General features: G+C 71.9%; 52 protein-coding genes (2 of these 52 cut by a window edge). 34 read left to right on the forward strand and 18 right to left on the reverse strand.

The window, feature by feature from the left end; all coding sequences use genetic code 11:
- The 4 genes in view from ACIQOU_RS28570 to ACIQOU_RS28585 are tightly spaced (each overlapping or abutting the next) and all read right to left on the reverse strand, a layout consistent with a single transcriptional unit that may run on beyond the window.
- Positions 1-130, reverse strand: partial view of a conjugal transfer protein TrbL family protein gene (locus tag ACIQOU_RS28570; protein ID WP_401540858.1) — the start only. The gene continues 1,685 nt to the left of window position 1, outside the view; only the first 130 of its 1,815 coding nucleotides appear in the window; it begins with the start codon at positions 128-130; the stop codon falls past the left edge of the window.
- Positions 123-893, reverse strand: a complete 771-nt coding sequence (locus tag ACIQOU_RS28575) for a hypothetical protein (protein ID WP_401540861.1) — start codon at positions 891-893, stop codon at positions 123-125. The genes ACIQOU_RS28570 and ACIQOU_RS28575 overlap by 8 nt, the downstream gene beginning before the upstream one ends.
- The gene (locus tag ACIQOU_RS28580) at positions 893-1,219 is read right to left on the reverse strand and encodes a hypothetical protein (RefSeq protein ID WP_401540864.1); all 327 of its coding nucleotides are present in this window, start codon (positions 1,217-1,219) and stop codon (positions 893-895) included. Before ACIQOU_RS28580 ends, ACIQOU_RS28575 begins: the two co-directional genes overlap by 1 nt.
- Positions 1,216-2,001, reverse strand: a complete 786-nt coding sequence (locus tag ACIQOU_RS28585) for a hypothetical protein (protein ID WP_401540867.1) — start codon at positions 1,999-2,001, stop codon at positions 1,216-1,218. Before ACIQOU_RS28585 ends, ACIQOU_RS28580 begins: the two co-directional genes overlap by 4 nt.
- Positions 2,002-2,535: 534 nt before the next feature.
- Between ACIQOU_RS28585 and ACIQOU_RS28590 the strand changes: the two genes are divergently transcribed.
- Positions 2,536-3,570 carry a peptidoglycan DD-metalloendopeptidase family protein gene (locus ACIQOU_RS28590; protein ID WP_401541290.1) on the forward strand — a complete coding sequence of 345 codons (1,035 nt, stop codon included), beginning with the start codon at positions 2,536-2,538 and terminating at the stop codon, positions 3,568-3,570.
- A 340-nt stretch (positions 3,571-3,910) separates the two neighbouring features.
- The gene (locus ACIQOU_RS28595) at positions 3,911-4,468 is read left to right on the forward strand and encodes a hypothetical protein (RefSeq protein ID WP_401540870.1); all 558 of its coding nucleotides are present in this window, start codon (positions 3,911-3,913) and stop codon (positions 4,466-4,468) included.
- Positions 4,469-4,597: 129 nt separating this feature from the next.
- On the opposite strand, the gene ACIQOU_RS28600 is transcribed toward ACIQOU_RS28595, so the two are convergent.
- Positions 4,598-4,960, reverse strand: a complete 363-nt coding sequence (locus ACIQOU_RS28600) for a DsrE family protein (protein ID WP_401540873.1) — start codon at positions 4,958-4,960, stop codon at positions 4,598-4,600.
- A 100-nt stretch (positions 4,961-5,060) separates the two neighbouring features.
- Between ACIQOU_RS28600 and ACIQOU_RS28605 the strand changes: the two genes are divergently transcribed.
- The 6 genes from ACIQOU_RS28605 to ACIQOU_RS28630 all read left to right on the forward strand — a co-directional run bounded on the left by ACIQOU_RS28605 (position 5,061) and on the right by ACIQOU_RS28630 (position 9,810).
- On the forward strand, positions 5,061-5,759 hold the full coding sequence (locus ACIQOU_RS28605; RefSeq protein WP_401540876.1) for a hypothetical protein: 699 nt from the start codon (positions 5,061-5,063) through the stop codon (positions 5,757-5,759).
- Complete coding sequence (locus tag ACIQOU_RS28610) at positions 5,756-6,571, forward strand: hypothetical protein (protein ID WP_401540879.1); 816 nt, start codon at positions 5,756-5,758, stop codon at positions 6,569-6,571. Before ACIQOU_RS28605 ends, ACIQOU_RS28610 begins: the two co-directional genes overlap by 4 nt.
- The gene (locus ACIQOU_RS28615; protein ID WP_401540882.1) at positions 6,568-7,437 is read left to right on the forward strand and encodes a hypothetical protein; all 870 of its coding nucleotides are present in this window, start codon (positions 6,568-6,570) and stop codon (positions 7,435-7,437) included. The genes ACIQOU_RS28610 and ACIQOU_RS28615 overlap by 4 nt, the downstream gene beginning before the upstream one ends.
- Positions 7,438-7,681: 244 nt before the next feature.
- Positions 7,682-8,257 (forward strand): FABP family protein, encoded by a 576-nt coding sequence (locus ACIQOU_RS28620; protein WP_401540885.1) that lies wholly within the window; start codon positions 7,682-7,684, stop codon positions 8,255-8,257.
- Positions 8,258-8,352: 95 nt separating this feature from the next.
- Entirely contained in the window at positions 8,353-8,811 is a 459-nt protein-coding gene (locus ACIQOU_RS28625) for a Fur family transcriptional regulator (RefSeq protein WP_401540888.1), read from the forward strand.
- 33 nt (positions 8,812-8,844) lie between these two features.
- A complete protein-coding gene (locus tag ACIQOU_RS28630; protein ID WP_401540890.1) occupies positions 8,845-9,810 on the forward strand; it encodes a YgfZ/GcvT domain-containing protein in 966 nt (321 codons plus the stop codon).
- Between the two features lie 60 nt (positions 9,811-9,870).
- Here ACIQOU_RS28630 and dtd read toward each other — a convergent pair whose 3' ends face one another.
- Complete coding sequence (gene dtd / locus ACIQOU_RS28635; RefSeq protein ID WP_401540893.1) at positions 9,871-10,296, reverse strand: D-aminoacyl-tRNA deacylase; 426 nt, start codon at positions 10,294-10,296, stop codon at positions 9,871-9,873.
- 161 nt (positions 10,297-10,457) lie between these two features.
- On the opposite strand from dtd, the gene ACIQOU_RS28640 reads away from it, so the two are divergent.
- From ACIQOU_RS28640 to ACIQOU_RS28675, 8 genes are all read left to right on the forward strand, one after another.
- Entirely contained in the window at positions 10,458-11,096 is a 639-nt protein-coding gene (locus tag ACIQOU_RS28640) for an aerial mycelium formation protein (RefSeq protein WP_401540896.1), read from the forward strand.
- Between the two features lie 137 nt (positions 11,097-11,233).
- Positions 11,234-12,514, forward strand: coding sequence for a GNAT family N-acetyltransferase (locus tag ACIQOU_RS28645; RefSeq protein ID WP_401540899.1), 1,281 nt, complete (start codon positions 11,234-11,236; stop codon positions 12,512-12,514).
- Between the two features lie 420 nt (positions 12,515-12,934).
- Positions 12,935-13,849, forward strand: coding sequence for a winged helix-turn-helix domain-containing protein (locus ACIQOU_RS28650; protein WP_401540902.1), 915 nt, complete (start codon positions 12,935-12,937; stop codon positions 13,847-13,849).
- 158 nt (positions 13,850-14,007) lie between these two features.
- A complete protein-coding gene (locus tag ACIQOU_RS28655; protein ID WP_401540905.1) occupies positions 14,008-14,889 on the forward strand; it encodes a winged helix-turn-helix domain-containing protein in 882 nt (293 codons plus the stop codon).
- Entirely contained in the window at positions 14,889-15,632 is a 744-nt protein-coding gene (locus tag ACIQOU_RS28660) for an HAD family hydrolase (protein WP_401540908.1), read from the forward strand. Before ACIQOU_RS28655 ends, ACIQOU_RS28660 begins: the two co-directional genes overlap by 1 nt.
- Positions 15,633-16,228: 596 nt before the next feature.
- Positions 16,229-18,262 (forward strand): phosphotransferase family protein, encoded by a 2,034-nt coding sequence (locus tag ACIQOU_RS28665; RefSeq protein ID WP_401541293.1) that lies wholly within the window; start codon positions 16,229-16,231, stop codon positions 18,260-18,262.
- A 258-nt stretch (positions 18,263-18,520) separates the two neighbouring features.
- On the forward strand, positions 18,521-19,114 hold the full coding sequence (locus ACIQOU_RS28670) for a helix-turn-helix domain-containing protein (protein WP_401541296.1): 594 nt from the start codon (positions 18,521-18,523) through the stop codon (positions 19,112-19,114).
- 137 nt (positions 19,115-19,251) lie between these two features.
- On the forward strand, positions 19,252-21,339 hold the full coding sequence (locus ACIQOU_RS28675) for a HelD family protein (RefSeq protein WP_401540911.1): 2,088 nt from the start codon (positions 19,252-19,254) through the stop codon (positions 21,337-21,339).
- A gap of 243 nt (positions 21,340-21,582) precedes the next feature.
- Here the strand turns inward: ACIQOU_RS28675 and ACIQOU_RS28680 are convergent, their stop codons facing one another.
- A complete protein-coding gene (locus ACIQOU_RS28680; RefSeq protein ID WP_401540913.1) occupies positions 21,583-22,491 on the reverse strand; it encodes an aminoglycoside phosphotransferase family protein in 909 nt (302 codons plus the stop codon).
- A gap of 260 nt (positions 22,492-22,751) precedes the next feature.
- Here ACIQOU_RS28680 and ACIQOU_RS28685 point away from each other — a divergent pair, with 260 nt between their 5' ends.
- Entirely contained in the window at positions 22,752-23,063 is a 312-nt protein-coding gene (locus tag ACIQOU_RS28685) for a trypco2 family protein (RefSeq protein ID WP_401540916.1), read from the forward strand.
- 40 nt (positions 23,064-23,103) lie between these two features.
- The gene (locus tag ACIQOU_RS28690) at positions 23,104-26,091 is read left to right on the forward strand and encodes an NACHT domain-containing protein (protein WP_401540919.1); all 2,988 of its coding nucleotides are present in this window, start codon (positions 23,104-23,106) and stop codon (positions 26,089-26,091) included.
- 153 nt (positions 26,092-26,244) lie between these two features.
- Here ACIQOU_RS28690 and ACIQOU_RS28695 read toward each other — a convergent pair whose 3' ends face one another.
- Complete coding sequence (locus tag ACIQOU_RS28695; protein WP_401540922.1) at positions 26,245-26,937, reverse strand: TetR/AcrR family transcriptional regulator; 693 nt, start codon at positions 26,935-26,937, stop codon at positions 26,245-26,247.
- Between the two features lie 89 nt (positions 26,938-27,026).
- On the opposite strand from ACIQOU_RS28695, the gene ACIQOU_RS28700 reads away from it, so the two are divergent.
- From ACIQOU_RS28700 to ACIQOU_RS28715, 4 genes are all read left to right on the forward strand, one after another.
- Positions 27,027-28,148 carry an FAD-dependent oxidoreductase gene (locus tag ACIQOU_RS28700; RefSeq protein ID WP_401540924.1) on the forward strand — a complete coding sequence of 374 codons (1,122 nt, stop codon included), beginning with the start codon at positions 27,027-27,029 and terminating at the stop codon, positions 28,146-28,148.
- A 92-nt stretch (positions 28,149-28,240) separates the two neighbouring features.
- Positions 28,241-28,729, forward strand: a complete 489-nt coding sequence (locus ACIQOU_RS28705) for a helix-turn-helix domain-containing protein (RefSeq protein WP_401540927.1) — start codon at positions 28,241-28,243, stop codon at positions 28,727-28,729.
- 95 nt (positions 28,730-28,824) lie between these two features.
- Positions 28,825-29,490: a hypothetical protein gene (locus tag ACIQOU_RS28710; protein WP_401540930.1), complete on the forward strand. Its 666-nt coding sequence runs from the start codon at positions 28,825-28,827 to the stop codon at positions 29,488-29,490.
- Between the two features lie 191 nt (positions 29,491-29,681).
- Complete coding sequence (locus ACIQOU_RS28715) at positions 29,682-30,014, forward strand: DUF2516 family protein (protein WP_401540931.1); 333 nt, start codon at positions 29,682-29,684, stop codon at positions 30,012-30,014.
- A 20-nt stretch (positions 30,015-30,034) separates the two neighbouring features.
- Here ACIQOU_RS28715 and ACIQOU_RS28720 read toward each other — a convergent pair whose 3' ends face one another.
- From ACIQOU_RS28720 to ACIQOU_RS28730, 3 genes are all read right to left on the reverse strand, one after another.
- On the reverse strand, positions 30,035-31,528 hold the full coding sequence (locus ACIQOU_RS28720; protein ID WP_401540932.1) for a PP2C family protein-serine/threonine phosphatase: 1,494 nt from the start codon (positions 31,526-31,528) through the stop codon (positions 30,035-30,037).
- A gap of 652 nt (positions 31,529-32,180) precedes the next feature.
- Positions 32,181-33,314, reverse strand: a complete 1,134-nt coding sequence (locus ACIQOU_RS28725) for an NlpC/P60 family protein (RefSeq protein WP_401541299.1) — start codon at positions 33,312-33,314, stop codon at positions 32,181-32,183.
- A 460-nt stretch (positions 33,315-33,774) separates the two neighbouring features.
- Positions 33,775-34,593 carry a class I SAM-dependent methyltransferase gene (locus ACIQOU_RS28730; RefSeq protein WP_401540934.1) on the reverse strand — a complete coding sequence of 273 codons (819 nt, stop codon included), beginning with the start codon at positions 34,591-34,593 and terminating at the stop codon, positions 33,775-33,777.
- 265 nt (positions 34,594-34,858) lie between these two features.
- Here ACIQOU_RS28730 and mshA point away from each other — a divergent pair, with 265 nt between their 5' ends.
- The 3 genes from mshA (at position 34,859) to ACIQOU_RS28745 (ending at position 37,753) form a co-directional block, all read left to right on the forward strand.
- Positions 34,859-36,196, forward strand: a complete 1,338-nt coding sequence (mshA, locus tag ACIQOU_RS28735; RefSeq protein ID WP_401540937.1) for a D-inositol-3-phosphate glycosyltransferase — start codon at positions 34,859-34,861, stop codon at positions 36,194-36,196.
- Between the two features lie 7 nt (positions 36,197-36,203).
- Positions 36,204-36,719 carry a YbjN domain-containing protein gene (locus ACIQOU_RS28740; protein ID WP_401541301.1) on the forward strand — a complete coding sequence of 172 codons (516 nt, stop codon included), beginning with the start codon at positions 36,204-36,206 and terminating at the stop codon, positions 36,717-36,719.
- A 233-nt stretch (positions 36,720-36,952) separates the two neighbouring features.
- Positions 36,953-37,753 (forward strand): hypothetical protein, encoded by an 801-nt coding sequence (locus ACIQOU_RS28745; protein WP_401540939.1) that lies wholly within the window; start codon positions 36,953-36,955, stop codon positions 37,751-37,753.
- Here ACIQOU_RS28745 and ACIQOU_RS28750 read toward each other — a convergent pair.
- Entirely contained in the window at positions 37,746-38,576 is an 831-nt protein-coding gene (locus tag ACIQOU_RS28750; RefSeq protein ID WP_401540942.1) for an AraC family transcriptional regulator, read from the reverse strand. The two genes, ACIQOU_RS28745 and ACIQOU_RS28750, sit on opposite strands and share 8 nt — an antisense overlap.
- A gap of 49 nt (positions 38,577-38,625) precedes the next feature.
- On the opposite strand from ACIQOU_RS28750, the gene ACIQOU_RS28755 reads away from it, so the two are divergent.
- Entirely contained in the window at positions 38,626-39,072 is a 447-nt protein-coding gene (locus tag ACIQOU_RS28755; RefSeq protein WP_401540944.1) for a DUF2000 family protein, read from the forward strand.
- Between the two features lie 76 nt (positions 39,073-39,148).
- Here the strand turns inward: ACIQOU_RS28755 and ACIQOU_RS28760 are convergent, their stop codons facing one another.
- The gene (locus tag ACIQOU_RS28760; RefSeq protein WP_401540947.1) at positions 39,149-40,465 is read right to left on the reverse strand and encodes an MDR family MFS transporter; all 1,317 of its coding nucleotides are present in this window, start codon (positions 40,463-40,465) and stop codon (positions 39,149-39,151) included.
- A gap of 161 nt (positions 40,466-40,626) precedes the next feature.
- On the opposite strand from ACIQOU_RS28760, the gene ACIQOU_RS28765 reads away from it, so the two are divergent.
- Positions 40,627-41,388 (forward strand): phosphoglyceromutase, encoded by a 762-nt coding sequence (locus tag ACIQOU_RS28765; RefSeq protein ID WP_401540950.1) that lies wholly within the window; start codon positions 40,627-40,629, stop codon positions 41,386-41,388.
- 75 nt (positions 41,389-41,463) lie between these two features.
- On the opposite strand, the gene ACIQOU_RS28770 is transcribed toward ACIQOU_RS28765, so the two are convergent.
- The gene (locus ACIQOU_RS28770) at positions 41,464-42,327 is read right to left on the reverse strand and encodes an FHA domain-containing protein (RefSeq protein ID WP_401540953.1); all 864 of its coding nucleotides are present in this window, start codon (positions 42,325-42,327) and stop codon (positions 41,464-41,466) included.
- Between the two features lie 6 nt (positions 42,328-42,333).
- Positions 42,334-44,313 (reverse strand): serine/threonine-protein kinase, encoded by a 1,980-nt coding sequence (locus tag ACIQOU_RS28775; RefSeq protein WP_401540956.1) that lies wholly within the window; start codon positions 44,311-44,313, stop codon positions 42,334-42,336.
- 554 nt (positions 44,314-44,867) lie between these two features.
- Between ACIQOU_RS28775 and ACIQOU_RS28780 the strand changes: the two genes are divergently transcribed.
- Positions 44,868-48,821, forward strand: a complete 3,954-nt coding sequence (locus tag ACIQOU_RS28780) for a hypothetical protein (protein WP_401540958.1) — start codon at positions 44,868-44,870, stop codon at positions 48,819-48,821.
- Positions 48,822-48,940: 119 nt separating this feature from the next.
- On the opposite strand, the gene ACIQOU_RS28785 is transcribed toward ACIQOU_RS28780, so the two are convergent.
- Positions 48,941-49,093 (reverse strand): hypothetical protein, encoded by a 153-nt coding sequence (locus tag ACIQOU_RS28785; protein ID WP_401540961.1) that lies wholly within the window; start codon positions 49,091-49,093, stop codon positions 48,941-48,943.
- A 166-nt stretch (positions 49,094-49,259) separates the two neighbouring features.
- Positions 49,260-49,952 carry a phosphate signaling complex protein PhoU gene (phoU, locus tag ACIQOU_RS28790; protein ID WP_401540964.1) on the reverse strand — a complete coding sequence of 231 codons (693 nt, stop codon included), beginning with the start codon at positions 49,950-49,952 and terminating at the stop codon, positions 49,260-49,262.
- 210 nt (positions 49,953-50,162) lie between these two features.
- Between phoU and ACIQOU_RS28795 the strand changes: the two genes are divergently transcribed.
- Together ACIQOU_RS28795 and ACIQOU_RS28800 are read left to right on the forward strand one after the other, a co-directional pair.
- Positions 50,163-51,425, forward strand: coding sequence for a sensor histidine kinase (locus ACIQOU_RS28795; protein ID WP_401540967.1), 1,263 nt, complete (start codon positions 50,163-50,165; stop codon positions 51,423-51,425).
- A complete protein-coding gene (locus ACIQOU_RS28800) occupies positions 51,422-52,102 on the forward strand; it encodes a response regulator transcription factor (RefSeq protein WP_009340348.1) in 681 nt (226 codons plus the stop codon). The genes ACIQOU_RS28795 and ACIQOU_RS28800 overlap by 4 nt, the downstream gene beginning before the upstream one ends.
- Before the next feature lie 94 nt (positions 52,103-52,196).
- Here the strand turns inward: ACIQOU_RS28800 and ACIQOU_RS28805 are convergent, their stop codons facing one another.
- Positions 52,197-52,844: a DUF461 domain-containing protein gene (locus tag ACIQOU_RS28805; RefSeq protein WP_401540969.1), complete on the reverse strand. Its 648-nt coding sequence runs from the start codon at positions 52,842-52,844 to the stop codon at positions 52,197-52,199.
- Between the two features lie 588 nt (positions 52,845-53,432).
- On the opposite strand from ACIQOU_RS28805, the gene ACIQOU_RS28810 reads away from it, so the two are divergent.
- From ACIQOU_RS28810 to cysS, 4 genes are all read left to right on the forward strand, one after another.
- Entirely contained in the window at positions 53,433-53,915 is a 483-nt protein-coding gene (locus tag ACIQOU_RS28810) for a CarD family transcriptional regulator (protein WP_003953493.1), read from the forward strand.
- Between the two features lie 257 nt (positions 53,916-54,172).
- Entirely contained in the window at positions 54,173-54,925 is a 753-nt protein-coding gene (ispD, locus tag ACIQOU_RS28815; RefSeq protein ID WP_401540972.1) for a 2-C-methyl-D-erythritol 4-phosphate cytidylyltransferase, read from the forward strand.
- Positions 54,915-55,412 carry a 2-C-methyl-D-erythritol 2,4-cyclodiphosphate synthase gene (ispF, locus tag ACIQOU_RS28820; protein WP_401540975.1) on the forward strand — a complete coding sequence of 166 codons (498 nt, stop codon included), beginning with the start codon at positions 54,915-54,917 and terminating at the stop codon, positions 55,410-55,412. The genes ispD and ispF overlap by 11 nt, the downstream gene beginning before the upstream one ends.
- Before the next feature lie 443 nt (positions 55,413-55,855).
- Positions 55,856-56,474 carry the start of a cysteine--tRNA ligase gene (gene cysS / locus ACIQOU_RS28825; RefSeq protein ID WP_401540977.1) on the forward strand. 782 nt of this gene lie beyond the right edge of the window, so 619 of the gene's 1,401 nt are visible here — the first part of the coding sequence; it begins with the start codon at positions 55,856-55,858; its stop codon lies beyond the right edge, outside the window.

Here is a 56,474-nt window from a genome sequence, read left to right on the forward strand (position 1 = left end):
CGCCGTGGCTCAGCTCCGGCGGGTAGGGGTCTGGTGGCTTGGCCCCGGCCAGGGCTGTCGACACCCCGGACCCCATGAGAATGAGCAGTGCGGCGAGAAGGACCCCGAGCCGGGCGAGGGATCTACTCATCGGCGACCTGCCTCCACCCGTCCGCCCATGCGTACTTGCTGTTCGGGTCGTAGGCGTGGGGGCCCTTCACCTTGGCGGTGTACTTCGGGTCGGTGGTCACCTTCCAGTCGCCGTCCTCCCAGGTGAGGATCAGGTCGGTGGTCTGGTCCCGCAGCGGGTTGTTGTCGGCGCCCTTGTCGCGGATGGTCGCGTACCGGTCGAAGTACAGCCACACGTTGACGACGTCACCGGTCGAGTCCAGCGAGCGGGCGAGGGCCGCCCGCACGCTCGTGGTGAACGTGATGCCGTCCGGGGTGCTCCCGGAGGGCGTGAGCCCCACCCCCTCCCGGACCTTGCGGACCTCGCTGACACCCTGGTCGATCGTCGCGGGGGAATCCTTGGAGGCGATGGCCGTCCACTGTTTCTCCGCGAGCACGTCGTCCAGGAGATCCAGTTCCTCCCAGTAGGAGACGGCTGCCGATGTGACGCCGAGCCCCGAGTGCTCGAAGCCCGTTCCGATGACGCCGCCCGTGTTCGACGTCGGCTTGAGCAGGCGGATACGGGCCGCGGTGGCCGGGGTGAACTCTTTGACCGAGGGTGGTGCGGAGGAGGCGGACGACGTCGGGCCGGGCGACGTCTTCCCGGCCGCCCGGCCAGAGGTGTCGTCGTCGAGCATCGTCACCGCGAGGGTCGCGCCGACAGCCAGCACGGCTACGGTCGCGATGCCGATGCCCGCGAGCCGCAGCCGTGCCCGGCGGACCTTGACCTGGTAAGGGTCTGCCATCAGGCACCACCCTGCGTCATGGAGTAGAAGCCCCAGACAAGACCCGAGGTCACGCCGATGCCGACAGCGGAGATGACGGACCAGACGATGGCCGACTTGCCGCGCGAAGCGAGCTGAGCCCGCTCGGTGTTGTGACCGACGGCGACGCAGGCCCAGCCGGCCAGGCCGCCCAGCACCGCCATGGAGAGGCCGCCGCCCGCAGTCCAGCCCAGGATCTTGCCCGTGGGGGTCTGGAGGGTTCCGGGCAGAGAAGGCGTGAAGCCCGGAATCACCGGGTCCGCGGCGAGCGTCATGAGGTCGTTGAGAGCGTGGTGCATCTGGCTCATGTCGTGAGAACCCCTTCAGGAGCAGGTCGGGTGGGTCGGGCTGGAGGAACGGGCGGGGCGGCCGACAGCGCGGCGGGCACGTGGGCGGGAGGCAGGGGATCACCCCAGGCACGGTGCGCCGCGCTCATCACCGCCGTCACCAAGGCGGCACCCGCCTCGTGCGTCCGGCGGCCGAGGCGGTCCGGATCGGCCAGACCGTGGTTGCGGATGTGCGGATCGAACGGCAGGTTCACCACGGCGGACACCAGGGGCTGGAGCATGGTCGCCGCGGCCTTCACCGACGGCGGGAGCCGGCCTTCACCCGGTGCGGTGAGGACCACGACCGTGCGTCGGAGTGGGAGTCCTTCCGCGGACGCGGCTTTGAGCGCCGTCTGGAGAGCGGTCACACCGGGGCCGGTGGCCGGCGCGGAGAGGACGGGTACCGAGAAGGGCAGCGAACACCAGGTCACGGTCTGACCGGGATGGCCGCTCGCCCGCGCGGTGACGATGTCATGGGCCACGGGATGGGTGGTATCGGCTACCACCGCCTGCCATCCGCCACCGGCCGCGAGTTGATACCAGGCCGCCGGATCGGAGGGCGATGTGAACGGTCCCTGGTGCCATTCTTGATGGTCTGTCAGTACGTTCCAGACACCGTGGGGCCCGGGAAAGCCAGAGGCGGCGGCGCGTGCCTGCCCACGAGTGAACGGCCGGTCCGGCGGCAGCGCGGCCAGACCTGTTCCCTTCTCGGCGGGCCAGGACGGCCATGGCGAGGCGAGGCGAGGTGCCGTGTCAAGGACCACGCTGCTTCCGGCGGACGCGAACGAACAGCCCAGCAGCCCTGCCGTGATCGACCGTCCGCTACCGCCTGTGGCGCCCAACACCGGTATGAACAAACGCGATTGGTCAGGTAAAACCGCAGCCAAAGATGATCTCTTGGTCAAAACTTCCCCCGTACGGCAACGCGCTCATTTCGACGATCGTCGGGAAGTGAACGCGTGTCCGGAAGTCTATGTCAGGCCAGTGACACTCAAGGGTTGTCCCTGATGCGGACGGTCCGTCTGTTTGCCTATGTACGGCGCCAGTTGTGGCTGTTGTGGCTCATCGCCCCTTTCGCTCGTCCGTCGTGCGGGTGGCGATGCCGCGCCCCTCTTTAACTCTCTTTGGGGCAGGGCATGCAGTGTGCCAATCTTATGTTCGGTTGTGAGGGGGTGTCCGGTCACCCGATTTCCCGAGGGGGTCTGACGGCTTCGGGGCCGGAGCGGAAACGGGGCCGAAGGTGTGCCGTGCGGCAGAGGGGGAGCGGCTTGCAGGCCAAACGGGGGATCGCTTTGGCGTTGGCGGCCTTCGTCGTCAGTCCGCTTGCGCTGGGGATGGGCATCGTCCTGCTCATCGTGGCCAGCGACGACGACGACGGCGGCGGTGGCGACTTCGAACCGAGCGCTGCCGGATCGCTGAGGGTCGGCAAGGGCTTCGTTCCCGCGAAGTACGCCGGGCTGATCGAACAGGCCGCGGCCGATTGCGACGCCGGTCTGCCGGCGGCTGTTCTGGCCGCACAGATCATGCAGGAGAGCGGATTCAATCCGAACGCCCAGTCCAAGGACGCGAACGGGAAGCCCATCGCCGACGGCATCGCCCAGTTCATACCGAGCACGTGGGCGACCGCAGGCGTCGACGGCAACGGTGACGGCAAGAAGGACGTCTGGGACCCCGAGGACGCTATTCCGGCGCAGGGGCAGATGATGTGCAAGCTGCTCAAGACCGCTAAGAAGCACCCGGAGTACAACGGTTCACCCATCGAGCTTGCGCTGGCCGGGTACAACGCGGGTTGGGGCCGAGTGCAGCAGTACAACGGCGTCCCGCCCGCGGCGTTCGCCGACGGGCAGACCTACAACTACGTCAAGGTCATCATGGCCAACGTGGAGAAGCTGACGGCTCCGGACACCTCGGGTGCGTCAGGGGCATCAGGAGAGTGGGGCCCTCCGGTCGAGGGCAAGTTGGGCACGCCTTATCACCAACAGGGCGGCGCCTGGTCCAGCGGCTACCACACCGGCATCGACTTCGCGGTGTCCACGGGCACGTCCGTACGGGCTGTCGGGCCCGGCAAGGTCGTTGCGGCCGGTCCCGGCGGAGCGTACGGCAATCAGGTCGTCATCCGGCACCCCGACGGCATGTACAGCCAGTACGCCCACCTGAGCAGGGTGCGGGTGTCCGTCGGTGACAGTGTCAGTGGTGGACAGCTCGTGGGCCTGTCCGGCGAGACCGGCAACGCCTTCGGCCCGCACCTGCACTTCGAGATCCGCACGGGCCCCGACTACGGCAGCGACATCAGCCCGCTGCCTTATCTCCGCAAGAAGGGCATCGGCATCTGACTCCATCCCTGCCGAACGTCGCCGGCCCGTAGGGCGCCTTGTGGCCGTTGTGTCCGGCAAGGGAGATCTCTGCCTCTCCCTCCCTCTGCGCCGCCATGGCCCGCTGTCGCACCTCAGCACGCGTGCGCCCGGTCACCGACTCCCTTACCAGGGTTCGGAGTTCATGGTCTGAACGCGCATCTGATGGCAGGTCGGGGGGATTCGCGTGAGAGGCAGGTGGGCGAGCGACGAGTGTCGGCCGTCGCACCTGCCCAGCTGGGAGTTGCCCAGCGGCCGTCACGGCCGATCGGCGCATGATGGAACGGTACGCCGCGTACCGCAGCAGCAGGGGAGAACGTCCATGTCCGAGCCGCTCTATCGCCCTTGGGGCACTGTGACGCCCGAGTTCTGGGCCGTACCCGCCGGCGGTGCGACGGCGGTCCCTCACGGGCTTCCCCCTGAGACCCTGCGGGTCCGCTTGGTCGAGGTCGCCGAGATCGCGCAGGAAGGCGGCCTGGGCGACGCGGCTGCGCTCGCCGCACAACTCGATCAGGACGTAGCCGCCGAGTACGGAGAGGGGCACCTGCACACTGTCCAGGTCCGTGAGGTCCGTGGCTATCTCGCCGCTCTGGTGGGCGACTACGGCACCGGGCTGGCCTGGTATCTGCACGCCGTGCAGCTCAGGGCCGACGCTCAGGGGTCGGGCCATCCGGATGTCGACGCGGCGACCCGTCGCGCCTACAGTCTGTGGCACTCGATGCCCCCCGAGGCGGACCGGCTCCGGCTCGGCACCGAGTTGCTGACGGTCGTCACCGGCATCCACGGCGCAGACTCGGCCATCGCCCGCCGCATCCGGGAGCAACTGCACTCCGTCACGGGCAGTCCGGCCGGGCGGATACCCGGTGAGGCGGGGCCTTAGCCGACTGCCTCGACGGGCGCTTCCGGGTGTCCAGCGTCGCGTTGTGTCCGGTCAGGTGGTCAGGTGGTCAGGTCCGGTGGATGGCGACGGCGGTGAAACACGGCTGTAGACGGCCGATGCCCCGCTTGTTCAATACACCAGCGCCTGTGTCTCCTCCCCCATTGCCTCCTGTACGAACACCTGCGCCCCCGCGATGCGGACGCCCTTGATGACGTCGTTCTCTGTGATGTTCCGGCGGGCCGCGCACTGGGTGCAGAGGGTGAGTCGGCCCGTCGAAAGGATCGTGTCGATCAGGTCGGGGAGCGGTGCCGCGTGCGGGAGTTCGAACTCGGCGGCTCGGCCCGGCAGGGCGAACCAGGCCGACTCGCCGGTCAGCCACAGGGACACGTCGACGCCGCTGGCCACGGCCACCGCGGCCACCGTGAACGCCTGCGAGCACCGTTCCGGGGCGTCCGCGCCCGCCGTCACCTTGATCACGAGCTTCTTCGCCATGACCGAATCGTAATCAACTCCCCCACAACTCACGGCGATATCCACGAGTCTCCCGTGCGTGTGCATATGGCATGCGCGCTTCATGTTCGTGGGGGACGTCTTGGAAGTACCTGAAGTGGCTCGGCGGGGGCGCGGCTGGTCGTTGGTCGCCGGTGCCGTCGTGCTCGGGGTCGTCGCCGGGGGCTGCGTCGGCTATCTCGTGCAGGCCGGGCGGGCGCCGAGCGCGTTGCCCTCGCTGTCCCAGCCGACGTTCGCCGCCGCGACCGGCACGGCACCCACCCCGGTGGCCGCCGCGACCGACCGTGACCTGCGTGCCCTGCTGCTGAAGAAGCCGGCCGGGGCCGAGGGCGCCGACTGGATCAGCGGTGACGGCTGGATGGACCTCGCCGACGCCGCCGCCGCCCACAACGGGCCGAAAGAGGCCTTCGGCGAGCTGGTCGGCGAGGAGTTCCGCAGGACCGCCGCCGTCGGCTGGCTGAGCGGGGAGCGGGTGGTGGAGATCCGGCTCTCCCAGTTCCGGCACGAGGAGAGCTTCGCCGCCGCCGACGTCGTCGAGAGCAACCAGTACGGGGCCGACCGCGAGTCGGGCACCGACAGCTGGCCGATCCCCGGCACCGGCACCGGGATGGTGTACGCGGCGACGAAGCCGACGATCGAGGCCGGTTATCTGCCCCAGTACAGCGCCCAGGCCCACGCCTACCGGGGCGATGTCGTCCTGGGGATCTGGGTCTACGACTCCGCTCCGATCACCAAGGCGGCGATCATGGACCTGGCGAAACAGCAGATGGAGCGGCTGTGACCGACCCCAAGGAAAGCGACCTTCCCGAGGAGGGCTCCGGGTCGTCTCCCGCCCCCTCCCCGCACCGCCGTCGCGCCGCTCGCCTCGCCGGGGGGCTGCTGCTCGGCCTGGTCGTGCTCGTCGGCGTCGGCGCCACCCTCGTCGCCGTGCGGGAGGCCGACCGGGATGCCGGGGTGGCCGTCTGGACGTTCCCCAGCGACCCGCCCGTCGAGGCGAACGCCGTGTCCGCGCACGGGCTCGGGGCGCTGCTCGTGCCGTTCGGCACCGATGGCTGGACGCGCGGGCCCGACGTCCAGGAGTTCGGGAACGACACCGAGCTGACCGGCGCCGAGGCGCAGGCCCTGCGCAAGAAGGAACTGAGCGTCCTGCCCCGCTCCCAGCGCCGCCTGCTGGAGAAGGAGTACGACAAGCGCCCCGTCAAGGGCATGGCCCTGCGCAGCTACCTCAGCGGCGAGCCGCACGCCCTCGACACCAACGCCGGGATCTACACCGTCAACCTCACCGTGACCCGGATGGCCAGCCGGGCGCACGCCGAGGAGCTGTCGAGCACCAGCATCCGCCTCCTGGACGCCCTTGACCTCCGTAACGGCCCGCAGGTCAAGGGGTACAAGGACGCCCGGTGCTTCTTCGCGTCCGTCGACTTCGACGCCGACCGGAACGGCGACATCGAGCGCCTCGTCTGCTCGGCCCACCAGGGAGACGTCCTGGTCACCGCCAACGCCGCCGGTGTCGCCCCCCTCGACGGCAAGGGCATCGCGATGCTCCTCGCCGGGCAACTGGACCGCATCGCCGCACCCGGGGAGGCCGTATGACCGACCAGACCACGCCGGACAACGACGGACAGGCCCCGGCCGCCGACGCCGTTCCGCCGCTGCCCGACCAGCCACCGGCACCGCCCCTGCCCGCTCCCGTGAAGGATCGGAGGGTGCTGCGGGCCGTTCTGCGGTGGGGGGCCGCCGTCGTCGTGTTCGCGGTCGTCGGCGGCGGGGTCGCCTTCGGGGTCACCGGGGTGGAACGGACCGAGCTGCCCGGGCTCGCGACCGAGTCGGACGGGCGGTGGACGTATCCGACGCTCACGAGGGCGCCGTTGCCGAAGGGCCTGCCCGGACCGTTCGCCGAGTCGAACAAGGCCGGGGTGCACTACGCCGACCTGCGCGCCCTCCTGCTGCCCGCGCCCACCGGCGCCACCCCGGACCGGGCGCTGCGCGCCACCGCCGACGGCTTCTACGCCGAGTACGGCGACAAGGGCGAGCGCGAGGCGCTGCGGCTGAAGCTCGTCGACCACGGGCTGCGGGACGTCGCCGCCCGTGGCTGGAGCACCCCGGACGGCATCCGCACCCGCGTCTACCTGCTCCGGTTCGCCGCCGCGGCCGCCGTCGACGACCTGTTCGCCGACGACAACGTCAGCGACAGCATCGCCCCGTCCCCCGCCGTCCGCTACCGCCCGCGCGACACGGCCATGAACCTCTTCGACGACAGCTTCCCGGACAACGCCGCCGTCGACCACGTCCAGCGCTACGCCTACGCCGAGGCCGAGCCGTACGGCGCCGAGCAGACCCGGCACGCGTACCTCACCGCCGGGGACGTTCTCGCGCTGGTCGTGCAGGCCAGGAAGGGTGGGGTGGCGGACGTGCCGTTCCAGCAGACGGTGGTGGTCCAGAGCCAGCTGCTGGGCTGACGCCGGGCCCCGCACCCGCAGGGCCCACCTCGCTCGGAGGTCCGGGCCCCGGCCGACTAAGCTGGGGCCCGGCCTTAGTACCGCCCCACCTCGTTCAAGGAGCACCCCGTGCTTGAGGCATTCTTCGAAGCCCTGCTGGTCCTGGTCTGCGTCGGCGTTCTCGCCTTCACCGGTCTGACCGTGAAGAAGCTGTACCAGGGCCAGCGCTGACCCCCGCCCCAGGAACCGACCAGAAACTGCGCTCATGATCGAGATTCCGTCCGACCTCCACCGGGACCTGGTCCCCCTCGCCTTCCTCCTCGGCGACTGGGCCGGCGCGGGCGTGCACGACTTCCCCGGCTCCGAGAAGTGCAACTTCGGGCAGGAGGTCTCCTTCACCCACGACGGCCGGGACTTCCTGGAGTACCGCTCCCACTCCTGGGTGCTGGACAACGACGGGAACAAGGTCCGCCCGCTGGAGACCGAGTCCGGCTTCTGGCGGATCGACGCCGACCGCAAGGTCGAGGTCACCATGGTCCGCGACGACGGTGTCATCGAGATCTGGTACGGCGAGCTGGCCGACAAGAAGCCGCAGATCGACCTGGTCACCGACGCGGTGGCCCGGACGGCGGCCTCCCGGCCCTACACCGGCGGCAAGCGGCTGTACGGGTACGTCAAGAGCGACCTGATGTGGGTCGGCGAGAAGCAGACCCCCGAGGTCGAGCTGCGCCCCTACCTCTCCGCGCACCTGAAGAAGGTCGTCACCCCGGACGACGTCGAACGCTGGGCCAAGGCCCTCCCCGACGACATGCCGGACGACGGCATCGCGTTCTTCAAGTAGGGACCGTTCTTCAAGTAGGCCTGGACCGCGTTCCTCACACAGTCCTTCCCGTGGTCCTGGACCCGGGTTCCTCAAGTAGTCCTAGACTCGGGGGTGTGGTGAGCACCGACTGGAAGAGCGATCTCAGGCAGCGCGGCTACCGGCTGACGCCGCAGCGACAGCTTGTGCTCGAAGCCGTCGACACCCTGGAGCACGCGACCCCCGACGACATCCTGGTCGAAGTACGCAGGACGGCGTCGGGGGTCAACATCTCCACGGTCTACCGCACCCTGGAGCTGCTGGAGGAACTGGGCCTGGTCAGCCACGCCCACCTCGGCCACGGCGCCCCCACCTACCATCTCGCCGACCGCCACCACCACCTCCACCTCGTCTGCCGCGACTGCGAGAACGTGATCGAGGCCGATGTCTCCGTCGCCGCCGAGTTCACGGCGAAGCTGCGGGACACGTTCGGCTTCGAGACGGACATGAAGCACTTCGCGATCTTCGGGCGGTGCGAGACATGTGCGCGGGGCGCGGCGGGCGCCGCTGGGGCGGCGGGGTCTCCCGGGGCGTGAGGACTGTCGGTGCCGGGCCGTAGGCTTGGGTTCATGAAGAGTCCCTTGCTGTCCCTGCCCGGCGCCGTTCCCGCCGAGGGCGTGGACGAAGGCGTCGCCGCCCATTACGGCGACCTGTTCCGTGAGCAGCGTGCCCTCGCCGACGGCACCGGATTCGTCGACCTCTCGCACCGCGGGGTGGTCGCCGTCACCGGCGACGACCGGCTGAGCTGGCTGCACCTGCTGATCACCCAGCACGTCACCGACCTCGCCCCCGGCCGCGCCACCGAGGCGCTGATCCTCACCTCGCACGGCCACATCGAGCACGCGCTCTACCTGGTCGACGACGGCGTCACGACCTGGGCGCACGTCGAGCCCGGCACCCGCGAGGCGCTGATCGGCTACCTGGACTCGATGAAGTTCTTCTACCGGGTCGAGGTCGCCGACCGCACCGAGGACATCGCCGTCGTCCACCTCCCGGCCGGTTCCATCGCCGAGGTGCCCGAGGGCGTCGCGGTGCGGGAGACGGCGTACGGGCGGGACCTCTTCCTGCCCCGGGCCGACCTGGAGGCGTACGCGGAACGGACCGGTCACGCGGCCGGGATTCTCGCCTACGAGGCGCTCCGGGTCGAGCAGCACCGGCCGCGCCTCGGCTTCGAGACCGACCACCGCACGATCCCGCACGAACTGGGCCTGATCGGCAGCGCCGTCCACCTCAACAAGGGCTGCTACCGGGGCCAGGAGACGGTCGCCCGGGTGGAGAACCTGGGCAAGCCGCCGCGCCGCCTGGTCTTCCTCCACCTCGACGGCAGCGAGGTGCGGCTGCCCGGCCCCGGCACCGAGATCCGGATCGCGGACGACGGCCCCGACGGCCGCAAGATCGGCTTCATCACGACGTCCGCCCGCCACCACGAGCTGGGCCCGGTCGCCCTCGCCCTGATCAAGCGGAACGTCGCCACGGACGCCCACCTGATGGCCGGGGACACGGCGGCCGCCCAGGAGACGGTGGTCGAGCCGTAGGGGAGGGGTGCCCGGGGCGCCCGTACCCGTAGCTCGGCAGACCTACGGGTACCGCGGGGTTCACATCTCCAGCAGGACCGTGAAGGGGCCGTCGTTCGTCAGGGACACCCGCATCTGTGCGCCGAAGCGGCCCGTCTCCACCGTCGCGCCCAGCGCCCGGAGTTGGGCGACGACCTCGTCCACCAGGGGCTCGGCGACGTCGCCGGGGGCGGCCGCGTTCCAGGTGGGGCGGCGGCCCTTGCGGGCGTCGCCGTAGAGCGTGAACTGGCTGATCACCAACAGCGGTGCGCCGATGTCGCCGCACGACCGTTCGTCCTGGAGCATCCGGATCGACCAGAGTTTGCGGGCCAGTTGGGCCGCCTTCTCCTTGGTGTCCTCGTGCGTGACGCCGACCAGGACGCACAGGCCCTCGCCGGAGATCTCCCCGACCGTCTCACCGTCGACGACCACACACGCGCCGTCGACCCGCTGTACCACCGCTCGCATACGACCATCATGCCGGTCCGTTCGAGGGCGATCGCACAGGGGCTTCTTATTGATCCTTAACCCCCCATGTGGGGCCGTTCGGGGGCACTTCGGTCACATGGCGACCGCTTGGGGTGGCACGATGCTTTCCCACACGCCGGTCGAGGGGACGGTAGAGGCACATGAGCACACCGAACATGGGGCACCCGCCCGGCGCGGCCCGGCCGACCCGTACGGGAGACCTCGCCGGCGCCAGGCCGCCCGTCCAGCGCGTCGACAGCCCGACCGGCCCGACGGCCATCGGGACACCCGGGCTGCCCGTCGCGCCGCCCGAGCACGACCTCACCGCTCTGAGCCTGCCCGAACTGCGCTCCCTGCGCCAAGGCGCCCAGCGCGACGAGGCCGACCTCAGTTACGTCCGCCGCCTGCTCCAGGGCCGTATCGACATCCTGCGCGCGGAACTGTCCCGCCGACGCCCCGTCCTGAACGGCGGTGAGGGCAGCGTCGTCGAACGGCTCTCGCAGATCCTCACCGACGCCCCGGCCCGGCACCGGTCCTCCGCCCGCCATGTCACCCTCGGCACGCCGCAGAGCGAGGAGTACCGGCGGCTCGCCTCCGCCATGCTCGCCGAGGTCGAACTCTCCGACCTCGCCGCCCGCACCGACAAGGAACTGAACACCGCGATGGCACGGCTGATCCGCTACGAACAGCAGGTCTCCTGGTGCCGACAGCGCCTCCAGCGCACGGCGGACGGATGCAGCGCCGAGATCACCCGCCGCTACCGCGAGGGCGAGGCCCAGGTGGACGACCTGCTGATCTGAGGGACGCGTCTGAGGGACGCGTCTGAGGGACGCGTCTGAGGGGCGCATCTGAGGGGCGCAGGGGGAGGGGCCGGGGTGGTTTCCGGGCTCCGGAAATCTCCGCGACGCCTTGATCCGTGGCGGCATACCGTGGGGGTATGACCAGTTTGCGCACCGACCTCAGCCGCCCCGCCGACCTCGGCGGTACAGCCGTTCGGCCCATCTCCGAGGACGAGTTGGGGGAGTGGCTGCGAGCCGTGCGGACGGGGTTCTTGCAGTCGCCGGTGGTGCCGGTGGAGGAACTCGCGGCGTACGGTGAGCAGTTCGAGCCGGGACGGTTCCTCGGGGCGTTCGACGGCGGGCGGTGTGTGGCGACGTTCCGCTCGTTCGACCAGCAGGTCACGGCGGTCGGCGGCCGGCCGGTCGCCGCCGACGCGGTCACCGGCGTCACCGTCTCCGCCACCCACCGCAGGCGCGGCCTGCTCACCCGCATGATGAACGGGGATCTCGCGGCGGCCAAGGAGCGCGGCGACACGGTGGCCACGCTGATCGCCGCCGAGTATCCGATCTACGGCCGGTTCGGGTTCGGCCCCGCCACCGGTGCGGCCCGCTGGAACGTCGACGTGCGGCGCGCCGGGCTCGACCCGCGTGCGCCGGTGCCGTCGGCCGGTGGGCGGATCGACCTGGTCGAGCCCGAGGGCGTCCTCGCGGTCGGGCCCGGGCTGCACGAGCGGGTGCGCGCGGCGGTGCCCGGCGTGGTCAGCCGGGACGCCTGGTGGTGGCGGACCAGGACGGGCGTCCTCCGCCTGGACACCCAGTGGACGGAACCGTTCCACGCGGTGTATCGGGCGGCGGACGGCACCGTCGACGGGCTGGTCACCTACGACGTCGACGACACCTGGGGCGACGCCAAGCAGCCGCACCACACGGCGACCGTGCGCGGGCTGCTCGCCGCGACCCCGGACGCCGAACGGGCCCTGTGGCACTACCTCTGCTCGATCGACTGGGTCACCCACGTCAAGAGCGACCTGCGCGCCCCCGACGACCTGCTCCCACTGCTGCTGCCGGACCCGAGGGCGGCCCTCGCCACCACCCTGACCGACTGGCTGTGGGTGCGGATTCTGGACGTCCGTGCGGCGCTGGAGGCGCGGACGTACGAGGGCGAGGGCAGCCTCGTGATCGAGGTCGCCGACCCGGCCGGGCTGACCGGCGGGCGCTGGCTGCTCGATGCGTCGACCGCCGGGGCGTCCTGCGTGCCGACCACGCGCAGCCCCGAACTCACCCTGGGAGTCACGGAGTTGGCGATGCTGTGGCTGGGCGACGAGTCGGCGCTGCGGCTCGCGGCGCTGGGCCGGGTGCGGGAGGAGCGCGGGGGCGCGGCGCGGGCGGACGCCCTGTTCCGCACGTCCAGGCGGCCGTGGTGCCCGGACCAGTTCTGAGGGGCTGACGGGCTGAGGCATCGCGGTGTCTGTGCTGGACGGCATGCGGGTGACCCTGTGGGGGTCACCCGATGACTCATCCGTAGTGGTGCTTGTTCAGTTATGGCTGTGCTGTGCTGGCGTGCTGTTCAGTTGTGGCTGTGCGCAAGGGTGCAGCGGTCCGGTGTGTGCGGTACGGCTGCTGTGCTGTTGTCGGTGTTCTGTTGTGGCTGTGCGGCTTGGTGTGCGCGTCGGGTCCCGGCTCCCCTCCGGAACGGAACCCTCTTCGCTCTCATCGTTCTACAGGCCAACCACCCTGGAGAGCAACCAGGTTGCTCAAGTTGGCCACCAACTTCTCTCTACTTATCTCCACTTGGAAGAGGCCTATAACCACCTCATCATGAACTGCCCAAAGATGGCGAGAAGTTGTACGGTTTTACGGTGGACCCGAAACACGGCTCTGCCCATGAGCAGACCACGTCACCGCGGCCACAGCAGCCACAGCGCTCACACGAGGTGGCGGACACGCTGAGGGCCCGCATCCGTAACGGGGAACTCCGGGCGGGACAGCGGATGCCCACCCAGGGAGCCCTGGCCGACGAGTTCGGCGTCGAGCGTGCCGTCGTGCGCGAGGCGCTGCGAATCCTTCAGTCGGAACGCCTGCTGACCAACGTCTCGAAGGGCAGCCCCGCCACCGTGGCCGGGAATCCCACCCACGCCGGGCTCCCGACCGGGCCCGCCCCGCCCCCGCTGCCCACCACGGTGGCGCTCGCCCCGAGGGTCGCCGCCGCCTTCGACGCCCCGCGTGTCGCCCTGGACGCCCTCTGTCTGACGTCCGTCTCCCTCAACCTCGCCCTCGCCGAGCCCCTGTGGCGCATCCACGCCGGGCGGCTGGAACCGGCCAAGGTCGACGTACGGGTGTTATTGCCCAGCCGGGACATCGAGTTGGCGTTCCCGACCCTGGTGGAGGCCGCCCCCGACCATCGGCCGCGACGGCACTGGCTCGCCCAGCGCAACGCCCAGGGCCAGGTGCTGCGGCACAACCTGCTGGCGCTGCGCTCCACGCACGGCATCGACGTCCATGTCACGTTCCGTGCACTGCCGTTCACTCCGCCGGTGAAGCTGTACCTGCTCAACGACTCCGAAGCGCTCTTCGCCTATTACACGCTGTCGCGCCAGGAGGCCGAGATCGACCACGAGCGGCTCCAGCTGTACGACGCGGAGGGCACCCGTTCGCTGCTGTTCGCCTTCGAACGGGGGGCCGGAGCGCGGGACGCGGCGTTCGTCGAGCAGTCGCACCGGTGGTTCGACGCGCTGTGGGGGACGATCAGTTCGGAGCTGGTGCTCACCGACTGACGGCCGTCCGGCGGGGGCACACCGGTCGGAAACCGCCCCCGAGGTACCCGTCAACTTCCCCCAGTTGGCGGCCAACTTCCCCGACGTGGTCGCCTCTTGGCTGGTACTCGTCAACAACTTGCCGACAACTCGCCGTAGATGGACGTCAGTTGTAACGTTTGGTCGTGACCCAGGAGAACGTGGCAGTGAACGGCAGGAAGCGCTCCGCCCAGGAGATCGCCGACAGCCTCCGGGAGCGCATCCGCACCGGCGATCTCAAGGCGGGCGACCGGCTGCCCACGCAGGCCGAGCTGGCCGACGCGTTCGACGTGGAGCGCAGCACCGTTCGGCTGGCCCTGCGCGCCCTTCAGGACGACGGTCTCCTGAGCAACGTCAGCAAGGGCAGCCCCCCGCGCATCGCCCATCCGCCGCCCACCCAGGGCGGGCCCCAGCCGACGATGGTGGCCCTGGCGCCACGGCTGGCGGAGGCGTTCGCGGCCCGGCACGTACGGGTGGACGCGGCCTGTCTGACCGCCGAGACCCTGATGCTGGCCCTGGGGGACCCGCTGCGCAGCATCCACGCGGGGCAGCTGAAGCCGGAGTCGATCGAGGTACGCATCCTGCTGCCGTCCCGGAAGATCGACCTCGCGTTCCCGGTGCCGGTCGACGGGCGCGGCGACGCCGACCCCGACCCCGTGCACCGGCGGTGGCTGGAGCAGCGCAACGCCCAGGGCCAGGTGCTGCGCCACAACCTGCGTTCGCTGCGCTCCTCGCACGGCATCGACGTGCACGTCACCTTCAGGGCGCTGCCATTCACCCCGCCGGTGAAGCTGTATCTGCTGAACGAGACCGAGGCCCTCATCGCCTACTACATGGTCTCGCGCCGCGAGGAGACCACCGACGGCGAGACCCTCGACATGTACGACGTGCTGGGCACCGAGTCGCTGCTCTTCTCCTTCGGGCGGACGGCAGGTGAGCGGGACGCGGCGTTCGTGGACGAATCGCAGAAGTGGTTCGACGCCCTCTGGGAAACCATCAGCACGGACCTGACACTCTCCTAGTGACTTCTGATACGACGCAGACCGAAGCGGTGCCGGAAGAGACCGAAAATGACCCCGAGGAACTCCGGGACCTGATCACCCGCCCCCGTGTCGTCCTGTGGGACTTCGACGGGCCCGTCTGCCGTCTGTTCGCCGGGCATCCGGCGCACGACGTCGCGACCGACCTGCTGGACTGGCTCGCGGCGCGCGGCCTGGGCGAACTGCTGACCGAGGACGAGCGGGACACCGACGATCCGCATGCCGTCCTGCGCGCCGTCGACCGGCGCCACCCGGGCAGCGACCTCGTCGCCGAGCTGGAGGAACGGCTCACCCGGCACGAGTTGACCGCCGTTCCGGCCGCCTGGCCGACGCCCTACGCCGATCCGCTGATCCGTACCTGGACGGCGGTCGGTACGCGGCTCGCCGTCGCCACGAACAACTCCGCTCGGGTGGCTCGGGCGTATCTGGAGGGGCGCGGGTTGTTGGGGTGTTTCGCGCCGCATCTGTACGGGCGGACGCGGGAGTTGCATCGGCTGAAGCCGGACCCGCACTTTTTGCGGCAGGCGCTGGGGGGGTTGGGGGTGGCGCCTGGGGCGGCGCTGATGATCGGGGATTCTGTCTCCGACTGTGAGGCGGCTCGGCGGGCCGGGGTGGCGTTCTTGGGCTTCGCCCGGGATGGGGGGAAGGCGAGGGTCTTGAGGGAGGGGGGTGCGGGGGTCGTGACGACGTCGCTTCTGCCTGTGCTGCGGGTGCTGCGGGGGTGAGGGGTGCGGCGTGGCTGGCGGTGCGTTGTCGGGTGCGGCGCCGTCGGGGCTTGTTGCGCCCGCGCGGTGGAGCCGCATATCGATACAGCCCCGCGCCCCTGAAAGACGGGTTGTGGGCGGGTGCGGCGCCGTTGGGGCTGGTCGCGCCCGCGCGGCGGAGCCGCATATCGATACAGTCCCGCGCCCCTGGGGAGGGCGGTGAGTTGTCGGGTGCGGCGCCGTTGGGGCTGGTCGCGCCCGCGCGGCGGAGCCGCATATCGATACAGTCTCGCGCCCCTGGAAAGAACGGTGCGTTGTCGGGTGCGGCTTGTTGCGCCTGCGTGGGGGAGCTGCGTATCGATGCAGTCTCGCGCCCCTTTCCGGCGTTGTCGGGCCGTTGGTTGTGTGCTCGGGGTGAGCTGGGGGGTTGGGGGGGTCCGTTAGCATTTGGGGGTGGTCTGAACGTTCTTCTTTTGCATCCGGAGTAGCCCGTGGGCGCAGCATCTCCTTCCCACGTCGGCCGGGCCGCCAGTGAGTTCCTGGCGCTGGCGCGGACGCAGGGGGTGGCCGTCCCCGGCCATCACCACCAGAACTACGTCCTGCCGCTGACCCCCGAGATGGCGGCGTTGGTCGGCCGGGCCACCGGGACGAACGTCACCGTGCGCGTCCGGCGCCCCGACGCGCTCCCCGTGGTGATCAGGACCTGGCCCGACGAGGCGCCGGTGCTCGACACCCTCCGGGGGGTCCTGCCGCACGTTCCCCGCTGCCTCTTTCGAGGGAACGGCTTCGTCGTCCACAGCCATGTGGACGGCGTCCCCCTCTCCACCGTCCACGCGAACGACGCCCCCGTCGCCTCCCCCCTCGTGGCCGAACTGGCGCGGCAGCTCGCGCTGTTGACGCGGGTGCGCCGGGAGTCGTTGCCCGAGTTGCCGTCGGGGCGGCCGCCCAACCGGGACAGCCAAGGGTTTCTGCGCACGCTGGCCCACGAGGCGGACGTTCAGATCCGGCGGCCCAACTGGGCGTTATTCGGCGGGTTGTTCGCGGCCCTCGGGCTTCCGGAGGACGCGCTCGTCCGGTTCGCCGAGCGCGTCCCGGCCCTGACCCGGCGGCCGTTCAGCCTGCTGCACGGCGATCTGCACCGCGACAACCTGATCCTGTCCCTCGACGGAGACCCGCCCCTGATCTGCGTCGACTGGGAACTCGCGGCCTACGGCGACCCGTTGCACGACCTCGCCACGCATCTGGTGCGGATGCGGTACCCGGCCGGGCAGTGGCCCGAGGTCACCGGGGCGTGGGAGCGGGCGATGGGGGAGGCCAGGCCCGCCGCCGTCAGCGGCCTCGCCAAGGACCTGCGCCACTACGTCGACTTCGAACACGCCCAGTCCGTCTACCCCGACGTGATGCGCGCGGCCGACTCCCTGCGCGGCCGCCCCGACCAGCGCGTTCTTGACGAGGCCACCGGCGCGGTGCGCGACGCGCTGCTCCTGGCCGCCGAACCGCTCCGGCTGCGCAACCTCCCCGAACCCGCCGAGATCGAGGGCATCCTCTTCCGCTGGCGCGCCGCACACCCCGGCACCGGACCGGACGGCACCCGGGCCCGCCCCACGATCCGCTGGAGCCGCGACCGGCGCCTGCGCACACGCGACGACTTCCCGGCGGCGGCCGTCGACCGGGCCCTCGTCGAGGAGGGCGCGGCACCGGCCCACCGCGTCTTCAAGGGAACGGCGCACCTCAACACGGTGGTCTGGGTGCCGGACGTCGATTTCCCGGTCGTCGTCCGCCGCAAGGTGGGCCGGCAACTGCGCCGCGAGCCCCGTTATCTGAGCGAGCACGCGGTGCTCGGCGCCATCGAGCGGTCGGGCGTCGAGGTCGCCGCGCCCCGGGTGCTGGCCCTGGGGACCAGTTCGCGCGAGGACCCGTTCGCCATCCACACCTACGTCGGCGACCGGGACATCGACCGGCTGCCGAGCCACCCCGTGCACGGGCTGCTCCCGCACGAGGCCGACAGCCTCGTCGACCAGCTCCGCGCGCTGACCAACGTCGACTACAAGCAGGTCGACCCGGCGGCAGGCGAGGGCGGCTTCCACCGCTGGCTGCGCGAGCAACTGGTGCTGCTGGTCTCGGAGTTGCCCAAGGACTCCCAGCAACTGGCCCGCACCCTCGGGCTGCCCGACGCGGAACGTCTGCGCGAGATCCTGGCCCGGCACGAGGTGAGCCACCGCGCGCCCGCCCTCCTGCACGGCGACCTCAACCCCTGGAACCTGGTGCGCCGCGACGACCGCCTCGCCCTCACCGTCATCGACTGGGAGATGGCCCTGGTCGGCGACCCCCTCTACGACCTCGTCCGCCACATGCACCTCACCCCCACCCGGCCGGAGATCCGCCACCGGATGTTCCGCCGCTGGGAGAGCGGTCTGCCCGAGCGGTACACGGTCGGCTGGCAACGGGACTGGCGCGTCTACCGCTGGGTGGAGATCGTCCGCTCCGCCTACGTCGACCTCGACCGGCTGGTCACGGGGTCAGGGCTGGACGCGCCCAACGTCCGCCGGGCGGTGGACTCGTACGCGATGACCCTGGCGGCCGCGATCAGCTCCCTCGGCCTGCCCTCCCGAGCCACCCCCAACCCGCACCTCTCCCGCACCCTCACCTAGGGGACGGGGCCGTAGGGGACGGACATTAGGGGGCAGTCCCTAGGGGACGGGCCGTGGGGGGCAGCCCGTAGGGGGCGGACCTTAGTGGACGGCCCGTGGGGGTCAGCCCGTAGGGGACGGGGCGTCGGGGTTCGGCTCGGGTCGGCCCGTAGGCTCGCGGCCATGAGGAAGACGGGTGCGGGTGGGTCGGGCGAGGGCGGGACGGCCGCCGGGGTGGACGCCGGTGCGGTCGGGCTGCGGGAGCGCAAGAAGCGGCGGATGTACGAGGACGTCTCCGACACCGCCGTTCGACTGTTCCTGGAGAAGGGGTTCGACGCGGTGTCGGTCGCGGAGGTCGCCGCCGAGGCCGGGATCTCCAAGCCGACGCTCTTCCGGTACTTCCCGGCCAAGGAAGACCTGGTCCTGTACCGGATCGCCGATCACGAGGACGAGGCCGCCCGGATCGTCGCCGGTCAGGCCGAGCCCGTCGCCGCGCTGCGCCGGAACTTCCTCGCGGGTCTGGAGCGGTTCGACCCCGTCACCGGGTTGTGCGAGGTGCCCGAGGTGCTCGCCTTCCACTCGTTGCTGTACGGGACTCCCTCCCTGGTCGTACGGGCCTACGGGCACATGGAACGATCCGAGGAGGCGTTGGCGCGGGCCCTCGGCGGCACCCTCGACGCACGGCTCGCCGCCGGGCAGATCATCGCCGTCCAACGGATTCTCGCCCTCGACAACTGGCGCCGGATCGCGGGCGGCGAGCGCGCGGCGGACGTGCGGGAGAGCGCGGTACGGGCGGCCGAGCGGGCGTTCGGCGTGCTGGAGGGGGCGGTGCGGGGGCTGCTGGGGGAGGACGGGGAGGACGGGGAGGGGTGACCCGGCGGTCGGGGCCCCGGCGGTCTGGGGCCCCGGTGGGGTGGTGGCCGACCTCGGTGGGGTGGTGGCTGGGCTCGGCGGAATGAGTCTCGGTAAAATATTTAACCGGGTAACGTTTTCTGGTTACCCTGGTCCGTATGACGTCAGCCGACCCCGCGCGCCCGCCCTCGCCACCGCCCTCGCGCTCACACCCGCCCTCCCCTCCCGACCTCCGTCGCGCCCTCGCCGGTGAACGTGCGCATCACGAACGGTGCCGGGCCGCGCTCGCGGCGATGGTCGACGGGGCGGACGAGCAGGTTGTCGCCGGGGAGGACGTGTCCGCGTCCGGCGCCGATGCCGAGGTGCTCGGACACCGACTGCGCAGCAAGGCGAAGGAGATGCGCGAACTGCCCCAAGGCCCCTTGTTCTTCGGCCGGTTGGACTTCGGCCCGGACGCCGGTGACCATGCCGGGCAGAGCTACCGCATCGGCCGGTTGCGCATCACCGAGGAAACGGCCGCCCCGCCCCTCGTCGTCGACTGGCGGGCCCCCGTCTCCCGCGCCTTCTATCAGGCGAGCGCCGGTGACCCGCGAGGCGTCGAGGTGCGCCGGCGCTTCGGGTGGGCGCCCGGCAGCCTCGGTGACCCGGCCGATCTGACCGGCCTGGAGGACGAGCCCCTGGGGAAGGGGAAGTCGCAGGTCAGCGCCATCGTCGCGCGGGAGATCGAACGGCCACGGGTCGGCCCCATGCGGGACATCGCCGCGACCATCCAGCCCGAGCAGGACGACCTCGTCCGCGCCGGAATCGGCGTCTCCGTCTGTGTGCAGGGCGCCCCGGGCACCGGCAAGACCGCCGTCGGCCTGCACCGCGCCGCCTACCTGCTCTACACCCACCCGCATCGCATCCGACGCGGCGGCCTGCTGGTCCTGGGCCCGCACCGGGCGTTCCTGTCGTACATCGCCCAAGTCCTGCCCGCGCTGGGGGAGTTCGAGGTGCGGCAGGCCACCCTGCGGGACGAGATCGCCCGGCATCCGGTCACCGGGACGGACAGCGCGCGGGCCGCCGCCGTCAAGCACGACGCCCGGATGGCGGAGGTGCTGCGCCGGGCCCTGTACGCCTGGGTGGGCGGCGGCGAGGTCAACTCCCTTGCGATCGCCGATGGTTCGTACCGTTGGCGGGTGTCGGACGAGCAGCTCCGGCAGATCGTGGCCGACGTCCGCGCCGAGCAACCGCCCTACGCCGTGGGCCGGGAACGGGTACGCACCCGGGTGGTACGCACCCTGCGACACCAGGCCGAACGTCGTGCCGGACCGCAGACGAACGCCTGGGCCCAGCGGATGTCACGGGCCCGGCAGGTGAGCGAGTACGTCGACGCCGTGTGGCCACGGGTCCGCCCGGACCAAGTGGTGGTCCAACTCCTCTCAGAGGCAGCGGTGTTGGCGGAGTCGGCGGACGGACTGCTCGACGCGGACGAGCAGCGGGCCCTGCTGTGGGACAGGCCGCCCCGGTCGTGGAAGTCGGCGCGGTGGTCGGCCGCCGATCTCGTGCTGCTCGACGAGGTCGCCGGGCTGATCGAACACCCCGAGGGATACGGGCACATCGTCGTCGACGAGGCGCAGGACCTCTCCCCGATGGAGTGCCGGGCGATCGCACGCCGGGCCGCGTTCGGTTCGCTCACCGTCCTCGGCGACCTGGCGCAGGGCACGACCCCCTGGGCCGCCCGCAGTTGGCGGACCTCCCTGCGCCACCTCGGTGTGCCGGACGCCTCCGTCGTGCCGCTGACCACCGGATTCCGGGTCCCGGCGGCGATCGTCGGGCTTGCCAACCGGCTCCTGGAACGGCTCGACGTGGACGTGGAGCCGGGTGAATCCCTGCGCAGGGACGGTGAGTTGAGGCTGCGAGAGGTGACGGGCGGCGGGTTGGCGGGGGCGGTCGTGGACGCCGTTCGCGACGCGCTGGCACGGGAGGGCTCGGTCGGGGTGCTCGCGGCGGACGCGGACGTGCCGTGGGTGCGGGAGGAGTTGGAGGCGGCGGGGGTGGGGGAGGTGGCCGAGGGTGTCGTCGGGTCCCGACTCTCGGTCGTTCCGGCCTCTCTGGTCAAGGGACTTGAGTACGACCACGTCGTCGCCGTCGAACCGGCCGCGATCGCGGAGGCGGAGGAACGCGGCCCCCACCGGCTGTACGTCGTACTGACCCGAGCGGTGTCGAGGCTGGACGTGGTGCACGAGCGCCCGTTGCCGTTCTAGCGGGAACGGGCGGGCAGTTGGCGCGGACGCGGGGGCGCGCAAGGGCCGTTGTCGTCCTGGCCGGGGTGACGACAACGGCCGACCGGGGTCTTACGAGGCGTCGAGGAGGAGGGGGATCAACTTCTCTTCCTCGACGACGGAGGCGATCTGTTCGTGCGCCTCGCGCAGCCGCGCGAACACCGGGGCCGCCTGGAGAGGTGCCAGCGGTTCTCGTGCGGCAGCCGGCCTCCAACGCCCCTTCCCTCAACGGCCGTTCGCGTCCGCGAGGATCGCCTCAAGTCGGGCTCGGCACTCCGTCGCGAATTCCGGGAACGTGTGCCGGTAGTAGGTCAGTCCGCTGAGGGCGATGGCGAGGGACCAGGCGCGGGCGCGGGTCCAGGTCGGGGTGTCGAGGTCCAGGGCGTTCCAGTAGGCCCGGCGGGCCGGGGGCGGGAAATCCCAGAGCGGGGCGTGTTCGGCGTCGGGGGCGCCGACGGTGAGGCCGCCGAAGTCGATGACCGCGTGCAGCGCACCGCCCCTGACCAGCAGGTTGGTGGGTTTGAGGTCCCCGTGGAGCCAGCCGTGCGGCGCGGCCGGCTCGGGCAGGGCGCGGGCGGCCTCCCACAGCCGGCGCAACGTGTCGAGGTCGAGTTCCTCGCCCAGGGTGGCCCGGCAGGCGGCGAGATCCCGGCCGACCTGTTCGTCGCAGGCGCGCAGGCTGCCGCCCCGGTACCCGTCGAGGCCGTCCGCGCGGGTCGCCCCCATGAGGTCGGTGGCATGCAACTCCCTTACGAAGGACGCCAGTTCCTCCCCGAACGCGATCCAGTCGTGGACGGTGTCCTGGCCCGGTTCGGTGCCGTCGATCCAACGGTGGACCGACCAGACGAGCGGGAAGACGTCGGTCGGAGTGCCGGTGTGGACGGGCTCGGGGATCGTGCGGGTGAGGTGCGGCGCGAGGCGGGGCAGCCAGTACTGCTCCTTGCGCAGGGCCCGCGCGTTGTCGTGGGTGCGGGGGAGCCGGACGAGGAGGCCGTCGCCCAGCCGGTACAGGGTGTTGTCGGTGCCCGCGCCCGCCCAGGCCAACGGCAGGTCGGCCCACTCGGGGCGCTGCGCCGTCAGCAGGGACCTGACCAGGGCCTCGTCGGCCGGGATCTCGTTCTCGTGAAGCATCACGCCGGAAGTCTCACGGCTGGGGGAGCGGCAGGCCACCGGATAACGCGGGCCACCGGATAACGCGGGCCACCGGATAACGCGGGCCGCCGGGTAACGGGGGAGGCTGCTCCCGGGCACCGACCCCGGCGCGACCGCGCTGCGCCGACTCTTCGCCCGCCGCATGGAGTTCGACGAGGTGAACCGCTCGTCGTCGTTCGGCGTCCTGCATTACGGTGAACTCAGCTGTGCTGTCAGGCTGGTTGAACGGGTGGAGGACGGTCGTGGGGTCGGAGCCGTGGGCGGAGCTGGGTGAGGCGGTCGGCGCGATCCGTGCCCAGTTGCAGCAGGCCATGGAGGAGGGCGCGGGCGAACCGCTGGCGTTCCGGGCGGGGCCGGTGGAGCTGGAGTTCTCCGTCGAGGTGCGCAAGGAGGCCGGGGCCACGGCGAAGGTGTTCGTGCTGCCCTGGTCGGCGGAGGCCCGTGGCACGGCCGGCTCCGGCACCGTCCAACGGATCAAACTCACCTTGCAGCCGGTCGACGACGCGGGCGAGGACGCGCGCATCCACGCCCGGTCCGCGCAACGGCCGTTGTGAGCATCGCGGCCCGCTGACGCACTGAGCACGGGGGTGGGGGATGGATCAGGCCCGGGTCGTCGAAGTATGGGCTCCCGACGGCGGGCGGGCCGGTACCGGGCGGGTGGGTACCGGGTATCTGCTGGCCGAACGGCTGGTGTTGACGTCGTTCCACGTGCTGGCGCACGTGCCGCCCGGCGGGCGCGTCGAGGTCCGGCCGCTCCAAGTCCCGCAGCGCACCGGGTGGTTGGCGGCGACCTGGTGCTGGCCGCGCCGACCGGTGGACCTGGATGCTGCGCCCGACCATGACGCCGCGCTGCTGGTCATCGAAGGCCCGCACGGGGTGGGCGGGTTGGAAGGGGCGGTCCGGTTCGGGCGGATCACCGGCCAGGACACGGTGCCCTGCGTGGGGCTGGGGTTCCCGGACGCCGAGGCGCGTCCCGACGGGCGGCGCGACACCATGCCGGTGCGCGGTCACGTGGACGCCCTGCACGCACGCCGGTCGGGCATGCTCACCGTGCACGTCGACACGGGCGTCGTGCCCCGCGCCCGGGCGGGCGGTTCGGGCTGGGCGGGCAGTTCGGGAACGGCGTTGTTCTGCGGTCCGTCGCTCGTCGGGGTACTGGCCACCGACCGCCCCATCGCGCGGGACGCCAGTGTGCTGGGCGCGGTCGCCCTCAGCGCCCTGGCCGGGCTTCCCGGATTCCGCGACACCCTGGCCGAGCACGGGATCGACCTGCGCCTGGAGCACGCCAGCCCGACGGCCCGGCTGCTGACGGAGTTCCTGACGGCGGCCCACCGCGCCGCCGTCGAACACCCCTACGCCGGTGTCCTGCCCGGCACCGCGCCCCCACTCGCCGCCGTCTACCTGCGCCAACGGGTCCGGCGGCGGGACCACGACGCCGCTGCCCACGGCGCCGTGTCGGGGGCGACGCCCGCCGACGCCGTTCTCGCCGATCCGCCGACCTGCGTGGTCGTGGCCGGTCCTGGCGGCGGCAAGTCCAGCCTGCTGCGCACCCGCATGGCCGAGGGCGCCGCACGGTTCCTCGACGGCGAGGGCGGCCCGGTGCTCCCGGTGCTGGTGCCCGCCGCCGCCCTGACCGCCGAACTGCCCCTGCGGCGCGCGCTGTCCGAGGCGGTGACCGCAGCCCTCGCCCACCATGGCCTCAACGACGTCGTCCCCCCGGAGCTGTTCGCCACCGCCCCGCAGCCGGGCGTGCGCTGGCTGGTGCTCGTCGACGGCCTGGACGAGGTCAGCGACCCGGCGGCGCGGCACCGGGTCCTGACGAGGGTGGCCAGGGTCGGAGACGGCGACGACCGGGACCTGTACCGGTTCGTGATCGCCACCCGCCCCCTGCCGGACGGCACCCTGGACCCCCTCGGACCCGACGTGCCCCGCTACGACCTGCAACCTTTCGGCGACGACGACCTGCCGAGGGTCGCCGACGGCTGGTTCAGGGCCGTCGGTCTGCCGGACCCCGGGGACGCGGCGGAGCGGTTCGCCGTGGAGCTGGACCACAGCCGCCTCGCGGCCGTCGCCCGGGTGCCGTTGATGGCCGCGATGCTCTGCCAACTCCACGCCACCGCCCCCGACCAGCCCCTGGCCGGCGGGCGCGGGGAGATCTACGACCGCTTCACCACCCTCCTCCACCGGCACCAGCACGCCTTCGACGCGTCGGCCCGCTCCGCCCGCCTCCTCGCGGGCGTGGACCGCTACGGCCCCGCCGCGTCCGCGCGGGCCGAGGCCACCCTGAACCACCTCCCCGCCCTCACCGGTCACCTCGCGGCCGCCCGCCAGCAGTCCGGCGACACCCGGCCCGCCGTCGACATCGTCCAGTCCCACCCCAGCGCCCGGCGCCCCGAACGGGTACCCGCCGACGACTGGAACGCGTTCCTCGACGCGGCCCTGCGCGGCAGCGGCCAACTCACCGCACACTCCGGTGACCTGGTCTTCCTCCATCAGACCCTCCAGGAGCACCTCGCCGCCCGCCACGTGATGGACGACCCACGCACCGGAGCCCAGGTGCTGCGCCGGGTCTTCGACCAGTCCGACCGGTACGGGCCCTCCGGCCGCGACCTCGGCATCGCACCCCGGGTGTGGGGCACCAGGTACTGGGAAACCCCGCGTGAAGACCCCTCCTACGTCGGTTTCCTCCTCGACGCCGCGCACCTCAGCGGGGTCACGGCGGGCCCCCGGTACCTCAACCGGCTGGCCCGCTCCGGCGTCCGGGGCTGCGACTTCATCTCCGAGCTGGCCCAGCTGGGGACCGCCCTCCCCGACCACCTCCTCCGCTCCACCGCCGACCGCCTGCACCGGCTGGCCCGGAACAGATCCCTGGACGGCGACGACCGCGTGGACGCCGCCACCTCCCTGATGGACGTCGGAGACGCCCGCGCCGCCGACCTCCTGAACGCCCTGGCCACCGACCCCGACCTGGACGACATCGACCACATGAACGCGGCCGACGCACTGGCGGAACTGGACGACCACCGCGCCGCCGACCTCCTGCACGCCCTGGCCCAGGACACCGGCGTGGAGAGCGACGCCCGGGTGGGCGCCGCCATCTCACTGGCGTACCTCGACGACCCCCGTGCCGCCGACCCCCTGTACACGCTGGTCAACGACCCGACCCTGAGCTGGGATTCGGAACGTCTCAACGCCGCCGCGGCCCTGGTGCATCTCCAGGACCCCCGTGCCGCCGACGCCCTGTACGTCCTGGCCCAGAACCCCGCCCTGTCCGGCCGCGACCGCCTGGACGTCGCCTGTGAGCTGGCCGAACGCGGAGACGCCCGCGCCGCCGACCCCCTCTACGCCCTCGCCAACGACGCCACCCTGGACATCCGCGACCGCCTGGACGCGGCCAAGCCCCTGGTCGCCCTCCTGACCGACGCCATGACCGACGCCCCGACCCTGGCCGAGCCCCGCCTCCTGGCCCTCTCCGCCCGCGTGGACGCCGTCCACGCCCTGATCGAACGCCTGGGCACCGACCTGTCCGACAACCCCGTTCTGGACACGGGCTACCAGCCCCGGCCCGGCCGTTCCACGTGAGGCGCACACGGAGGACAGGCCTGTGCGACAGGAGGGGCAACGGTTCCCCGGCCACGCCATCCTGATCAGACAGAACGGCCCGGCCCACGTTCCGGGCGCCCGCGATCACATGCCGGCGGACGAGGCGCCGCTCACCTGCGGTGAGGCTGGGCGTCAGGCCGAGGGGCGGGGCAGTTTGACGGCCACGGCGTCGAGGACCCAGTCCAGGCCGGTCGTGAAGGACGTCTCGGCGTCGACGTCGGTGCCGTCGTACACGACCTTGGCCAGGGCCGGGAAGCGGCCGGAGGCCAGCATGTTCGTCACGTGCGGACCGTGGGCGCGCTGCCAGTCACGCTTGGACAGGCCCGTGGCGCGCTCGGCCCGCAGGTTCGCGACCTCGCGCCGGATCGCGCCGATGAAGTAGGCGCTGACCGTCTCCACGGCACGCAGAACGGTGTCAACGTCGGTGAGGTCGTCGAACGCCGACAAGGTGGCCTCGGTGACGGCGAGGCCGTTCGGGCCCAGGGTCGGACGCCCGCCGAGCAGATCCGCCAGCCACACATGACGAAGGGCGGTCTGCCGGGTGCGCTCGGCGAGGCCGCGCAGGGCCTCCCGCCAGTCACCGGGCCGCTCCTCGGGGAGGATCTCGGCCTGCACGGCGTCCACCATGAGGTCGAACAGTTCCTCCTTGGTGGAGATGTATCGGTACAGCCGCATCGGACCGGCGTCCAGACGGGCCGCGACCTTGCGCAACGACACCGCCTCCAACCCGCCCGCGTCGGCCAGGGCGAGGGCGGCGGCGACGATCCGCTCCCGGTCGAGCGGCACGGGGTGAGTCGGCGGCTCCGGCCGGTCCCAGACAGTCATGCCCACACCGTACCGGTGCGATACGGCATACCGGTGCGATGCGCCGCACTCTTGCGATGCGATGTATCTAGTCAATACAGTGTATCGACATGAGACGACGCATCGCAGTGGTCGGGGGCGGCCCCGGCGGCCTTTCCTTCGCCCGTGTCCTGCACCGCCACGGCCACCCCGTCACCGTCCTCGAACGCGATCCCGGCCCCGACGCCCGTCCCCCGGGCGGCACGCTGGACCTGCATGAAGGGATGGGCCAGCTCGCGCTGGAGAAGGCGGGGCTGCTGGCGGAGTTCCGGGCGCTGTCCCGACCCGAGGGGCAGGCCATGCGCATCCTGGACACCGACGGGACCGTCCTGCGCGACTGGCCACCCCGCCCGGACGACCGGGCCAACCCCGAGATCGACCGCGGTCAACTCCGTGACCTGCTGCTCGGCCCTCTCGACGTCCGGTGGGGGTGGGAGGTGACGCGGGTGGTGCCGGGGGGCCGGGACGGCGTGCGGGTCCACTGCGCGGACGGGCGTCAGGAGACGTTCGACCTCGTGGTCGGCGCGGACGGCGCCTGGTCCCGGGTCCGCCCGGCCCTCTCGCCGGTGACCCCGCACCACACCGGCGTCACCTCGGTCGAAACCTCCCTGGACGACGTCGGCACCCGCCACCCCGACCTCGCCCGGCTGGTCGGCGCCGGTTCGATGGCCGTGTACGGCGTCAACCGGGCGCTCGTCGCCCAGCGCAACAGCGGCGGCCACGTCAAGGTGTACGCCCAGTTCCGCGCGCCGCTGGAGCGAACGGACCTGGACCTGGCGCTGGCCGACGTCGAGGAGGCGCGGTCGAGCCTGCTGGCCCTGTTCGACGGCTGGGCCGCTCCGGTCCTCGACCTCCTGCGCCACGGCACCGAGTTCGTCCCGCGCCCCCTCTACACCCTGCCCGTGTCCCACACCTGGCCCCACGTCCCCGGCGTGACCCTGCTCGGCGACGCCGCCCACCTGATGCCCCCCTTGGGTGCGGGCGCCAACCTCGCGATGCTGGACGGCACCGACCTCGCCGAGTCCCTCACCACCGACCCCACCGACCTCACCGAGACCATCCACGCCTTCGAACAACGCATGTGGGCCCGAGCGAACAAATGGGCGAGGATCACGACGACGGGCCTGAAGCGCTTGGTAGGCCCGGACCCGGGAGAGGCGCTTGCGCTGTTCGATGGGGTTCAGGGGGGCTGAGCTGCGCCGGCGGTTCGTCGGGTCCCCGGGTTGGAGTACTTTTGCAAGCGGGGTGCTTGCAAGAGTTAGCAAGGGTGGGGCATGGTGGGGGTATGGCATCGCTCAACGTCGGCAACCTCGGCGAGTACCTCCGTGAGCAGCGGCGCACCGCGCAGCTGTCGTTGCGGCAGCTCGCCGATGCCGCCGGGGTGTCGAATCCGTATCTGAGCCAGATCGAACGCGGGCTGCGCAAGCCGAGCGCCGAGGTGTTGCAGCAGGTCGCCAAGGCGCTGCGGATCTCCGCCGAGACGCTCTACGTGCGCGCCGGCATCCTCGACGCCGAGCGGGACCGGGACGAGGTCGAGACACGTGCGGTCGTCCTCGCCGATCCCACGCTCAACGAGCGGCAGAAGCAGGTGCTGCTCCAGATCTACGAGTCCTTCCGCAAGGAGAACGGGTTCGGGATCGAGGCCGATACGGAGGGACCGGAGGGCGCCGACGAGGTTCACGTCGATGACGTCGAGCCTGGTGAGGCCGCTCCTCCGCCCCGCGGAAGACCCCGTACCACCCAGAACGACGACCCGCAGCAGTCCGACGGCTGACCGGACGCGCCCGCAGCGCGTCGCACCGGCGGCCCTCGTCCGACGCGGGACGACAAAAACCCTCAGCTGACAGCGACCCCGGGAGGACCATCACCATGGCCATCACCGACGACCTCCGTAAGACCCTCAGCGACCCGACGCCGCTGTACTTCGCCGCCGGCACCGCCGACCTGGCGTTCCAGCAGGCCAAGAAGGTGCCCGTGCTGGTGGAGCAGCTGCGCGCCGAGGCGCCCGCGCGGATCGACGCCGTGCGCAACACCGACCCGAAGGCCGTCCAGGAGAAGGCCCAGGCCCGCGCCAAGGAGGCCGGTGCCAAGGTCAAGGAGACGCAGGAGACCTTCCAGGGCAAGGTCTCCGAGTTCATCAACTCCCTCGACGGCGACATCAAGAAGCTCGGCAGCACGATCGACGCCGACCTGAAGAAGCTCGGCGAGTCCGCCCAGGACCTCGCGCTGCGCGGGGTCGGCGTCGCCGCCGAGTACGCCGTCAAGGCGCGCGAGACCTACGAGAAGGTTGCCGAGCACGGCGAGCAGACCGTGCGGACCTGGCGCGGCGAGGCCGCCGAGGAGATCGAGGACTTCGCCATCGCCGTCGAGCCGAAGGCCGAGCCGGTCGAGGTCAAGGAGGAGAAGCCCGCGCCCGCCCCGGTCGCCCCGGCGCCGGTCGCCGCCGCTCCTGCTCCCGCTCCCAAGAAGGCCGCCGCCAAGAAGGCGCCCGTGCGCAAGCCCGCCGCCAAGAAGACGACGCCGCCCGCGAAGTAGCGTTCAGGCGTGTTCAGACGGTCATAAGTGGTCGTAGACCGTCGCAAGATGACCAAAGAAGAGAAATAGCTTTCAATTGGGCGGGTCGGGCACTCCTGGAGAGTCCGGCCCGTTCATCCGGTAGCGGGTCGTGCCAACGGGTACGGTGACCGCGTACGGACGAGTCGACTCGGGTGGTGGACGTTGTGTTGATGCAGGGGTTCGCAAGCTTCATGTCGCTGCTGAGCATGGCCCTGCTCGTGTTCAGCGGCTTCGCGTTGATCGACGCCGCCACGCGGCGCACGGACGCCTACCGCGCGGCCGACAAGCAGACCAAGCCGTTCTGGATGATCGTCCTCGCCATCGCCTTCGTGGTGAACCTGATCTTCGGCATCCTGTCGTTCCTGCCGGTCATCGGCCTCATCGCGACGATCGTGTACATGGTCGACGTGCGGCCCGCCCTGCGCGGCCTCTCCGGCGGCGGGCGCAGCCGGAGAGGCTCCAGCAGCGACGGCCCCTACGGCCCGTACAACGGCGGCCGGTAGGGACCGGGGCGGCGCGGACGTCACGGCGTGCGGTCCAGGAGCAGGACCGCCACGTCGTCGGTGAGTTCGCCGCCGTTGAGGTCGCGCACCTCGTTGACGGCGGCCCGCAGCAGGGCCTCGCCGCGCAGGCCCTCGGCGAGCTGACGGCGGACCATCTCGACCATGCCGTCCTGGCCGAGCCGTTCGAGGCCCGCGCCGGTCCGGCCCTCGATCAGACCGTCGGTGTAGAGCATCAGGCTCCACTCCGCGCCCAGCTCCACCTGCATCCTCGGCCAGCGTGCGCCCGGCAGCAGGCCGAGGGCGGGGCCGTTGTTGTCGTAGGGGAGCAGCTTGGCCGGGCGGCCCGGGCGGGCGACCAGCGGCGACGGGTGACCGGCCAGGCACAGGCCCGCCCGGCGGCCGTCCGGCGCGATGTCGACCGCGCACAGGGTCGCGAAGATCTCGTCGTCCGACCGCTCGTGCTCCAGGACCTGCTGGAGCGTGCCCAGCAGTTCGTCGCCGCACAGGCCGGCCAACGTCAGTGCCCGCCACGCGATCCGCAGCTCCACGCCGAGCGCCGCCTCGTCCGGGCCGTGGCCGCAGACGTCGCCGATCATGGCGTGCACGGTGCCGTCCGGGGTGCGGACGACGTCGTAGAAGTCGCCGCCGAGCAGCGCGCGGGACCGGCCGGGGCGGTAGCGGGCCGCGAACCGCAGCGGGGAGCCGTCGAGCAGCGGGGTCGGCAGCAGGCCGCGTTCCAGGCGCCGGTTCTCCTGCGCGCGGACCCGGCCCTCGGCGAGCCGTCGTTCGGCCGTGTCGGAGCGCTTGCGTTCGACGGCGTAACGGATCGCGCGGCTCAGCAGGCGGGCGTCCAGTTCATCCCGGAAAAGGTAGTCCTGGGCGCCGACTCGGACGGCTTCGGCGCCGCGTTCGGCGTCACCGGAGGCGGTGAGGGCGAGGACGGCGTGCCGGGGGGCCAGTTCCAGGACGTGCCGGAGCACGGCCAGCTCGTCGGTGTCGGCGAGGTCGGGCCGGCCCTGCGCGGGCAGCGCGAGGTCCAGCAGGATGCAGTGGACGTCGTCGGTGAGCAGCCGTTCGGCCTCGGTGAGGTTGCGGGCGCTGCGGACCCGGATGGGGCGGTCGGCGGCGTCGCGCAGTTCGGGCACGACGGTGGTGCCGCCGGGGTCGTCCTCGATGAGGAGCAGCGTGAGCTGGGGGCCTGGGCCGCCGGTGGCGCCCGCGGGCGTGCCGGGGGTGCTCTTGGGCAGGGGGCTCTGCGGCGCCGGGGTGTGCGGCGTCGTGGTGCCGGGCGTCGTCGGGCCGGGCTGTGCTGCCGTGCCGGGCTGGGCTGCGTCGCGCGGGGCCGGGACGTCCGGCGTCGCGGTGTCGTGCGGAGCCGTGGTCTGCGGGGCCGTCGTGCTGTCCGGAGTGTGCGGAGCCTCTTCCATGGAGGGGCCGCCACCGGGAGGCGCGGCCGGCGCCTGACCACACTCCACGGCCGGGATGGCTCGCTGCCGTGGTACGGGTACGGGCATCTTCCTGGGTTCCTTCCCTCCCCCCGAGGGCATGGCGGAGCGAGGGACCTCGAACCACCGACGGGGACCATAGCGGTAGTCGGCGCCACAGTGGAATGGCGCGGGCCACGGCCCTTGGCACCCAGCCACCGTCATATGCCGCGATCCGTAACGCAGTTGGACAGGGGGCCGGGCAGGGGGGATGACGAACGTCACGTCCCGCCAGAGTTTGGGATCAAGCCCGGGTGGGGTGGGTCACGTGGCGCGGGTCTCATACACACGGTTCCGCGCCGACGGCCGGATTCCTGCGGGCGGTTACGCGTGAGGTGCGGTTCGGTGGGGCTGGGGCCGGTTGCGTGTGAGGTGCGGTTCGGTGGGGCTGGGGCCGGTCTTGCACGGGGTGCGGTTGGGTGGGCGTGGTCGTGCACGCACGGGGTGCGGTTTCGTGGGCCTGGTCCGACGGGGCATGTGGTCTCAGGCGCTCGGTCTGAGGCGATGCCTTGTCTTATGCGTCGGGTTCGAGGTGACGGCTGGTCTCACGTGCCCGTCCCCGCGTGGGCATTCGGGCTCGCGCGTCCGGCCCCGCGTCGGCGTCCGGGCCCGTGTTGGTGTCCGGGCTTGCGTGTGCAGGCTGCGTTGGGCTGCGTGCGCCGTCGGCTCGCGTTGGCCGGGCTTACGCGTCTGGGCGGACCACGCCGAGGATTGGCATGGAGCCGGCGCCCGTGAGGGTTACCGTGCGGCCCGGGCGGGGGGCGTGCACGATGGTGCCGTCGCCGACGTACAGCGCGACGTGGCTGGCGTCGGCGAAGTAGATGACCAGGTCACCGGGGCGCATGTCCTGCACCTTGACGTGTTTCAGCTGCTTCCACTGTTCCTGCGAGGTCCGGGGGATCGGGGAACCGGCGCTCGCCCAGGCCTGGGACGTCAACCCGGAGCAGTCGTAGGTGTCCGGGCCCTCGGCGCCCCACTCGTACGCCTTGCCGATCTGGGCGGTGGCGTACGCGACGGCGTCCTTGCCCGCGGCCGACGCCTTGCTCCCGACCTCGTCGAGAACGCCGGAGTCCAGCCATGCCGTCTGCGCCTGCTGAGCGGCCGCCGCCTCCAACTCCGCGAGCCGCTCCTTCTCCCTCTTCGCCAGCCGGGATTCGAGCTTCTCGGCCTCCGCGATCCGCTTCTTTATCTTCTTGCGGGCGCTGTCCTTCGCCTTGCGGTGCGCCTCCAGCTCCTGCCACTGGGCCGAGGCGTCCTGGGAGTACTGCTCCAAGTCCCGCTGGGTCTGGGCCACTTCACCGATCAGGCCCTTGGTCGCGCGCTGCGCCTGGAGCACCCGGCCCGCGCCGTTCAGAAACGTGCTCGGGTCGTTGCTGAGCAGCAGATAGGCCTCGTCCGGCAGGCCGCCGTTGCGATACTGGGCCGCCGCCGCAGCGCCCGCGCGCTTCTTCAGATCGGCCAGTTTCTTCTGGCCCTCGACGATGCTCTTCGCCACCTCGGCGATCGCCGCGGACTGTTGCTCGGACTTCTCCTCGGCCGCGTTGTAGGCGTCCGTGGCGACGGCGGCCTCGTGGTAGAGCTTGTCCAGTTTCTCGCGGACGGTCTCAAGTTCCTTGTCAGCGACGGGAGTTGGTGAGGCGCCGGGGGAGAGGGAGGCCGAGGCCGACGGTGACGGGTTCGGGGTGGGGGCCGCGAACGCCGTTGTCGGTGCCGCCAGCACGGTCAGCGCGGTGACCGCGCAGACGACGGCTGTGGCGGACGCGAGGGTCGTGGCGACGGTGAGTAGGCGGCGGCGCCTGGGCGTGCCCGCGCCCATACCCGCGCCCATACCCGCACCCTTGTCCGGGCCCGCGCTTGGACCCGTCCCCGTACTTCTACCGGCCCCCGCCCCCACACCGGACCTCGTTCTCGCGCCCGTACTCACACCCGCACCCGTGCCCATGCAAATTCCCCCACCTGGTTCACTGTCAGTTACTTAAGGTCACCCGGGGGATCGTGCCACGGTGTTGCTCAAAACGACAGAGGTTGCCGGAAGTCGGACTTCCCCTCCCTTCCCGGCCCCCGTTCGACAAGCCCCCGCGCTGAACTCCCTTGCGCTGAAGGCCCCTTGACTAACTCCCCATGGCCCCCCGCGGCCAGCTCCCCGTGACGATCTCCCCGCCTATGCGACGAACCACGCATGGGGATCGTTCCCGGCACAACGGAACGCGGGACGCCGTTCACCCTGGCGGGGTGCCTGTTGACGAGTCCCCTAGGGGTTGCCCGGTGCCCTCGGGTCAGCCCCTGGGGGCCAACGCCCCCCACCGCACGGTGACTTCGCCCTGGCGCCAGCGTGTCGGGCCGTCGGTCACCGGCCAGTCGGCGGTCAGGGCGCGGACGGTGCGCAGCCAGCGTTGGCGGGCGCCGTAGGAGGCGTAGGGCGCGGCGGCGGCCCACGCGCGGTCGAAGTCACGGAGGAAGGCGTGCACGGGCTCGCCGGGGACGTTGCGGTGGATGAGCGCCTTCGGGAGCCGTTCGGCCAGGTCGGAGGGGCGGTCCAGCGAGCCGAGCCGGGTCGCGAAGGTGACCGTCCGGGGGCCCTCGGGGCCGAGCGCGACCCACACGTGCCGGCGCCCGATCTCGTCGCAGGTGCCCTCGACGAGCAGCCCGCCCCGGGAGCCGCTCGCGGGGTCGGCCGGGGCGAGGCGCGCGCAGAGCCGTTCCCAGACGGCGGCGACCTGGTCCTCGTCGTACTGGCGCAGCACGTTCGCGGCGCGTACCAGGGACGGGCGCCGGGTGAGGGGGATCTCGAAGCCGCCGTGCCGGAAGACGAGGCCGTCGCGCTCGTAGGGTTTCGCCGCCGCGACCCGGGCCGGTTCGATCTCGACGCCCACCACGCGCGCGTGCGGGGCGACGGCGCGCAGTCGGCCGAGGAGTTCGACGGCGGTCCAGGGGGCGGCGCCGTAGCCGAGGTCGACGGCGACCGGGTCGGCGGCGCGGCGCAGCTCGGCGCCGTGGGTGGCGGCGATCCAGCGGTCCATGCGGCGCAGCCGGTTGGGGTTGGTGGTGCCGCGCGTCACGGTTCCCACGGGGCGGGCGGCGGCGCGGGCTGTCATGGCTACGAGGGTAGGCGGGGTCCGGAGGGGAGGGGAGGTGCGGGCTTCGGGTGGTGCGTGGGGGGCGTCGGAGTCGAACGGGTGGGCGGACAGGCGGGTGGGGTGGGTGGCGGTTGTCGAACGTTTGAGCGATTCAATGGCGCAAGGTAATGATTCGACAAAAAGCCGCGAGGGGGAATGGGAATCGGGCCGGTCACTGTTGAACCGCCTTGGAGGGCGTACCGGGCCCTTCTTCGGGCACGGCCGAAACGAGGAGGAACGCCACGTGAGCCAGTACGTCGGCAGGCTCGGGCGGCGCTCCCCGGTCGCCCCCTCGCGGCGCAGGCTGAACCGTCGCGCACGCCGCGTCGCCATGCTCTCCGTGCACACCTCGCCCCTCCACCAGCCCGGCACCGGCGACGCCGGCGGCATGAACGTCTACATCGTGGAGCTGGCACAGCGCCTCGCGGCGATCAACATCGAGGTCGAGATCTTCACCCGCGCGACCGCCGCGTCCCTCCCGCCGACCGTCGAACTCGCCCCCGGCGTCCTCGTGCGGCACGTCGACGCCGGCCCCTACGAAGGTCTCGCCAAGGAGGAACTCCCGGCCCAGCTCTGCGCGTTCACCCACGGAGTGATGCAGGCGTGGGCCGGTCACCGCCCCGGGTACTACGACCTCGTCCACTCGCACTACTGGCTCTCCGGTCACGTCGGCTGGCTGGCCGCCCAGCGCTGGGGCGCCCCCCTGGTGCACGCCATGCACACCATGGCCAAGGTGAAGAACGCCAGCCTGGCCGACGGCGACACCCCCGAGCCCGCCGCCCGCGTCATCGGCGAGACCCAGATCGTCGCCGCCGCCGACCGGCTGATCGCCAACACCGCCGAAGAGGCGGAAGAGTTGGAACGGCACTACGGCGCGGAGCGCGACAAGGTCGCCGTCGTCCACCCGGGCGTCAACCTCGAACGCTTCCGGCCCGCCGACGGCCGCGCCGCCGCCCGCGACCGGCTCGGCCTCCCGCAGGACGCCCTGATCCCCCTCTTCGCGGGCCGCATACAGCCCCTCAAGGCGCCTGACGTGCTGCTGCGCGCGGTGGCCGTGCTCCTCGACGAGCGGCCCGAGCTGCGGAGCCGGATCGTCGTCCCGGTGGTCGGCGGCCCCAGCGGCAGCGGCCTCGCCAAGCCGGAGGGCTTGCAGAAGCTCGCGGCCAGGCTCGGCATCGCCGACGTCGTACGGTTCCGGCCGCCGGTCGGGCAGGACCAGCTCGCGGACTGGTTCCGGGCGGCGTCGCTGCTGGTCATGCCGTCGTACAGCGAGTCGTTCGGGCTGGTCGCGATAGAGGCGCAGGCGGCCGGGACGCCGGTGCTCGCCGCCTCCGTCGGGGGGCTGCCGGTGGCCGTGCGGGACGGCGAGACCGGGTTCCTGGTCCAGGGGCACGACCCGGCCGCGTACGCGCGCGTGCTGGGCGCCTTCGCCGACGAACCGCACCTCGCCGCCCGCCTCGGCGCGAACGCGGCCCGGCACGCCCAGTCCTTCGGCTGGGACGCCTCGGCGGCGGCCACGGCCGACGTGTACACGGCGGCGACGCAGGCGCACCGGCGTCGCGTACGCTCCCTCCATGGCTGATCCCTCCATGGCCGGCTCCGGGCCCGACGCGCAACAGGCGGCCGTGGCGGCCGTCGAGGCCGTCCTGAACGACGACGACCTGGAGTGGGAGAGCCCCGAGCCCGGCACCTATGTCGTCAAGCTCCCCGGCACCCGCAAACTGTCGACGACCGTCTCCCTGCGCGTCGGCCGCCACTCCCTCTCCCTGAACGCCTTCGTCATCCGCCACCCCGACGAGAACGAATCCGGCGTCCACCGCTGGCTCCTGGAGCACAACCTCAAGCTGTACGGCGTGAGTTACGCGGTCGACCCGCTCGGCGACGTCTATGTCACCGGCCGTCTGCCGCTGTCGGCGATCACGCCCGAGGAGACCGACCGGCTGCTCGGCCAGGTCCTTCAGGCCGCCGACGGCGCCTTCAACTCCCTTCTGGAGCTGGGGTTCGCGTCCGCGATCCGCAAGGAGTACGCGTGGCGGGTGTCGCGCGGCGAGCCGACCCGCAACCTCGACGCGTTCACCCACCTCATCAACCGCCCGACGGCCTGACGCCCGACGGACTGTCCTTCAGGGCCCCAGTGGCTGACGGCTGCCTGACCGTCACCTGACTGGCCGGCGTCCGGCCCCAGTTGGGCGCCGGAATCCCGAAGTGTCCGACATGCGGGGCCTGTTAATCTGCGCGGATTCACTCTTTCCTTACCGGGGCCACACCGAACTCACACCGGAACCAGCCGGGTCGGGGCCGGGGCGGCGCCGGTCTCTCACTTACGAAGAGGCAGTGCATGCGCGCAGGCAGATCCGGCTCCGCGGTCGTAGTCGCGGCGACCCTCGCCCTGGGGGCGTTCACCGCGCCGCCCGCGGAGGCGGCGAGCACGGGCATCAAGGTGTGGAACATGGCCATGACCGACAAGGGCAAGTCCATCATCGTGGGTACCACGGCCGACGTCATGCCCGAGTTCACGTACAACGTGCGGTGGCCGTCCGGGTCCAAGTGGTCGGAGAGGGACGCCTGGCCGTACCTCTACCACGGCACCACGGCTGCCAAGGCTTTCACCAGCGGCGACAACTACGTGCCGAGCATGGTCACTTACTACGACGACGGCACCTGCGACGGCGCCATGTTCATCCAGCCGCGCCAGGCCCTGCGCTCCAACAGCGACGCGACGACCTGGAAGATCGCGATCATGACCCGAATCTGGGAAAAGGGTGGCGGCCACCCGAAGAGCACGGAGTACCAGACCGGCTTCGGCACCGTCCGTGTCAAGCGGGCCGCGAAGGTCACCGTCAACGCCTCGCCCGAGCCGGTCGTCAAGGGCAAGAAGCTCACCGTCACCGGCAGGATCACCCGGGCGGACTGGGTGAAGCACGCGTACACCGGGTTCGCGGGCAGGTCGGCCAGGCTCCAGTTCCGCAAGGCGGGCACGAGCACCTACACCAACGTCAGGACGGTGAAGGCGAGTTCGACGGGCGCCCTGAAGACGACGGTCACGGCGGCGGGCGACGGTTACTGGCGCTGGACGTTCGGCGAGACCGACACCACCGGCGGCGCGACGGCGGCCGGCGACTACGTCGACGTCAAGTGAGGCCCGCCGAACGGCCGTTGGGCATCCCCGCCCGATAACGCCCCGGTGGCACGCCCACCAACTTCCCGAAGTGCCGGGTGAGATGGGCCTGGTCGTAGAAGCCGGTCAGCGCGGCCACCTCACCCGGCGCGTGCCCGTCGAGCAGCAGTCGGCGGGCCCGGCCGACCCGGCGGGACATCAGGTACTGGTGCGGTGCGATGCCGTACGCGCGGCTGAACGCCCGTACCAGATGGGCGGGATGGGCGTGCAGCAGCGCGGCCGCGGCGTCGAGGGCGAGGCCGTCGACGACGTTCTCGTCGAGCAACTCGCGCAGCCGCCGGGCGAGTACGGGATCGGCGGCGGCCTCGACGACCGGGCGGGCGGCGAGATGCGCCCGCAACCGCTCGCCGATGAGCGTCAGCCTGCTGTCCGCCTCCCACTCCTCGCCGGGCCGGGTGAGCGCGGTGTGCAGTTGCCCGACGCGTCGGCGCAGCAGCGGGTCACGCAGGTCGGGGGCGTCGACGGCCGGTCCGATCAGGTCGTCGGGGAGGTGGGTGGCGTCCAGGTAGACGACGCGCTTGCGGAAACCGGCCGACGTGGCGGCGGCGCCGTTGTGCGGGACGTGCGGGGGCAGCAGGGTCACGGCGTCGTCCGGGGTGCCGTGCGCGTGCCGGTCGAGGTCGTAGCGGACGGCGCCGTCGTCGACGATGAGCAGCGTCCACGCGTCGTGGACGTGCATCGGGTAGGCGTACTCGGTGAACCGGGCGTGGAACACCTCCACCACACCGGAGATCCGGGGGCGCCAGGCGGACACCTCCCGCCGAGGACGCGGTACGGGGGCCATGCAAAGAACGTACAAGACGCGCGGGCGCCCGGATCGGCAGTCTCACCCCATGAACGACACGAACGACATGAACGACATGAACGCGCCCCGTTTCGATACGAAGATCGCCGTGCTGCTCCGTTTTGACCTGGCGGTGTGGCAGCGGCTGAACGTCACGTCGTTCCTGGTCAGCGGCCTGGGCTCGCAGCTGCCCGAGGTGATCGGCGCACCGTACGAGGACGCCGACGGGGTCGGCTACCTGCCCATGTTCCGCCAGCCGGTGCTGGTCTTCGAGGGCACCAGGGAAGTGCTGGCCGCGGCCCACACCCGGGCCCTCACCCGCGCCCTGCCCCGCGCGATCTTCACCGCCGACCTCTTCGCGACCGGCCACGACGAGGCCAACCGAGCCGCGGTCCGCGCGGTCCCGACCCCCGACCTCGACCTCGTCGGCCTCGCGGTCTACGGGGCGCGCAACGGGGTGGACAAGGTGGTGAAGGGGGCGCGGATGCATCCGTGAGGGGAGGCGGCCTCCTATGCCTTGGACAGGGAGCGCCCGGCGGGGCCCCTCCGGTGCGCCGGGCCGGCCCCGCTGCTCACCCGGCGTCGGTCTCCGTCGCCGGGTGGGCCCTCGACGGTACGGCGGTGTTCCCGGTGGTGGGGGCGGGGGCCGCCCTCGGCGTCGTTGCCTCGGTGGCTCCTGTGATCGTCTCTCCGGCGGGCACCCTCCGCATCAACCCCGCGTACCCCAGCGCCGCCACCGTGCCGATGCCCGCGCACAGGGCCCACAGCCGGCCCGCGCCGAGGTGGTCGATGACCGTGCCGGACAGGAGGGGGGCCACCAGGGCGGAGAGCGAGGGGGCGAGGAGGTAGACGCCCTGGTAGCGGCCTCGGCCGTCGGCCGGGGAGAGGCGGACGACCAGGCCGGTCTGGGTCGGGGCGTTCACCATCTCGGCGAGGGTCCACACGGAGACGGTGAGGATGAAGGCGCCGACCGACCCGGCGAACGCGGTGAGCCCGAAGCCGTACCCCGCCAGCAGGGACGAGAGGATCAGCAGCCGTCCCGGGTCGCGGTGTTCGATGAACCGGGTGACCGGGATCTGCAACAGGACGATCAGCAGGCCGTTGACGGCGATGGCCGTGCCGTAGTCGGCGGGCGTGAACCCGGCCAGGCCCATCGCGACCGGCAGCCCCGACGAACTCTGCTGGAAGACCACCAGGATCAGGAACGACAGTCCGACGACGGACATGAACCGCCCGTCGCGCAGCACCGTGCCGAGGCCGATCCCGGGCCCGGCCTTCCCGGCCGGCGCCCGCGTGGGGCGGGACTCCGGCAGCCGCAGGAAGACGACGACCGCGCAGGCCGCCGTCATCCCGGCCTCGATCAGGAACCCGGCGAGATAGCTGTACTCGGCGATGAACCCGGCCGACATCGAGGAGACGGCGAACCCGAGGTTGATCGCCCAGTAGTTGAGGGAGAAGGCCCGCACCCGGTCCTCGGGGCGGACGATGTCCGCCATCATCGCCTGCACCGCGGGGCGTGACGCGCTCGTCGCCATGCCGACCAGGAACGCGACGGCGGCGATCGCGGCCGGATGGTGCATGAAGCCCAGCAGCGCGACCGACGCCGACGCCGAGGACTGCGCGATCAGCAGGGTGGGCCGCCGCCCGAGCCGGTCCGTCAGCACGCCGGCCCCGAGCGACGCGACCACCCCGCCGAGCCCGTACAGGGAGGCGACGAGACCGGCGTAGGTGGCGCTGTAGCCGCGGTCGAGGGTCAGATAGAGCGCCATGAAGGCGGAGACGAACCCGCCGAGCCGGTTGACCAGCGTGCTGAGCCACAGCCACCAGAACGCCCGGGGCAGCCCCGAGACGCTCTCACGGGCGGCGCGGCTGAGGCTGGCGAGCGGCATGGTTCCCCCGGGACGGACATCGACGCGTAAGTGTCCTAGTGGACGAACGGACATTACTTCCGGTGCGCTCGGATGAGCCACCCAATTAGCAAACGCCGTCAACCGTCCGACCGCGCGGGCGGCTGCGGCGGGCCCCGAACCGGTGGATTACGCTCTGCCTCATGGCCGACGCACCGTACAAGCTGATCCTCCTCCGCCACGGCGAGAGCGAGTGGAACGCCAAGAACCTGTTCACCGGCTGGGTGGACGTCAACCTGAACGAGAAGGGCGAGAAGGAGGCGGTCCGCGGCGGTGAGCTGCTCAAGGACGCCGGCCTGCTGCCCGACGTGGTCCACACGTCCCTCCAGAAGCGCGCGATCCGCACGGCCCAGCTGGCGCTGGAGTCCGCCGACCGCCACTGGATTCCCGTCCACCGCTCCTGGCGCCTGAACGAACGCCACTACGGCGCCCTCCAGGGCAAGGACAAGGCGCAGACGCTCGCCGAGTTCGGCGAGGAACAGTTCATGCTGTGGCGCCGGTCCTACGACACCCCGCCGCCCGCCCTGGAGGACGGCACCGAGTTCTCCCAGTCGGACGACCCGCGTTACGCCGCGATCCCGCCGGAGCTGCGGCCGCGCACCGAGTGCCTCAAGGACGTCGTCCAGCGCATGCTGCCGTACTGGTACGACGGCATCGTCCCCGACCTCCTGACCGGCCGCACGGTCCTCGTCGCCGCCCACGGCAACAGCCTGCGCGCCCTGGTCAAGCACCTCGACGGCATCTCCGACGCCGACATCGCCGGCCTCAACATCCCCACCGGCATCCCCCTCGCCTACGAACTGGACGCGGCCTTCAAGCCGTTGACCCCGGGCGGCACCTACCTCGACCCGTCCGCGGCGGCGGCGGCGATCGAGGCGGTCAAGAACCAGGGAAAGAAGAAGTAACGCGACGCGATCAAGCCCCCTGCCCGCGATTTCCCTGCGGGCAGGGGGCTTTTCCGTACGGCGACGGGGCTCGGGTCAGGCCGCTGCGATCAGGGTCAGGTCCATCGGGACCAGGGTGGTCGAGGCCATCAGGGCGCGGATCAGGTGGTCGTTGAGCGCGTTGCCGACCGGTTCGCCGAGTTCCTCGCGGGTCAGCCAGGGGACGCCGTCGCGGGAGAGGCGGGTGCGGACGCCGTTGACCAGGTGCTCGACGCGTTTGTCGGTCCAGCCGGCGCCGGGCTGCACCTCGGCGAGTTCGGCGCAGGTCTGGCGCCACGTCAGCGGCTGCGGCCGGGGTTCGTGGCGCAGGTACCGTCGGCCGAGGGCGACCAGGGCCAGCTTCTCCTGCTCGGTGAGCGCCCACATCCGGGGCGGCCGGGTGACGTCCCCGTGCCGCGCCACCGGCCGCGCGCCCTCGGGACCGGTCACGAAGATCTCCAGCAGATGTTCCCGGCCCCGCGCACCGCCCGCGAACAGCGGTGTGTACCCGACGTCGAGCGGCAGAGGTTCCTCGTCGCGGAAGAGCAGCCTGCCGCCCGCGCACCGGATCGGGAGCCGCCCGACATTGCGCACCCACCAGTGCCCGTGCCGATGTGTCAACGTGCCCTGGTGGCGGCTGACCTCGGGATCGTCCTCGCCGAGACAGACGTGCACCTCGGGCCGGTTGCGGCCGAACAGCACCTCGCGTCCCTCGCCGGGCCCCAACGTCATCCCACCGGTCAGCGCGAGCGCGAAGACGGTACCGGGCAACGGCGCTGCGGCACCCCGCGCGAGACTCCCGTGGGTGGCGGGCAGCCGTCGGCCCAGGGCAACGGAGCGGCCCCCGGCATCGGAGCGGCCCTCGGCATCGGAGCGGCCCCCGGCGTCAGAGGGACCCGGCCCCGCTTCCCGTGCGGTCATCTCGCCTCACCGGCCCGGGAGTTGGTCGGCGATGGTGGCGGCCACGATCGCTGCGAACTCTTCCGCGCTGGCGCAGAGTCGCTTGGTCGGCTCGGGGGCGTAGACGGTGAGTTGGAAGAGTTCGGTGGTGGTGTCGCCGAGGGCGTCACGGTAGGTGCGGTGCGGGGTGCGTACCGTGCAGCTGTCGTCGTCGGCCTCGTTCGCGATGACGTAGCTCTTGGTGCCGGCGACCGTCACCGGCGTTCCGTCGTCGGAGTCCAGGGAGTTGTCGCGGCTGTACTGGATCTCGACCTCGCGGTCACCGGCGTCGTTCGACCAGTCGCAGTCCCAGGCGCCGAACCCGCGGTCCTGGTTGGCGAGTCGGACCCCGGGGAGCCGTTTCAGCGCGGCGGCGTCGAGGAGCGTGCAGGCGTCGAGGCGGGCCAGGGAGTCGGCGGGCGGGGCCGAGGAGCGCCGGGGGACCGGGCCGTCGGCCAGCACGCCGACCACGTGATCGGTGGCGGCGTCGGCCATCTGGCACGGGTCGGGCGCCGAGTCGGCGAACTGCTTCCCGATGACGCGGATCTGCTTGCCGTCGGTGGTCACGACCGCCCGCTGGCACTCGCGCCCGTCCCGCTCCTGGGCGACGACGGTGAGGCCGCCGACGGGGCGGGTGGAGTCGATGTGGTCGAAGTCGTCCGGCGTCGAGTCGAGGTTGACCTGGACGTCGGCGTTCTCGTCGCCGCTGCGGTTGCGCAGGATCACATCGCACCGGTCGATCTCGCCGTAGTCCGGGTCGAGCACGGTGGTGCCGAACCGGCTCAGCACGGCGGCGGCGAGCAGCCCGCACGGGTCCGCCGTCCGCTCGTCGCCGAGGGCGCCCGCCCGCGCGGTGGCCGAGGGTGTCGCGTCGGCCACGCCGCCCTTGCCGTCCTGACCGGAGTCGTCCGAGGCCCACGGGCCGAACAGGGCGAGCCCGACCGCGGCCGCCGCGACCAGCGCCGCCGCCGTGATCGCCAGGGGCCGACGGCGCCGGGCCAGCGGAAGGGTGAGGGTGCGGCGCAACCGTCGCAGCGGACGCGTCGACGCCGCGAAGTCCAGCGTGCGGCGGTCGTCCAGCCGTTCCTGGACGTGCGCCGGTGGCGGCGCGGCCCGCGCCAGCAGCTTCCACGCGTGGGCGGCGTCGGGCCGGCTGCGGGGCTCCACCTCCAGCAACGCGCCCAGCGGCTCGGCCAGTTGACCGGCCCGGCGGGTGGGTTCGAGGTGCCCCTCGACCGCGCGGGCCAGATAGGTCATGAGGTGCTCGGCCTCCCCGTACGGCGACTGCCCCTCGACCGCCGCGAACAGGGACGCGCCCAGCGAGAACACGTCGGACTTCTTGCCCGCGGGCTGCCCCTTGGCCACCTCGGGGGCCAGGTAGCGGGGTTTGCCGCGCACACTGCCGGTGGCGCTGTGCGTCACGTCGTTCCACAGGGCCCGGGAGATCCCGAAGTCGGTCAGCCGCGCGACGCCCTCGTCGGTGACGAGGATGTTCTCCGGCGTCACATCGCCGTGCACCACGCCCGTGGCGTGCGACATCACCAGCGCGTCCGCGATCTGGCAGCCGATCGAACCGGCCTCCTCGGGCGCGAGCGGGCCGCGCTCCTTCATGATCTGCGCGAGGCTGCGGGCGGGCACGTACTCCATGACGATCCAGCAGGCGGCGCCCTCGTCGACGTAGTCGAAGACGGCCACGATGTTCGGGTGGTGCAGGCGTGCCGCGTTGCGGGCCTCGCTCATCAGCCGCCGGACGGACCGATCGTCGTTCAGCTGGGCGCACTTGACCGCCACCAGTCGCTGCAACCGTTCGTCCCAGGCGCGCCAGACGACGCCCATGCCGCCGGTGCCGATGGGTTCCTGGAGGAGGTAGCGGTCGGCGATCCTGTCCCCGGCCTTCGGCGCCATCAGCACTGCCCCGCCCCTTGCCCCGGTCATCCGCACGACTCTGCTGACGGTGACGAGTCTCATGTGGCGGCGGTATGAGGGTGAGCCACGTTCACAGAATTCCGCGCGGACCTGCCCAGAAACCCCACAGTAACCGGGGGTTGGGCCCGGGAGGGGGCGGTTCAAGGGGACGCCCCCTTTGTGGCCCCCGCCCTCTGGGGGCTGTGCCCCCAGACCCCCCTTCGGCCTGAACGGCCTCGTCCTCAAACGCCGGACGGGCTGGATTTGCCCTGACCGGCGCCGCAGAGGCGAAGGCACTGGAGATCCCCCCGGCGCCGAGAAGAGCCGCCCGCCGAGGGCTGGAATGTGCCCCGACCCCCGTCGAGAAGAGCCGCCCGCGACGGGCGAAACTGCACCCCCCGGCACCAAGAAGTCCCCCGCCCCCGGAACCCCCGTGCACCGGTCCCTCCCCTCGTGGGGACCGGTACTCGGGTTGTTCCGGGGGCAGATCCTGCCAAGGTCGGGGGGCCGTGGGGAGATCAGGTCTCCGGACGCCCCTACATTTGTGCAGGTCAGGCATGTAACGTGGGTTTTCCGGTCCGGATGTTTCAGGTGCGGGGGGAGAACGGGGGAGGAGCTTGAGTTCCGCCTCGGGGGCCCGTACGGCCTTCGCTGAACGGCTTGCGTTGCTCTACAAGGAGGCGGGCAACCCGCCGCTGAAGAGGGTGTCCGACGCGGTCGTGCGGCTCCAGCGGGTCGATGAACGGGGGCGCCCCGTACGGGTGTCGGCGCAGCGGATCAGTGACTGGCGTCGCGCGCGCAACGTTCCGGCACAGTTCGCCGCCCTCGCAGCCGTCCTGCACGTACTGATCCCGCAGGCCCGCCGGGCCCGGCCCGAGCCGGTGTCCAAGGGCCTCTACGACATCCCCCACTGGCAACGGCTGTGGGAACAGGCCCTGGCCGACCCGGTCGTGGAGGGCGAGGGCGAGGGGGAGGCAGAGGGGGGCGGCGTTGATGCCGCTGTCGCTGTCGCCGGGGTCTGTCCCTACCGGGGGCTCGCCTGTTTCCGTGCCGAGGACGCCCGTTGGTTCTTCGGGCGGGAACGCAGCACCGGTGCCCTCCTCGACCAGCTCGCCGGTGCCGAGCGCACCGGTGGGCTCGTGATGCTCGTCGGCGCCTCGGGTGCGGGCAAGTCCTCGTTGCTCAACGCCGGGTTGGTGACCGCCCTGCGGGACGGTGGGCCGCGTGAGGTGCTGAGCCTCATGCCGGGTGCCGACCCGGTGGCTGAACTGACGTCCCGAATACCCGAGTTGGCCGAGGTCGCCGCCGATCCTGACGATCCCGACTTTGGCCCTGCGGCGCGGAGGGCGTTCGGCGCGTGGGTTGCGGGGCGAGGGGCGGGGGCCTCAACTTCCGGGCAGGGAACCCCCGTTCTCATCGTCGATCAGTTCGAGGAAGCCTTCACGCTCTGCCTCGACGCCGCGCGCCGTCGGCTGTTCGTGCGGTTGCTGCACGCGCTCTGTGCCGTCGAGCGGCCGCCCGCCCTGGTGGTCCTCGGGGTCCGCGCCGACTTCTACGAGCAGTGCCTGCTCCACCCCGAACTCGCCGATGCCCTCCAGCACCGGCACATGGTGCTCGGCCCGCTCACCGTCGCCGAACTGCGCGAGGCCGTCACCGCGCCCGCCAAGGCCGTCGGGCTCGAACTGGAGCCGGGGCTCGCGGAGTTGATCGTGCGGGAGGTCGGCACCGACGGGCTGCGGGGCGCGCACGGCGCCGGGGTGCTGCCGTTGCTGTCGCACGCGCTGCTCGTCACCTGGCAGCGGCGCAAGGGCGGGCGGCTCACGCTCGCCGGGTACCGGGCGGCGGGCGGCATCCAGGGCGCCGTCGCGGCCACCGCCGAACGGGCCTGGTCGGACCTGGACCCGGCCGCCCGCACCGCCGTTCGGCTGCTGTTGCTGCGGCTGGTCAGGCTCGGGGAGGACACGCAGGCGACCCGGCGGCGCGGGACCCGGCGGCAGCTCGCGGAGGAGTCCTCGGACCCCGGCAAGACGGAGGAGTCCCTTGAGGCGTTGGTGCGGGCCCGGTTGGTCACGCTCGACGCGGAGACCGTGGAGATCACCCACGAGGCGCTGCTGCACGCCTGGCCCCGGCTGCGCGGCTGGATCGACGAGGACCGCGGCGACCATCTGGTGCGCCAGCGCCTGGAGGAGGACGGCCGGGCCTGGGAGGACTCGGGGCGTGACGCCTCCCTCCTCTACCGGGGCTCGCGGCTCGAACAGGCGCGCACCTGGGCGACGTCGGCCGGTGGCACGTCCCTGACCCGGGCCGCGGGGGAGTTCCTCGCCGCCTCCAACCGGGTCCGCCGCCGCACCCGCCTGCTCAGCCGGGGTGCCGTCGCCGCCCTGGTCGCGCTCGCGGTGCTGGCCGGGTGGACCGCAGTCGACGCCCGACGGCAGCGCGACGACGCGGTGTTCGCGCAGGTCATCGCCGAGGCCGACCGGTTCCAGTACGCCGACCCGTCGCTCTCCGCCCAGCTCGACCTGGTCGCCCACCGGCTGCGCCCCGACGACGCGGGCGTCAAGAACCGCCTCGTCTCCATCGTCAACGCGCCCCTGGCCACCTCCCTGCGCGGCCACACCGGGCCCGTCTACCTCACCACCTTCAGCCCCGACGGCAAGACCCTCGCCACCGCGAGCTACGACCGCACCGTCCGCCTCTGGAACGTCGCCGACCCCGGCCGGCCCACCCCGCTCGGCGCCCCGCTGACCGGGCACACCAGCTGGGTCAGCAGCGCCGTCTTCAGCCCCGACGGCGACACCCTCGCGTCCGCCGGCGACGACGGCACCGTCCGCCTCTGGGACGTGCGCGACCCCCGCCACCCGGTCGCCCTCGGCCCGTCCGTGACCGGCGACGACGGCACCATCTACCTGCTCGCGTTCAGCCCCGACGGCCACACCCTGGCCACCGCCGACGACAACCACACCGTCCGCCTGTGGGACGTGCGCGACCCGCGCCACCCGGTCTCCGTCACCACCCTCACCGGCCACACCGGGCCCGTCCGCGCCATCGCCTTCAGCCCCGACGGGCACACCCTCGCCTCCGGCGGCGACGACGGCACCGTCCGCCTCTGGAACGTCGCCGACCCCCGCCGGCCCGCCCCGCTCGGCGCCCCCCTCACCGGTCACGGCGACACCGTGCACTCCGTCGCGTTCAGCCCCGACGGGCACACCCTGGCCAGCGGCGGCAAGGACGACGCCGTCCGCCTCTGGGACGTGCGCGACCTCCGCCACGCCCACGCCGTCGGCAGCCCCCTCATCGGCCACACCGGGCCCGTCTGGTCGGTCGCCTTCAGCCCCGACGGCGACACCCTCGCCGCGGGCAGCGCCGACTCCACCGCCAGCCTCTGGAACGTCGCGAGCCCGGCGCACGCCTCCCAGATAGGGGAGCCGCTCGCGGGCGGCAGCGGCGAGATGTACGCCCTCGGCTTCAGCCCCGACGGCCACACCCTCGCCACCGGCAACGGCGACGGCAGGGTACGGCTGTGGACGCTCCCCGGCGCGGACATGGTCGGCCAGGCCGGTGCCTTCCGCCCCGACGGCAAGGTCCTCGCGACCGGCGGCGGCGACGGCAGCGTCCGGCTGTGGGACATCACCGACCCCGACCGGCCGGTGGCCCTGGGCAGCCGGTCCGCCGCCGGCATCCCCCGGGCCCTGACCTTCCTGCCCGACGGCCGCACCCTCGCCGCCCTCGTCGGCGGCGAGAACGCCGTCCAGCTGTGGAACGTCGCCGATCCCGCCCACCCCGTCCCCTACGGCAAGCCCTTCCGGCTGGACGCCGCGTACGTGGGCGCCGCCGCGCTCGCCGTCAGCCCCGACGGGCGCACGCTGGCCACCGACAAGGACGACCGCACCGCCCAGCTCCTCGACATCACCGACCCCGCCCACCCCCGGCGCCTGGGCCCCGTCCTCACCGGCCGCACCGCACTCGCCCGGCTCCTCACCTTCAGCCCCGACGGCCACACCCTGGCCAGCTCGGGCGCCGACGGCACCATCCGGCTCTGGGACGTCACCGACCGCAGCCGTGCCCGGCAGGTCGGCAAGCTGCTCACCGGGCACCTCGGCCCCGTCAACACCCTCGCGTTCAGCCCCGACGGCCACATCCTCGCCTCCGGCGGCGACGACGACACCGTCCGGCTGTGGCGGATCGGCGACCCGGACACGGCCGCCCCGCTCGGCGCCCCGCTCACCGGCCACACCGAGGCGGTCGTCTCCCTCAGCTTCAGCCGCGACGGCCGCACCCTCGCCTCCGGCGGCGACGACAACACCGTCCGCCTCTGGAACGTCGCCGACCCCGCCCACGTCTCACCCATCGGCCAGGCCATGAGCCCCAACGCGAAGACCGGGAACTTCCTCGCCTTCAGCCCCGACCGCGACCTCCTGGGCGTCTCCAGCGGCTCCGGCACCATCCGGCTCTGGAACCTCGACCCCGAACGCGCCGAACGCCGCATCTGCGCGAGCACCCGCGACGTCCTCACCGAGGCACGCTGGAACGAGTACCTCCCCCGCCTCTCCTACCAGCCGCCCTGCACCTAGCCGCCCTGCACCCAGCCGCCCTGCACCCAGTCGCCCTGCACCTGACCGCACGCGAAGCGGGCCCCCCGCCCACGGGTTCTCCGTGGGCGGGGGGCCCGCTGGTGTCCGGGTCGCCCCGGTCAGCCGCACTGGCAGGGATTGCCCGACTGGCAGCCGCAGCCGCAGCCCGAGCCGCAGCCGCAGGCGGCCAGCAGCGTCAGGCTCCTGACATCGGCGGCCCGGTCGGTCTCGCGCTCCCGCGTCGGGTCCGGGGTGAGGGGTGCTTCGGCCATGGGTCCTCCTGGAGGCGGCGGATGAAGCGGTCGGCAGTGCCGTCGTCCATTGCACGCCCGCCAGGACGGGCGCATCAACGGCGCACTGTGGCGCCGAACCGTTCCGCCGGGCCGTTGTACCGAACCGTTCCGCCGGGCCGTCGGGGCGGACCGCGCCCCTGCGGCGTTACGCGCCTTCGGCGGGCTGGATGTCCGGCTGGATGTCGGACTGGAGCTCGTCCGCGTGTTCGCCGGTCACCAGGAACACCACGCGCTTGGCGACCGCCACCGCGTGGTCGGCGAACCGCTCGTAGTAACGGCCCAGCAGCGTCACGTCGACGGCCGTCTCGATGCCGTGCTTCCAGCGGTCGTCCATCAGGTGCTGGAAGAGCGTGCGGTGCAGGAGGTCCATCTCGTCGTCGTCGTTCTCCAGCTGGAGCGCGAGGTCGACGTCCTTGGTGATGATGACCTCGGCGGCCTTCGCCATCAGGCGCTGCGCCAGCTGGCCCATCTCCAGGATGGTCGAGTGCAGGTCGTGCGGGATCGCCCGCTCGGGGAAGCGCAGCCGGGCGAGCTTCGCCACATGCTGGGCCAGGTCGCCCGAGCGCTCCAGGTCGGCCGACATCCGCAGCGACGTCACGACGATCCGCAGATCCGTGGCGACCGGCTGCTGCCGGGCCAGCAGGGCTATCGCGCGGGCCTCCAGGTCGTGCTGCAACTCGTCGACCTTCTTGTCGGCCTCGATGACGCTCTCGGCCAGCTTCAGGTCGGAGTCGAGGATGGCGGTCGTGGCGCGCCCGATCGCCGACCCGACCAGCCGGGCCATCTCCACCAGACCGTCGCCGATCGAATCAAGTTCCTCGTGGTACGCGTCCCGCATCAGGGTTCCCTCTCGTACGTTCTCAACCGTTGGGCCGCTCCGGAAACCGGCGCTTCCCGCCCCACGCTCCCACGGTCCGACCCCTACGCGTCCGTTTCCGCCACCTCAAATGAACCACCACTGGCTCCCAGGTGAACTCTGGGCGACGAGTGTTCGAGGTCGCACGTCCGTGGCTGTGGTCGGCGGCTCTTCCATGCCTAACCTGGACGCATGGACGTGAACGCGGCGGTCGCCGCAGCGGCAGCGATCGCCGGGGTACTCACCGGTGTCATCGCCATGCTGGCGTTCCGCTGGAGCGAACGCGACCTGAAACGCCCCACCCGCACCTCCCTGCACACCGACCCCGTCCTGCCACCCGGCGTGGACACGGTCCTGTCCGTGCTCCGCTCCTCGGCCGTCGTGCTCGACGAGGACGACGCCGTCGTCAAGGCCAGCTCCGCCGCCTACGCGCTGGGCCTGGTCAGAGGCGGCCGCCTCTCCGTCGAGCCGATGCTCCAGATGGCCCGGGACACCCGCCGCGACGGCGAGATACGGCAGGTCGAACTGGACCTGCCCCGGCGCGGCACCGGACGCGGCGAGGCCCTCGCCGTCTCCGCCCGGGTCGCGCCGCTCGGCTCCCGCCTGGTGCTGCTGCTGGTCGAGGACCTCACCGAGGCCCGCCGCATCGAGGCGGTCCGCCGGGACTTCGTGGCCAACGTCAGCCACGAGCTGAAGACCCCGGTCGGCGCCCTCTCCCTGCTGTCCGAGGCCGTCATGGACGCCTCCGACGACCCCGAGGCCGTCGAGCGCTTCGCCGGGCGCATGCAGATCGAGGCGACCCGCCTGACCAACCTCGTGCAGGAACTCATCGACCTCTCCCGGGTCCAGAACGACAACCCGCTGGAGGACGCCGAACCGGTCCGCGTCGACGAACTCGTCGCCGAGGCCGTCGACCGCTGCCGGCACGCGGCCGGCGCGAAACAGATCACCATGGCCGCGGGCGGCACCGCCGACCTGCACGTCTGGGGCAACCGCGGCCAGCTCGCCGCCGCCCTCGGCAACCTCGTCGAGAACGCCGTCAACTACTCACCGGCCCGCACCCGCGTCGGCATCGCCGCGCGCCACCTCCCGGCGCCCGGCGGCGACTCCATCGAGATCGCCGTGACCGACCAGGGCATCGGCATCTCCGACAAGGACAAGGAGCGCGTCTTCGAGCGCTTCTACCGCGTCGACCCGGCCCGCTCCCGTGCCACCGGCGGCACGGGTCTCGGTCTCGCGATCGTCAAGCACGTGGCCGCCTCGCACGGCGGGGAGGTCACGGTGTGGAGCTCCGAAGGCCAGGGCTCCACCTTCACCCTGCGACTGCCGGAGGCGGGGGCTGCCCGCGACCGCGCACAACAGCACCCCGACCTCGACGACGAGGCCGGACAGCTCGACTCGGCCGACGAGTCATCCCCGTTCGAACCGCTTCCCGCCCCGGAGGTCCTTCCGTGACCCGAGTGCTCGTCGTCGAGGACGAGGAGTCCTTCTCCGACGCCCTGTCCTACATGCTCCGCAAAGAGGGCTTCGAGGTCGCCATCGCGACCACCGGACCCGACGGCCTCGACGAGTTCGAGCGCAACGGCGCCGATCTCGTCCTCCTCGACCTGATGCTGCCGGGGCTGCCCGGCACCGAGGTCTGCCGTCAGCTGCGCGGCCGTTCCAACGTCCCGGTGATCATGGTCACCGCCAAGGACAGCGAGATCGACAAGGTGGTCGGCCTGGAAATAGGTGCCGACGACTACGTCACCAAGCCGTTCTCCTCGCGTGAGCTGGTCGCCCGTATCCGGGCCGTCCTGCGCCGCCGAGGCGAGCCCGAGGAGGTCACCCCGGCCGCCCTGGAGGCGGGCCCGGTCCGGATGGACGTCGACCGGCACGTCGTGACCGTCTCCGGCTCCAAGGTCGACCTCCCGCTCAAGGAGTTCGATCTGCTGGAGATGCTGCTGCGCAACGCGGGCCGGGTGCTGACCCGCATGCAGCTCATCGACCGGGTCTGGGGCGCCGACTACGTCGGTGACACCAAGACCCTCGACGTCCACGTCAAGCGCCTGCGCGCCAAGATCGAGCCGGACCCGGGCGCCCCGCGCTACCTGGTCACGGTCCGCGGCCTGGGCTACAAGTTCGAGCCGTAGACCGGCCCGGGCTCCACGAGATCCACCTACGCCGAAGGGCGGGACTCCCTCACGGGGACCCGCCCTTCGGCGTGTGTACGGTGCCGCGCGCGGCTCAGTGGCCGGCGGCCGCGGTCTCGGACGCGGAGTCGGTCGGGGTCGCCGCGCTGTCGCCCGCGGTGCCGGCGGCGCCGGTCCCGGGGCTCTCGGTGGCCGACGCGGTCGGTGTGGCGGCCGGGGCGGACGGGACCGCCGTCGGACCCCACGAGGAGAAGTAGCTCTCCGCGGGGACCACGAAGGCGGTCAGGCTCACCGCGCCGGTCGTGCTGAAGGTGAACGTCACCTTCTGCGCGTTGCCGTCCTGGACGGCCTCACGGCTGCTCGACAGGACGGCGGACGCGTTGCCCTTGCCGCCGAGCACGACCGAACCGCCGGCCGGGATGCTCAGCTTGCCCTTGCCGGAGGCCGGCTTGAGCGTCGCGCTCTTGCCGGTGCCGGGGAGCGTGACCGAGTCCAGGGTCTGCGCGGTGCGGCCGTCGTTGAAGAGGGTCGCGGAGATCACCGCGGGCCCCGTCGACTTGCGGTCGGGCTGGGTGATGACGAGGGCGTTCTGGATCTTGATCACGCCGACGTGGGTAGCCGCGTTGTCCGGCCTGACCTCCATCGTCTGGGCGTCGTTGCCGGCACCGCACGCGGCGAGCGAGGCGATCGAGAACGCGATGACGGCGGCGGCCGAGGCGCCGCGTCGAAGGCTGCTGCTCACGGGGGCGGCAACTCCTTGACTCGAACGTGGCGACGTATAAAGCCGCCCTAAGTATCTGTCAGCGTGATCAGGTTACCGAGCCGTCCCTCCGGCGCCGCACCCGACCCTCCTCCTGGGCGTCGGCTTCGCCCGGCAGGGGCCAGCGGGAGCCCCGCACACGACCCGCGCGGCACATTCGCATAACCACTGTCGGCTTAGGCGTGTCCCCTCCCGCGAAAAATCCGTGAAGGAATAACGGGCCCTCCGGAAATTGATCAACAACTGATCATCGCGACGCCTGTGATCAATTCCGGAATCGTCTCGTACCGGCCTCCAGGCATCGAACGGAGTAGCGGAAGTCGTACAGCTGTAGGCAGACATATGGGGACGTTCGGCCCGTCGGAGGCTGCTCCGGATGGGTGTGACGGGCACGTTTCCCGTCCCCCGGAGAGCGGCTCCGACCTGCGAATACCGTCTTCCACTCGGCCCGCGCAGCACGTTCCTGTTGCTGTTGTCAAGCCCCGAGATATGCCCTGACCTGCGAAAACGCCATTCAGAACCCGCAGTTTCCGTGTTACCCTGGATAGCCACGGAAGGGGTACCTGTCACATGACGTTCAAGGTTGGCGACACCGTGGTCTATCCCCATCACGGGGCCGCGCTGATCGAGGCTATCGAAACTCGCCAGATCAAAGGCGTGGACAAGACCTACTTGGTGCTGAAGGTCGCCCAGGGCGACCTGACGGTACGTGTGCCAGCGGACAATGCGGAGTTCGTCGGCGTGCGTGATGTGGTCGGTCAGGACGGGCTGGACCGGGTCTTCGAGGTGCTGCGCGCGCCGTACGCCGAGGAGCCCACGAACTGGTCCCGTCGTTACAAGGCAAATCTTGAGAAGCTCGCCTCCGGCGATGTCATCAAGGTCGCGGAAGTCGTCCGTGACCTGTGGCGTCGTGAGCGCGAGCGCGGACTGTCCGCCGGCGAGAAGCGCATGCTCGCCAAGGCGCGCCAGATCCTGGTGAGCGAACTCGCCCTCGCGGAGAACACGAACGAGGACAAGGCCGAGGCCCTGCTCGACGAGGTGCTCGCGTCCTGAACGCATGACGGCAGGCTCGCCGCCCGCCGTAGCAGTCAGTACACCGAAAGCACACCGAACTGCCGCGGTGCCCGATGACATCTCAGCTGTCGCCGGGCGCTGCGGCATGTCCGCACCCGGACGCCCCCGATACTGGGCGTGCCGGGCCCGGGCAGCAGGCTCGACCGGCGTCACGGAAGGGTCCGGTCAAGGCGTCGCGCCCGGCACTTCCCAGGCCATACCCACGCCGGACCGGCACACAAACCTGACAGGAACCGATGTCTGACGATTCGCTCCCTTCGCCCGCGGGAACCCGTACGGCCGCCGTGATCCCGGCCGCGGGCCGGGGTGTCCGCCTCGGCCCCGGCGCCCCCAAGGCGCTGCGCACCCTGGGCGGCACGCCGATGCTGATCCACGCCGTGCGCGCGCTCGCCGCCTCCCGCGCGGTCTCCCTGGTCGTCGTGGTCGCCCCGCCCGACGGCGCCGCCGAGGTCAGGTCGCTGCTCGACGCGCACGCGCTGCCCGAACGCACCGACTTCCTCGTGGTCCCCGGCGGCGAGAGTCGCCAGGAGTCCGTGCGGCTCGGCCTCGACGCGCTGCCCCCGGGCCACGACATCGTGCTGGTCCACGACGCGGCCCGCCCGCTGGTCCCGGTCGACACGGTGGACGCGGTGATCGAGGCGGTACGGGAGGGCGCCCCGGCGGTGGTCCCCGCGCTGCCCTTGGCGGACACGGTCAAGGAGGTCGAACCGGCGACCACGCCCGGCACCCCGGAACCCGTTCTGGCCACCCCGGACCGCGCCCGCCTGCGCGCGGTGCAGACCCCCCAGGGCTTCGACCGCGAGACCCTCCTGAAGGCCCACTCGACCATCACCGAGGACGTCACCGACGACGCGGGCATGGTCGAGAAACTGGGCCAGCGTGTCGTGGTCGTCCCCGGCCACGAAGAGGCCTTCAAGGTCACCCGCCCCCTGGACCTGGTCCTCGCCGAGGCGGTCCTCGCCCGCAGGAGGCTCAACGATGGCTTCTGAGCTGCCCTACCCGCTGCCCCAGGTCGGCATCGGCACCGACATCCACGCCTTCGAGGAAGGCCGCGAACTGTGGTGCGCCGGCCTCAAGTGGGAGAACGAGGGCCCCGGCCTCGCCGGTCACTCCGACGCGGACGTCGTCGCCCACGCGGCCTGCAACGCCCTCTTCTCCGCAGCGGGCCTCGGCGACCTGGGCCAGCACTTCGGCACCGGCCGCCCCGAGTGGTCCGGCGCCCCCGGCACGGTCCTCCTCACGGAGGCGGCCCGCATCGTCCGGGACGCCGGCTTCACCATCGGCAACATCGCCGTCCAGGTCATCGGCCCCCGCCCCAAAATAGGCAAAAGAAGAGAAGAAGCCCAAAAGACCCTCTCGGCAGCCGCCGCCGCCCCGGTCTCCATCTCAGGAGCCACAACAGACGGCCTAGGCTTCCCAGGAAGAAACGAGGGCCTAATGGCAGTAGCAACAGCATTGGTACTCCGCCAGAACTGAGGCCCCCCGATCCGAGCGACGGTGACCCTGCCAACCAAGGGGCGCGGGGCTGTGACATGTGCGGCTCCGCCGCGTGGGCGCGACCAGCCCCCACCGCCGGGTGGGTACTGACAACGCCCCTGCCGATCCGAGCGACGGTGACCCTGCCAACCAAGGGGCGCGGGGCTGTGACATGTGCGGCTCCGCCGCGTGGGCGCGACCAGCCCCCACCGCCGCGTGGGTACTGACAACGCCCCTGCCGATCCGAGCGACGGTGCCCCCTGCCAACCAAGGGGCGCGGGGAACTGCGCGACCAGCCCCCACCGGGCCCGCGGCCGAATGACTGCCCCACCGGCCCGCGGCCGAACAACCGCCCCCCCGGCCCCCCGCCGGGGGCCGAGGCCGAATACGGCCAAACCGACGGAAGGCATGAGGCACTGCCCCGCGCCCACTACCCTGGTGGGGTGACGATTCGCCTGTACGACACCGACGCCCGGCAGATCCGTGACTTCGCCCCCCTCACCGCGGGCTGTGTCTCGATCTACCTCTGTGGCGCCACCGTCCAGGCCGCCCCACACATCGGCCACGTCCGCTCCGGCCTGAACTTCGACATCATGCGCCGCTGGTTCACCTACCGCGGCTACGACGTCACGTTCATCCGCAACGTCACGGACATCGACGACAAGATCATCGTGAAGGCCGCCGAACAGCGCCGCCCGTGGTGGTCGATCGGCTACGAGAACGAGCGGGCGTTCAACGACGCCTACGCCGCCCTCGGCTGCCTGCCGCCCAGCTACGAGCCGCGCGCCACCGGCCACGTGACCGAGATGGTCGAGATGATGCAGGGCCTCATCGCGCGCGGCCACGCCTACGAGGCCGACGGCAACGTCTACTTCGACGTGCGCTCGTTCCCCGCGTATCTGTCGTTGTCCAACCAGGAGTTGGACAACCTGCGCGAGCCCGCGGGCGACGGCGGCACCGGGAAACGCGACGAGCGCGACTTCGCCCTGTGGAAGGCGGCCAAACCCGGCGAGCCCAGCTGGCCCACCCCGTGGGGCCCCGGCCGCCCCGGCTGGCACCTGG

The organism is Streptomyces sp. NPDC091279 (assembly GCF_044757465.1).
Taxonomy (GTDB): Bacteria; Actinomycetota; Actinomycetes; order Streptomycetales; family Streptomycetaceae; genus Streptomyces.

Bases quoted from the DNA above. Each gene is read 5' to 3' on its own strand.
- ACIQOU_RS28575 (WP_401540861.1), bottom strand. From the start codon at position 893: ATGGCAGACCCTTACCAGGTCAAGGTCCGCCGGGCACGGCTGCGGCTC.
- ACIQOU_RS28580 (WP_401540864.1), bottom strand. From the start codon at position 1,219: ATGAGCCAGATGCACCACGCTCTCAACGACCTCATGACGCTCGCCGCG.
- ACIQOU_RS28595 (WP_401540870.1), top strand. From the start codon at position 3,911: ATGTCCGAGCCGCTCTATCGCCCTTGGGGCACTGTGACGCCCGAGTTC.
- ACIQOU_RS28600 (WP_401540873.1), bottom strand. From the start codon at position 4,960: ATGGCGAAGAAGCTCGTGATCAAGGTGACGGCGGGCGCGGACGCCCCG.
- ACIQOU_RS28615 (WP_401540882.1), top strand. From the start codon at position 6,568: ATGACCGACCAGACCACGCCGGACAACGACGGACAGGCCCCGGCCGCC.
- ACIQOU_RS28620 (WP_401540885.1), top strand. From the start codon at position 7,682: ATGATCGAGATTCCGTCCGACCTCCACCGGGACCTGGTCCCCCTCGCC.
- ACIQOU_RS28630 (WP_401540890.1), top strand. From the start codon at position 8,845: ATGAAGAGTCCCTTGCTGTCCCTGCCCGGCGCCGTTCCCGCCGAGGGC.
- dtd (WP_401540893.1), bottom strand. From the start codon at position 10,296: ATGCGAGCGGTGGTACAGCGGGTCGACGGCGCGTGTGTGGTCGTCGAC.
- ACIQOU_RS28640 (WP_401540896.1), top strand. From the start codon at position 10,458: ATGAGCACACCGAACATGGGGCACCCGCCCGGCGCGGCCCGGCCGACC.
- ACIQOU_RS28645 (WP_401540899.1), top strand. From the start codon at position 11,234: ATGACCAGTTTGCGCACCGACCTCAGCCGCCCCGCCGACCTCGGCGGT.
- ACIQOU_RS28665 (WP_401541293.1), top strand. From the start codon at position 16,229: ATGGCGGCGTTGGTCGGCCGGGCCACCGGGACGAACGTCACCGTGCGC.
- ACIQOU_RS28670 (WP_401541296.1), top strand. From the start codon at position 18,521: ATGTACGAGGACGTCTCCGACACCGCCGTTCGACTGTTCCTGGAGAAG.
- ACIQOU_RS28675 (WP_401540911.1), top strand. From the start codon at position 19,252: ATGACGTCAGCCGACCCCGCGCGCCCGCCCTCGCCACCGCCCTCGCGC.
- ACIQOU_RS28690 (WP_401540919.1), top strand. From the start codon at position 23,104: ATGGATCAGGCCCGGGTCGTCGAAGTATGGGCTCCCGACGGCGGGCGG.
- ACIQOU_RS28695 (WP_401540922.1), bottom strand. From the start codon at position 26,937: ATGACTGTCTGGGACCGGCCGGAGCCGCCGACTCACCCCGTGCCGCTC.
- ACIQOU_RS28700 (WP_401540924.1), top strand. From the start codon at position 27,027: ATGAGACGACGCATCGCAGTGGTCGGGGGCGGCCCCGGCGGCCTTTCC.
- ACIQOU_RS28705 (WP_401540927.1), top strand. From the start codon at position 28,241: ATGGCATCGCTCAACGTCGGCAACCTCGGCGAGTACCTCCGTGAGCAG.
- ACIQOU_RS28710 (WP_401540930.1), top strand. From the start codon at position 28,825: ATGGCCATCACCGACGACCTCCGTAAGACCCTCAGCGACCCGACGCCG.
- ACIQOU_RS28715 (WP_401540931.1), top strand. From the start codon at position 29,682: ATGCAGGGGTTCGCAAGCTTCATGTCGCTGCTGAGCATGGCCCTGCTC.
- ACIQOU_RS28720 (WP_401540932.1), bottom strand. From the start codon at position 31,528: ATGCCCGTACCCGTACCACGGCAGCGAGCCATCCCGGCCGTGGAGTGT.
- ACIQOU_RS28725 (WP_401541299.1), bottom strand. From the start codon at position 33,314: ATGGGCGCGGGCACGCCCAGGCGCCGCCGCCTACTCACCGTCGCCACG.
- ACIQOU_RS28730 (WP_401540934.1), bottom strand. From the start codon at position 34,593: ATGACAGCCCGCGCCGCCGCCCGCCCCGTGGGAACCGTGACGCGCGGC.
- ACIQOU_RS28740 (WP_401541301.1), top strand. From the start codon at position 36,204: ATGGCCGGCTCCGGGCCCGACGCGCAACAGGCGGCCGTGGCGGCCGTC.
- ACIQOU_RS28745 (WP_401540939.1), top strand. From the start codon at position 36,953: ATGCGCGCAGGCAGATCCGGCTCCGCGGTCGTAGTCGCGGCGACCCTC.
- ACIQOU_RS28750 (WP_401540942.1), bottom strand. From the start codon at position 38,576: ATGGCCCCCGTACCGCGTCCTCGGCGGGAGGTGTCCGCCTGGCGCCCC.
- ACIQOU_RS28755 (WP_401540944.1), top strand. From the start codon at position 38,626: ATGAACGACACGAACGACATGAACGACATGAACGCGCCCCGTTTCGAT.
- ACIQOU_RS28760 (WP_401540947.1), bottom strand. From the start codon at position 40,465: ATGCCGCTCGCCAGCCTCAGCCGCGCCGCCCGTGAGAGCGTCTCGGGG.
- ACIQOU_RS28765 (WP_401540950.1), top strand. From the start codon at position 40,627: ATGGCCGACGCACCGTACAAGCTGATCCTCCTCCGCCACGGCGAGAGC.
- ACIQOU_RS28770 (WP_401540953.1), bottom strand. From the start codon at position 42,327: ATGACCGCACGGGAAGCGGGGCCGGGTCCCTCTGACGCCGGGGGCCGC.
- ACIQOU_RS28775 (WP_401540956.1), bottom strand. From the start codon at position 44,313: ATGAGACTCGTCACCGTCAGCAGAGTCGTGCGGATGACCGGGGCAAGG.
- ACIQOU_RS28785 (WP_401540961.1), bottom strand. From the start codon at position 49,093: ATGGCCGAAGCACCCCTCACCCCGGACCCGACGCGGGAGCGCGAGACC.
- phoU (WP_401540964.1), bottom strand. From the start codon at position 49,952: ATGCGGGACGCGTACCACGAGGAACTTGATTCGATCGGCGACGGTCTG.
- ACIQOU_RS28795 (WP_401540967.1), top strand. From the start codon at position 50,163: ATGGACGTGAACGCGGCGGTCGCCGCAGCGGCAGCGATCGCCGGGGTA.
- ACIQOU_RS28810 (WP_003953493.1), top strand. From the start codon at position 53,433: ATGACGTTCAAGGTTGGCGACACCGTGGTCTATCCCCATCACGGGGCC.
- ispD (WP_401540972.1), top strand. From the start codon at position 54,173: ATGTCTGACGATTCGCTCCCTTCGCCCGCGGGAACCCGTACGGCCGCC.
- ispF (WP_401540975.1), top strand. From the start codon at position 54,915: ATGGCTTCTGAGCTGCCCTACCCGCTGCCCCAGGTCGGCATCGGCACC.